General features: G+C 63.8%; 51 protein-coding genes and 1 pseudogene (1 of these 52 running past the window's edge). 13 read left to right on the top strand and 39 right to left on the bottom strand.

Going from position 1 to position 57,671, the window contains the following annotated elements; genetic code table 11:
* From A3CW_RS0110300 to A3CW_RS0110260, 9 genes are all read right to left on the bottom strand, one after another.
* Positions 1-1,655 carry the 5' portion of an L-aspartate oxidase gene (locus tag A3CW_RS0110300; RefSeq protein ID WP_028203489.1) on the bottom strand. Its footprint begins 76 nt before the window's first position, so only the first 1,655 of its 1,731 coding nucleotides appear in the window; it begins with the start codon at positions 1,653-1,655; its stop codon lies off the left edge, out of view.
* Complete coding sequence (locus A3CW_RS0110295) at positions 1,652-2,266, bottom strand: fumarate hydratase C-terminal domain-containing protein (protein WP_028203488.1); 615 nt, start codon at positions 2,264-2,266, stop codon at positions 1,652-1,654. The genes A3CW_RS0110300 and A3CW_RS0110295 overlap by 4 nt, the downstream gene beginning before the upstream one ends.
* A gap of 1 nt (position 2,267) precedes the next feature.
* Positions 2,268-3,143, bottom strand: a complete 876-nt coding sequence (locus tag A3CW_RS0110290; RefSeq protein WP_028203487.1) for a fumarate hydratase — start codon at positions 3,141-3,143, stop codon at positions 2,268-2,270.
* 68 nt (positions 3,144-3,211) lie between these two features.
* Positions 3,212-3,565 (bottom strand): succinate dehydrogenase, cytochrome b556 subunit, encoded by a 354-nt coding sequence (sdhC, locus tag A3CW_RS0110285; RefSeq protein WP_028203486.1) that lies wholly within the window; start codon positions 3,563-3,565, stop codon positions 3,212-3,214.
* Positions 3,565-3,912, bottom strand: coding sequence for a succinate dehydrogenase (locus A3CW_RS0110280; protein ID WP_028203485.1), 348 nt, complete (start codon positions 3,910-3,912; stop codon positions 3,565-3,567). The genes sdhC and A3CW_RS0110280 overlap by 1 nt, the downstream gene beginning before the upstream one ends.
* Complete coding sequence (locus A3CW_RS0110275) at positions 3,912-4,628, bottom strand: succinate dehydrogenase/fumarate reductase iron-sulfur subunit (RefSeq protein WP_028203484.1); 717 nt, start codon at positions 4,626-4,628, stop codon at positions 3,912-3,914. The genes A3CW_RS0110280 and A3CW_RS0110275 overlap by 1 nt, the downstream gene beginning before the upstream one ends.
* A 115-nt stretch (positions 4,629-4,743) precedes the next feature.
* The gene (gene dctA / locus A3CW_RS0110270; RefSeq protein WP_035512752.1) at positions 4,744-6,018 is read right to left on the bottom strand and encodes a C4-dicarboxylate transporter DctA; all 1,275 of its coding nucleotides are present in this window, start codon (positions 6,016-6,018) and stop codon (positions 4,744-4,746) included.
* Positions 6,019-6,185: 167 nt separating this feature from the next.
* Positions 6,186-6,467 carry a UxaA family hydrolase gene (locus A3CW_RS0110265; protein WP_028203482.1) on the bottom strand — a complete coding sequence of 94 codons (282 nt, stop codon included), beginning with the start codon at positions 6,465-6,467 and terminating at the stop codon, positions 6,186-6,188.
* 57 nt (positions 6,468-6,524) lie between these two features.
* Positions 6,525-7,316 carry a sulfite exporter TauE/SafE family protein gene (locus A3CW_RS0110260; protein WP_051481370.1) on the bottom strand — a complete coding sequence of 264 codons (792 nt, stop codon included), beginning with the start codon at positions 7,314-7,316 and terminating at the stop codon, positions 6,525-6,527.
* A 48-nt stretch (positions 7,317-7,364) separates the two neighbouring features.
* Between A3CW_RS0110260 and A3CW_RS0110255 the strand changes: the two genes are divergently transcribed.
* Complete coding sequence (locus A3CW_RS0110255; RefSeq protein ID WP_245623588.1) at positions 7,365-8,414, top strand: LysR family transcriptional regulator; 1,050 nt, start codon at positions 7,365-7,367, stop codon at positions 8,412-8,414.
* 25 nt (positions 8,415-8,439) lie between these two features.
* Here A3CW_RS0110255 and A3CW_RS0110250 read toward each other — a convergent pair whose 3' ends face one another.
* From A3CW_RS0110250 to A3CW_RS0110230, 5 genes are all read right to left on the bottom strand, one after another.
* Positions 8,440-9,441, bottom strand: a complete 1,002-nt coding sequence (locus tag A3CW_RS0110250) for an Ldh family oxidoreductase (RefSeq protein ID WP_028203479.1) — start codon at positions 9,439-9,441, stop codon at positions 8,440-8,442.
* Position 9,442: 1 nt separating this feature from the next.
* Positions 9,443-10,417, bottom strand: coding sequence for a hydroxyacid dehydrogenase (locus A3CW_RS45865; protein ID WP_281175094.1), 975 nt, complete (start codon positions 10,415-10,417; stop codon positions 9,443-9,445).
* Positions 10,414-11,754, bottom strand: a complete 1,341-nt coding sequence (gene dctA / locus A3CW_RS45860) for a C4-dicarboxylate transporter DctA (protein ID WP_035512750.1) — start codon at positions 11,752-11,754, stop codon at positions 10,414-10,416. Before dctA (A3CW_RS45860) ends, A3CW_RS45865 begins: the two co-directional genes overlap by 4 nt.
* 196 nt (positions 11,755-11,950) lie before the next feature.
* Positions 11,951-13,126, bottom strand: a complete 1,176-nt coding sequence (locus A3CW_RS0110235; RefSeq protein ID WP_028203478.1) for a UxaA family hydrolase — start codon at positions 13,124-13,126, stop codon at positions 11,951-11,953.
* Positions 13,127-13,176: 50 nt separating this feature from the next.
* Positions 13,177-13,527: a UxaA family hydrolase gene (locus tag A3CW_RS0110230; RefSeq protein ID WP_281282595.1), complete on the bottom strand. Its 351-nt coding sequence runs from the start codon at positions 13,525-13,527 to the stop codon at positions 13,177-13,179.
* Between the two features lie 167 nt (positions 13,528-13,694).
* Here A3CW_RS0110230 and A3CW_RS0110225 point away from each other — a divergent pair, with 167 nt between their 5' ends.
* Positions 13,695-14,480, top strand: coding sequence for a GntR family transcriptional regulator (locus A3CW_RS0110225; protein WP_028203476.1), 786 nt, complete (start codon positions 13,695-13,697; stop codon positions 14,478-14,480).
* A 63-nt stretch (positions 14,481-14,543) separates the two neighbouring features.
* Here A3CW_RS0110225 and A3CW_RS54270 read toward each other — a convergent pair whose 3' ends face one another.
* From A3CW_RS54270 to A3CW_RS0110210, 3 genes are all read right to left on the bottom strand, one after another.
* Positions 14,544-16,094, bottom strand: coding sequence for a methyl-accepting chemotaxis protein (locus A3CW_RS54270; protein WP_281175093.1), 1,551 nt, complete (start codon positions 16,092-16,094; stop codon positions 14,544-14,546).
* A 277-nt stretch (positions 16,095-16,371) separates the two neighbouring features.
* Positions 16,372-16,992, bottom strand: a complete 621-nt coding sequence (locus tag A3CW_RS0110215; protein WP_028203475.1) for an outer membrane lipoprotein — start codon at positions 16,990-16,992, stop codon at positions 16,372-16,374.
* Between the two features lie 212 nt (positions 16,993-17,204).
* Positions 17,205-17,492, bottom strand: coding sequence for a hypothetical protein (locus A3CW_RS0110210; protein WP_028203474.1), 288 nt, complete (start codon positions 17,490-17,492; stop codon positions 17,205-17,207).
* Between the two features lie 249 nt (positions 17,493-17,741).
* Here A3CW_RS0110210 and A3CW_RS0110205 point away from each other — a divergent pair, with 249 nt between their 5' ends.
* Positions 17,742-17,930, top strand: a complete 189-nt coding sequence (locus tag A3CW_RS0110205; protein WP_028203473.1) for a hypothetical protein — start codon at positions 17,742-17,744, stop codon at positions 17,928-17,930.
* A gap of 24 nt (positions 17,931-17,954) precedes the next feature.
* On the opposite strand, the gene A3CW_RS45850 is transcribed toward A3CW_RS0110205, so the two are convergent.
* The 9 genes from A3CW_RS45850 to A3CW_RS0110160 form a co-directional block, all read right to left on the bottom strand.
* On the bottom strand, positions 17,955-18,986 hold the full coding sequence (locus A3CW_RS45850) for an alpha/beta fold hydrolase (RefSeq protein WP_063750821.1): 1,032 nt from the start codon (positions 18,984-18,986) through the stop codon (positions 17,955-17,957).
* A gap of 105 nt (positions 18,987-19,091) precedes the next feature.
* Positions 19,092-19,721, bottom strand: coding sequence for a nucleotidyltransferase family protein (locus A3CW_RS0110195; protein WP_028203472.1), 630 nt, complete (start codon positions 19,719-19,721; stop codon positions 19,092-19,094).
* Positions 19,718-20,806: an XdhC family protein gene (locus A3CW_RS45845; protein ID WP_051481368.1), complete on the bottom strand. Its 1,089-nt coding sequence runs from the start codon at positions 20,804-20,806 to the stop codon at positions 19,718-19,720. Before A3CW_RS45845 ends, A3CW_RS0110195 begins: the two co-directional genes overlap by 4 nt.
* Positions 20,803-22,005 carry a vWA domain-containing protein gene (locus A3CW_RS0110185; protein WP_028203471.1) on the bottom strand — a complete coding sequence of 401 codons (1,203 nt, stop codon included), beginning with the start codon at positions 22,003-22,005 and terminating at the stop codon, positions 20,803-20,805. Before A3CW_RS0110185 ends, A3CW_RS45845 begins: the two co-directional genes overlap by 4 nt.
* The gene (locus A3CW_RS0110180; protein WP_081771593.1) at positions 21,999-22,895 is read right to left on the bottom strand and encodes an AAA family ATPase; all 897 of its coding nucleotides are present in this window, start codon (positions 22,893-22,895) and stop codon (positions 21,999-22,001) included. Before A3CW_RS0110180 ends, A3CW_RS0110185 begins: the two co-directional genes overlap by 7 nt.
* Before the next feature lie 8 nt (positions 22,896-22,903).
* A complete protein-coding gene (locus tag A3CW_RS0110175; RefSeq protein WP_028203469.1) occupies positions 22,904-23,539 on the bottom strand; it encodes an SRPBCC family protein in 636 nt (211 codons plus the stop codon).
* A 30-nt stretch (positions 23,540-23,569) separates the two neighbouring features.
* Positions 23,570-25,984, bottom strand: a complete 2,415-nt coding sequence (locus tag A3CW_RS0110170) for an aerobic carbon-monoxide dehydrogenase large subunit (RefSeq protein ID WP_028203468.1) — start codon at positions 25,982-25,984, stop codon at positions 23,570-23,572.
* 17 nt (positions 25,985-26,001) lie between these two features.
* Positions 26,002-26,532 (bottom strand): (2Fe-2S)-binding protein, encoded by a 531-nt coding sequence (locus A3CW_RS0110165; protein ID WP_028203467.1) that lies wholly within the window; start codon positions 26,530-26,532, stop codon positions 26,002-26,004.
* Positions 26,533-26,549: 17 nt separating this feature from the next.
* Positions 26,550-27,428 (bottom strand): FAD binding domain-containing protein, encoded by an 879-nt coding sequence (locus A3CW_RS0110160; RefSeq protein ID WP_028203466.1) that lies wholly within the window; start codon positions 27,426-27,428, stop codon positions 26,550-26,552.
* Positions 27,429-27,632: 204 nt separating this feature from the next.
* On the opposite strand from A3CW_RS0110160, the gene A3CW_RS0110155 reads away from it, so the two are divergent.
* The 4 genes from A3CW_RS0110155 to A3CW_RS45840 all read left to right on the top strand — a co-directional run bounded on the left by A3CW_RS0110155 (position 27,633) and on the right by A3CW_RS45840 (position 32,493).
* The gene (locus A3CW_RS0110155; protein ID WP_028203465.1) at positions 27,633-28,448 is read left to right on the top strand and encodes a PAS domain-containing transcriptional regulator; all 816 of its coding nucleotides are present in this window, start codon (positions 27,633-27,635) and stop codon (positions 28,446-28,448) included.
* Between the two features lie 75 nt (positions 28,449-28,523).
* Entirely contained in the window at positions 28,524-29,066 is a 543-nt protein-coding gene (locus A3CW_RS0110150; RefSeq protein ID WP_028203464.1) for a hypothetical protein, read from the top strand.
* Positions 29,067-29,208: 142 nt separating this feature from the next.
* Positions 29,209-30,888, top strand: coding sequence for an AMP-binding protein (locus A3CW_RS0110145; RefSeq protein ID WP_028203463.1), 1,680 nt, complete (start codon positions 29,209-29,211; stop codon positions 30,886-30,888).
* Between the two features lie 243 nt (positions 30,889-31,131).
* A complete protein-coding gene (locus tag A3CW_RS45840; protein ID WP_051481367.1) occupies positions 31,132-32,493 on the top strand; it encodes an MFS transporter in 1,362 nt (453 codons plus the stop codon).
* A gap of 20 nt (positions 32,494-32,513) precedes the next feature.
* On the opposite strand, the gene A3CW_RS0110135 is transcribed toward A3CW_RS45840, so the two are convergent.
* The gene (locus tag A3CW_RS0110135; RefSeq protein WP_028203462.1) at positions 32,514-34,742 is read right to left on the bottom strand and encodes an SLC26A/SulP transporter family protein; all 2,229 of its coding nucleotides are present in this window, start codon (positions 34,740-34,742) and stop codon (positions 32,514-32,516) included.
* Positions 34,743-34,928: 186 nt separating this feature from the next.
* Here A3CW_RS0110135 and A3CW_RS0110130 point away from each other — a divergent pair, with 186 nt between their 5' ends.
* Entirely contained in the window at positions 34,929-38,243 is a 3,315-nt protein-coding gene (locus A3CW_RS0110130) for an adenylate/guanylate cyclase domain-containing protein (RefSeq protein ID WP_028203461.1), read from the top strand.
* A gap of 28 nt (positions 38,244-38,271) precedes the next feature.
* Here A3CW_RS0110130 and A3CW_RS0110125 read toward each other — a convergent pair whose 3' ends face one another.
* The 7 genes from A3CW_RS0110125 to A3CW_RS0110095 all read right to left on the bottom strand — a co-directional run bounded on the left by A3CW_RS0110125 (position 38,272) and on the right by A3CW_RS0110095 (position 46,831).
* The gene (locus A3CW_RS0110125) at positions 38,272-39,066 is read right to left on the bottom strand and encodes a DUF899 domain-containing protein (RefSeq protein ID WP_035512746.1); all 795 of its coding nucleotides are present in this window, start codon (positions 39,064-39,066) and stop codon (positions 38,272-38,274) included.
* A 290-nt stretch (positions 39,067-39,356) separates the two neighbouring features.
* Positions 39,357-39,860 carry a prolyl-tRNA synthetase associated domain-containing protein gene (locus tag A3CW_RS45835; RefSeq protein WP_051481366.1) on the bottom strand — a complete coding sequence of 168 codons (504 nt, stop codon included), beginning with the start codon at positions 39,858-39,860 and terminating at the stop codon, positions 39,357-39,359.
* A 64-nt stretch (positions 39,861-39,924) separates the two neighbouring features.
* Positions 39,925-41,340: an aspartate ammonia-lyase gene (locus A3CW_RS0110115; RefSeq protein WP_028203459.1), complete on the bottom strand. Its 1,416-nt coding sequence runs from the start codon at positions 41,338-41,340 to the stop codon at positions 39,925-39,927.
* Positions 41,318-42,319, bottom strand: a complete 1,002-nt coding sequence (locus A3CW_RS0110110; protein WP_211254052.1) for a LysR family transcriptional regulator — start codon at positions 42,317-42,319, stop codon at positions 41,318-41,320. The genes A3CW_RS0110115 and A3CW_RS0110110 overlap by 23 nt, the downstream gene beginning before the upstream one ends.
* Before the next feature lie 76 nt (positions 42,320-42,395).
* Entirely contained in the window at positions 42,396-43,721 is a 1,326-nt protein-coding gene (locus A3CW_RS45830; protein ID WP_245623607.1) for an MFS transporter, read from the bottom strand.
* 343 nt (positions 43,722-44,064) lie between these two features.
* On the bottom strand, positions 44,065-45,153 hold the full coding sequence (locus A3CW_RS0110100) for an asparaginase (RefSeq protein WP_281175089.1): 1,089 nt from the start codon (positions 45,151-45,153) through the stop codon (positions 44,065-44,067).
* 244 nt (positions 45,154-45,397) lie between these two features.
* The gene (locus A3CW_RS0110095) at positions 45,398-46,831 is read right to left on the bottom strand and encodes an aminotransferase-like domain-containing protein (RefSeq protein ID WP_028203456.1); all 1,434 of its coding nucleotides are present in this window, start codon (positions 46,829-46,831) and stop codon (positions 45,398-45,400) included.
* A 157-nt stretch (positions 46,832-46,988) separates the two neighbouring features.
* On the opposite strand from A3CW_RS0110095, the gene A3CW_RS0110090 reads away from it, so the two are divergent.
* Genes A3CW_RS0110090 through A3CW_RS0110070 form a run of 5 tightly spaced genes read left to right on the top strand, consistent with a single transcriptional unit; the run spans position 46,989 to position 52,592 of the window.
* Positions 46,989-48,287 (top strand): pyridoxal phosphate-dependent aminotransferase, encoded by a 1,299-nt coding sequence (locus A3CW_RS0110090; protein WP_245623587.1) that lies wholly within the window; start codon positions 46,989-46,991, stop codon positions 48,285-48,287.
* 34 nt (positions 48,288-48,321) lie between these two features.
* The gene (locus tag A3CW_RS0110085) at positions 48,322-49,038 is read left to right on the top strand and encodes a transporter substrate-binding domain-containing protein (RefSeq protein WP_028203454.1); all 717 of its coding nucleotides are present in this window, start codon (positions 48,322-48,324) and stop codon (positions 49,036-49,038) included.
* Between the two features lie 35 nt (positions 49,039-49,073).
* Entirely contained in the window at positions 49,074-49,964 is an 891-nt protein-coding gene (locus A3CW_RS0110080) for a PhzF family phenazine biosynthesis protein (protein WP_028203453.1), read from the top strand.
* Complete coding sequence (locus A3CW_RS45825) at positions 49,961-51,403, top strand: aldehyde dehydrogenase family protein (RefSeq protein WP_051481364.1); 1,443 nt, start codon at positions 49,961-49,963, stop codon at positions 51,401-51,403. The genes A3CW_RS0110080 and A3CW_RS45825 overlap by 4 nt, the downstream gene beginning before the upstream one ends.
* On the top strand, positions 51,369-52,592 hold the full coding sequence (locus A3CW_RS0110070) for a trans-sulfuration enzyme family protein (protein WP_028203452.1): 1,224 nt from the start codon (positions 51,369-51,371) through the stop codon (positions 52,590-52,592). The genes A3CW_RS45825 and A3CW_RS0110070 overlap by 35 nt, the downstream gene beginning before the upstream one ends.
* Positions 52,593-52,657: 65 nt before the next feature.
* On the opposite strand, the gene A3CW_RS0110065 is transcribed toward A3CW_RS0110070, so the two are convergent.
* The 5 genes and pseudogenes from A3CW_RS0110065 to A3CW_RS45820 all read right to left on the bottom strand — a co-directional run.
* Positions 52,658-54,136: a carboxylesterase/lipase family protein gene (locus A3CW_RS0110065; RefSeq protein ID WP_051481363.1), complete on the bottom strand. Its 1,479-nt coding sequence runs from the start codon at positions 54,134-54,136 to the stop codon at positions 52,658-52,660.
* 134 nt (positions 54,137-54,270) lie between these two features.
* Positions 54,271-55,371 (bottom strand): porin, encoded by a 1,101-nt coding sequence (locus A3CW_RS0110060; RefSeq protein ID WP_154677897.1) that lies wholly within the window; start codon positions 55,369-55,371, stop codon positions 54,271-54,273.
* A gap of 270 nt (positions 55,372-55,641) precedes the next feature.
* Positions 55,642-56,661, bottom strand: a complete 1,020-nt coding sequence (locus A3CW_RS0110055) for an amidohydrolase family protein (RefSeq protein WP_028203449.1) — start codon at positions 56,659-56,661, stop codon at positions 55,642-55,644.
* A gap of 54 nt (positions 56,662-56,715) precedes the next feature.
* Positions 56,716-57,486 carry a 2-keto-4-pentenoate hydratase gene (locus A3CW_RS0110050; RefSeq protein WP_028203448.1) on the bottom strand — a complete coding sequence of 257 codons (771 nt, stop codon included), beginning with the start codon at positions 57,484-57,486 and terminating at the stop codon, positions 56,716-56,718.
* A pseudogene (locus A3CW_RS45820) lies at positions 57,483-57,671 on the bottom strand (4-hydroxy-2-oxovalerate aldolase); the annotation flags it as partial. The gene A3CW_RS0110050 and the pseudogene A3CW_RS45820, both read right to left, overlap by 4 nt.

The following is a 57,671-nucleotide window of genomic DNA, read 5'->3' as shown; positions in this document are numbered from 1 at the left end:
TCGACCTCTCCTCCACTTTTGCGAATCGTCGTGTAGGCGGACCTCTCCAGATCGCCGGCTTCCGGATAATCCTCACGGAAATGCGCGCCCCGCGAATTCTCGCGGGATAGGGCCGCCTCGGTGATGATCTGGCTGACTGCGATCAGATTCTTCAGGTTCAGCCAGTCGTGCCACTGTGCGTTGAATGCGCGATCGCCGTCCACGACGCCGGTGAGCATCAACCGCTCATGAAGTTCGGCCAGGACCTGGCGTGCCCGCAAGAGCCCGTCGCGATCGCGAATGATGCCGACATGCGTCCACATGCATTCGTAGAGCGCTTCCCGGATGCTCTCGAGCCCTTTTCCGTTCTTGGAGAAGGGGACTTCGGCTTCCTTGATGGCAGCTTCGATGGCGAGCGAATCGGGTTCGCGATATTCACCTTGCGCTTTGACCCACTTCGCCATGTTGTCGCCTGCGATGCCGCCGAACACCGTGGAGTTCGCCACGCCGTTGCCACCGAGCCGGTTCGCTCCGTGCACGCCACCCGTGTCCTCTCCCGCCGCGAAGAGTCCACTCAACTCAGTGCCGCAGTCGGTGTGGAACGTCACGCCGCCCATCATGTAATGCGCGGTCGGCACCACTTCGACGAGCCCGCCCGCGAGATCGAATCCGCAGTCCGCGCAACGTTCCACCATGCCCTTGAACTGCTTGCGCACCTTGTCCGGGCCCAGGTGGCTCATCTGGATGTACACGCCGCCATTGGGCGAAGTGCGCCCCGCACGCATTTCCGAATAGATGCCGCGCGAAACGATGTCGCGCGTGGCGCGTTCGCCGCGCTTGTCATAGCGATCCATGAACCGCTCTTTCGTGCCGTTCAGCAAGTACCCCCCTGCCCCGCGGAGTCCTTCTTCGAGCACGGTTCCGGTCATCCGCGTGTGACTGCCGGCAAGCAGACCCGTAGGATGAAACTGCACCATTTCCATATCGCGCAGCGTGAGGCCCGCGCGCAGCGCCATCGCGAGCCCGTCGCAGCTCTTGTCCCCCGACGGCGTATGGAACTTGTACATCGTCGGCCCGCCGCCCGTTGCGAGCAGCACCGCCCTCGCCTGCACGAATACGAAGCGGCCCGTGCGCATGTCGATCATCAATACGCCCGCGACATGCTTGCCGTCGCGCGTCTTGATCAATTCGATGGCCCGATGCTCTTCGAGGCGATGGATGCCGCGGCTCCACACCTGCTCGGCCAGGCGGTTGATGATCTCGATGCCGGTCAGGTCGCCCTTGTGGACCGTTCTGTCGAACGTCTGGCCCGCGAACGCCTTCTGGTGAATCGACCCGTCGGGGTTACGGTCGAAAAAGCAGCCGAGTTCGTTTTCGAGCTCGCGCACGCGCTCGACCGCCGTGCTCACCAACGCCCAGGCGAGGTCCTGGTTGGACAACCATTTGCTCCCCTCAATCGTGTCCATGAAGTGACGCTCGACCGAATCGCCGGGCGCCAGCGCGACGTTATAGCCGCCCTGCACCATGCGCGTGCAGCCGCATTTCCCGAGCAGCCCTTTCACGGCAACCGTGATCGAGAGGTCCGGCGCCTGCTTGTGCGCGTGCAGCGCCGCAAAGAGACCGGCGCCGCCCGAGCCGAGAATCAGGATATCCGTCTTGACGCGCTCGATATTCATTTTGTCGGTACTCCCAGGCTTTCGAGAACTTCGGCCCGTCTCGAGGCGGTGTCGCCCCTGACTTCGTCGTACAGGCTGCCGCCGTGGCTGTCCATAGCCACGAGCAGCGGACCGAAACCCTTGATCCTGAATTTCCAGAGCGACTCCGGATTGAGGTCGTCCAGATCGACGGCTTCGATCTTCTCGATCCATGTCGTTTCGAGCGCCGCCGTGCCGCCGATAATGGCCAGGTAGACGCCGCCCAAGTCCTGGAACGCCGACTTCGATCCTTCGCGCAAGCCGCCCTTTCCAACGATCATGCGTACGCCGTACTGCTCCATCAGCGGACGCGTGAAGCGTTCCATGCGGTCCGACGTGGTCGTGCCGATGCAGACCGGTTGATATCCCGCCGGGAATTCGCTGCTTGGCGCGACCTTGCGCACGTTGGGCGCCGTGTGAATGACCGCGTGCCCGCGCAGGTCGAATTCCGTCGTGCGCCCCTTGTCGAACAGATGGATCTGCGTGGCGTCGCGGATGCCGAATAGCGTCTGATGCAAGGTCACGGTATCGTTCACGCGCAGCTTGCGGATCTGCGACTCGTCGACAGGCGTATAGAGGTCGTAGTGAGCCATTTCAGAATCCGTAAGTGAGACCGTCTGTGGTAAGCAAGGCCTTCGCGCGCCGCGCCGAGTGACACTGCATGTTGACCGCAATGGGATTCATCGTGATGTGCGTCGACGCCAGCTCGATATGCACCGCAAACGCCGTGCTATCGCCCCCGAGACCCTGCGGGCCGACACCGAGACGGTTCACGGCCTGCGTCAGTTCGCGTTCGAGTGCGGCGCCTTCGGGGTCGGCGCACGTGGTGCCCAACGCGCGCGTCGCGGCACGTTTGGCTAGCGCAATGGATAGATCGGACGTGCCGCCGAGACCCACGCCCACGATCGTCGGCGGACACGTCTTGCCGCCTGCCGAGATCACACAGTCGACGACGAACATCTTGATCGCATCGATCCCCTCGGCGGGCACGGCCATCTTCAGGAAAGAATTGTTCTCCGAGCCGCTGCCTTTCGGCACCATCTCGATGGTTGCAGTCTCGTTCTCGTCCGTGAAGTCGACGTGAATGACCGGCACCTCGATGCCGCACGACGTGTGATTGTTCTTGCGCGTGAGCGGATGCACGACCGACGAACGCAGCGGGTGCTCTCGCGTGGCGCGCTCGCACCCTTTGCGAATCGCCGCCTTCAATGCGAAGCCGTCGAACTCGACGTTGCGGCCAAGCGCGACGTTGTAAATCGGGATGCCCGTGTCCTGGCAAAGCAGGTTCTCCGTATCTTCGGCGACACGGATATTGGTCCGCATCGTTTCGAGAACCCGCTGCGCGACCGGCGACGTTTCGCTGGCGGAAAGCCTTTCAATGCCCTCTTTCACGTCGGGCGGGAGCAACTTGAGGGCGCGGATATACAGTTCCTTCGAGGCTTCCTCGACGACGTCGAGATCGAGTTTCATGGCCGTCTCTTCCGGATTGGTAATAAGTTGTGGGGCTGTCGTGCAGCTTGGATTTTCGCTATACGGGGCTAATGCACGAGCGCGAGCAGGAAAGCCAGGCCCGTACAGGTGCTTGCCCCCAAACCGAAGGCGAGCCAGTTCTTTCTCAAGCCGGTCCACGGCAGAAATTCAATCAGCAAGAGGCGAATCCCCCCCATCATGTGAAGCGAGAGCAGGACCACGAGTCCCCATTCGCCAAACTTGAAAAGCGGCTGGTCGGTCACACGAAGAAAGCCGTCGAGAGAAGCCTCGCCCGTAATGGCATGGCCGAGCGCCCAGAAGTGAACCGGCAGGAACAAGGCCAGCGCCAGACCGGAAAGACGATGCACGAAAAAGGCCCACCAGGCAGGATGCGTGCGGGCGCGATAGTCGTTCTTTCGCATCACGATACGACTCCATAAACGGCGCGCAACCCCATCAGCGCGAGGCCAGCGGAACATGCGAAACAGGCGACCTGTGCAGCCTTTCCGCGCCAGTGCAGCCACTCCTCCGAGATTCTGAGCAGACCGATAGGCACGTGGACCGCACACGCGATCGCGAATACCGTATAGAACGCGCCGAACCACAGATTTCCGCGCGTGCGGCCGAGAATGGCCGACGCGCTCAAGCCGCTATGGACGGCGTAGATGATGACGCCGAGATGGACGAACACGCAGAGTGCGAGCACCGTCGCGCTCATACGCTGCCAGTACCAAAGACGAGCCTGGGTGCGAAGAGAGAGGCCTTGCATTACAGGTCTCCTTCGCGCGCGGCCTTCATTGTCATCCGCTTGAGGCCGGCAATGCCCGCTGTCGGCGAGAGATGCTTGGGGCAACGCTCCGTACACGTGGCCTGGGTATGACACGAGTGACAGCCCGCGTCGCCAGCGACGGCGCGCAGACGTTCTAGCGTTTGCGTGTCGCGTTCGTCGTTGACGAGCGTCCACGCACGGTTCAGCGCGGCGGGCCCGAGATAGTCCGGGCGCCACGTCACGACGTCGCAGGACGAATAGCACACGCCACAACCGATGCACTCGATCCCGGCGTCCGCCGCCTTTCGTTGCGCGCTCTCGGGACTCACTCTGGCGAAATCGTCGTGGCGCGAGCGGCTACCCGAAAACTGCCCCTTGGCCCGGCTCCACTTGTCGAAGAAGTCACTCATGTCGGTCACGAGGTCCTTGATGACGGGCAGATTGGAGAGCGGCGCGATCTCCAGTTCGTCGTTCACCGCGACTTTCGACACGTGCGTGCGGCAGGTCCAGCGCGCCTTGCCGTTGACGTTCATCGCACAGGATCCGCACATGCCCACGCGGCACGCGAACCGGTATGCGAGGTCGGGCTGCAGTTGCCGCTGAATGAACGTCACGACGTCCAGGACCGTTTGACTTTCGTAACGCGGTACATCGTAAGTGACGAGCCCACGCGTAACACTTCTCCAGACTCTGACTCGAAGTTTGTCGGTATTCACGATGCCTCTCGAATAGCTGCTGACGCAGTACGATTGAACGGATTTCGTACATCGATTGTTCAGCAATTCTTCGCCAGGAAAAATCGAATAATTCTGGCGTTCAGCTAAAGGTTTCCTATGCCTCGCCGCGCACGCGCCGCAGCTTCAGCACGGTGGCCATTTGCGCGTTGTCGCGTTCCTTTTCGAGTCCGGACACCACGAGCGTGGCGACGGCGTTCCCGATCATGTTGGTGACGGCCCGCACTTCGGAAATGAAGCGGTCCACGCCGAGAATGAGCGCCGCGCCTTCAATGGGAATCTGCTTGAACGCCGTGAGCGTCGCGAGCAGCGTGACGAAACCTGCGCCCGATACGCCAGCTGCGCCTTTCGAGCTGATCATCGAGAGCACCATCAGTCCGATCTGGTCTGTCCATGACAGCGGCACGTTATAGGCCTGCGCGATGAACATCGCGCAAATCACCTGCGCCACGCAGGTCCCGTCGAGGTTGAATGAATAGCCCATCGGCATCACGATACCGACGACCTGTTTCGGGCACCCCATGCCTTCGAGCTTGCGGATCAATTGCGGGAACACCGATTCAGACGACGTCGTGGCAAGCACGAGCAGAATCTCTCCCTTCAAATAATTGACCAGCCGAAGGAGGCTGAAACCGCTCATCCGGCAGATGGTGCCCAGCACGACCACGAGGAAAAAGATCGTCGCCACGTAGATCGTGATGAGCAGCATGCCGAGCGAATTCAATGCCGACAGTCCGTATTTCCCGACTGCAAAGCCCATCGCCCCCAACGCGCCGAGCGGTGCGAGCTTCATGATGAAGCCCACAATCCTGAAGAGCACCGCCGACACCGCGTCGAAGAACGTCAGGACCGGCTGCCCCTTCTCGCCGATATACGACAAGCCCACCGCGAACAAGCAGGCAATCACGACGATCTGCAGCATGTCGCCCGAAGCAAACGGACTCAGGAAACTCGAAGGAATGATGTTGAGGAAAAAGCCCGTGAGGCCGCCGCCGTGATGCACTTCCGTTTGAAATTGCGCCAGCACGTGCACATCGGCGGTGCCTGGCGTGATATTCATGCCGACACCGGGCCCGATCAGGTTCACCATCAACATGCCGATCAGCAACGCCAGCGTGGTCACCACCTCGAAATAAATAATGGTCTTGCCCGCGATCCGGCCCAGCGTGCGCATCTCGCCGATCTGCGAGGCGCCGCATACGATCGTGGTGAAGATCAACGGCGGCGTAATCATCTTGATCAACCGGATGAACGCATCCGATAACGGCTTCAGGGACTGGGCAAACGTCGGGAAGAAATGTCCGACGGCGATCCCGATCAGGATGGCGATCAGGACCTGGACATAGATGTGCCTGCAAAAACGACGCAACATGGTGTCTCCTTGATCTCGCCTCACGCCGCGTGCACGCGACGTTGACGAGAAAGTTGCCGGGCCGCGCAGACCCGGCACTCTGACCAGTTGTGGCAACGAGCTGGAGATCGCCTCTGCTGGGCGAATGTTTCCAGGCCGTCTCATGCATTCAATCTTGATTGCCGCTTTTACCAGCGCTTCGTCTTGATGTTGTGAACGTGAGCGTGCTCGCCCGCCTTGATGGGCGCCACGACCTTGCCGATATCGACGCCGTACTTGTAGACGGTGTCGCCCACGGCCATGTCCTTGAGCGCCACCTTGTGACCGATCGGAATGTCCTGCTGGGCGACGATCGCGACGATCTCGTCGTCATCCATGATCCAGGCGTTCAACGCCAGGCCCGCCTTGATGCCCTCGACCACGGCAACGCCAACCGTGTCTTCGCGCTCATGCAACACCGCGTGAATCATCGTCTACTCCTTGTTCAAGTGGAATCGGGTGTGAACCGGCATGGGTAACGAAGTGGCCTAGCCGAACAACGCCGGTACGGAACGAATGATCAAATTGACTGCCGCGACGATAAGAACGATCCAGAGAAGCGTGAGGACGCGTTGCGCCGAAATGGCGCCGCGCAGCCTCGCACCGGCGAACAATCCCACCGCGCCGCAAGGCAACAGAAAGCTGGCGAGCGGGAGGACGGCCGGGTTTCGATAGAGTCCGGAAACCGAGAAGAGAATGAGCCGGGCGACCGCCGTGGCGGTAATGAGTGTGCTGATCGTTGCACGTCGCTGGTCGGGATCGCGCAGACGGCCGGCCAGATAAATCGTGTAAACCGGGCCGCCGGTACCGAATACTGCTGTGAGGCATCCGCCAAAGAAGCCCAATGGCAGGGCCCAGCGTCCGCCGATCTCACGAAATTCGCCACGGGACATGACCTTCCAGAGCGAGTAGGTCAACAGGCACACGCCAAGAATGAGTTCGAGCGGCTTTTCCGGCACGGAAACCAGCACGCTCACGCCCAGCAGAAGCCCGATGCACAACCATGGCCCGAGCCTTTTGAGTTCCTGAGTCTGAACAAACTGAAGGTTGCGCATGCCCACGAGCATCCCGGCAACGAGATCCAGCACCAGCATCACGGGTGTTGCCGTGCGCAGGGGCACCAGTTGCGTGAGCAACGGTATGGCAACGATCGACGAACCAAAACCCGTCAGCCCGTAGACCAGATACGCGATCGCCACGACCCCTCCCGCCACTGCGATCGAACTGACACCGATTCCGATGGCGCCAGCGGCGATTTGCGCATTCAACCAGGCTGTCATTGATGAAGGATCCCGGAGCGACGTTCAGTGTTGTGGGGCATGCGGGGGATGCATTGGCTGCGCCGCCCCAGAAAATCCGGCCGCGCTGCTGCGTCCATTGTCGCTTGCGGCTTGCTAAAGATAAACGCAGTAATGGTTTTCCTGAGACCAGGAAATACTTTACGTTGCGTAAAATTTCGGGGATCGAAGCGAGCATGTCTTCTCCGCGAAACGCGAGCAATGCCATCCATTCGCACCCTCAAAATATTTCTCTCCGTCGCGCGATGTGGCACCTTTGCCGCCGCCGGCAACAAGGTTGGCCTCACCGCTGCCGCTATCGGCCTGCAGATTCGCGCGCTCGAAAGCGATCTCAATGTTCAGCTTTTTGACCGCAACGCGCGCGCTGCCGTGCTGAATCCCGTTGGCCGCGCACTCATTCCCGAGATCGAAGAAATCGTTCGCCGCTACGAGCTTCTCGAGGTCGCCGCCGGCGGCGACGAAATGTCGGGAACGGTCGTGATCGGCGCACTCGTCTCCGCGCTGATGGGCGCGTTCGCCGATGCCTTATGGTCAATACGTCAACACCATCCCCGCCTCGATGTGCATCTGCTCGCCGGTATGTCCAGCGATTTCGCGCACCAGGTCGAAATCGGCGAACTCGATGCGGCGGTCGTCACGCAGTCTCCGCATCCCCTCGCGTCCACACTCCTTTGGACACCTCTGTATTCGGAACCGATGATTCTCATCATGCCGACGGCCCCGCACTTCGATTTGCCGCCGCAGCAGGACGACATCCTCCGTCATGCGCCGTTCATGCGCTTCGACCGCAGCACATGGACCGGACACCTCGTGCAGAATGTGCTCGATCAGTGCAAGGTCGAAGTCAACGAAGCGATGGAGCTGAACTCCGTCGAAGCGATCGTCGCGCTGGTGCGCCAGGGCTTCGGCATTTCGATCGTTCCTGAACTCGCCAACGTCGACTTCGCCAACGATCGCGCCATCCGCGTCATGTCGCTCGACGGCGTCGACGTGCGGCGCCACGTTGGCTTGCTCGAACGCGCGAGGCACAGCCGTACCGCATTCACCGACGCGATCAAGAGTTACTTCACGGCGGCCTGACCCATCCGGCGATCGCTGCACGCGCTCACGCCGCCAACGCTCGCAACTGATTGAACAGGGCGTCGGGAATGTCGATGCCGTCGTGTGCAGCGGTATCGGCGAGGCCGGCCCGCCGTTGCCCCGGCAGCCGTACATCGGCGTCCTGCAGCATCACCTCTATCAGCGCCTCGACGCGCGCAAGATAGGTGGCATTGCCCGCCAGCGCACCCGGATCGATCGCCCAGAACAGGTGGCCCACGCGCGACTTCTCGCCCTCTTCAGTCAGGAACGACCCCGCCTCGTAGCCGAAGTTCGCCCCAGCCAGCGCGGCGGCGAGCAATTCGACCATGAGCGCGAGCATCGCCCCTTTCGCCCCGCCGAACGGCAGCATCATGCCTTCCAGCGCGGCCTTCGCATCGGTTGTCGGCCGGCCGTCGCGCGAGGTCGCCCAGCCCTCGGGAATCGGCTTGCCTTCGCGGGCGGCCACCATGATCTTGCCGCGCGCGACATTGGACAACGACAGATCGATCATCAGCGGCTTGCCGTCGCGGCGCGGAAACACGGCCGCCACGGGATTGGTGCCGAACACGGCGTGCCGCCCTCCCCACGCCGGCATCGCAGCGGGCGTGTTGCTGAACGCGAGCCCCACCATGCCGGCCGCGCCGACCGGCTCCAGATGCCAGGCGCCCGCGCCGAGGTGGTGGCTGCGCTTCACGCTCACGACCGCACTGCCGTGCTCCCGCGCGCGCTTCACGAGCGTTTCGACGGCCAGTTCGCAAGCCGGAAACGCCATGCCGTCCGCAGCATCGATCAACACCGCTGCATTGCGCGATTCGACGACTGACGGGCTGGCCTTCGCATCGACACGGCCGTTGCGCAACTGCGCGACATACATCGGCAAACGCGCCACGCCGTGCGAAGACAGGCCGCGTTCGTCGGCGTAGACGAGCGCGCGCGCGGTTGCCTCTGCCGTGCGCGACGTGGCACCTGCGGCAAGCATCGTGCGCGTGGCGAGGTCGTGAAGATCACCGGACGAGATCCGCGTCATATCAGAGTTCCTTCGTTTTCGTTGAGTCATGCTCGCCCGCGAGCAACGCATCCATCACGCGCGACGCGACCAGCGTACTGACGCGCTCGTTCGACTGCACGGTCAAGCCCGCAATATGCGGCGTGAGGATCAGGTTGGGCACGTCCGCAAGCGGCGAACCCGCCTTGAGCGGTTCGTCGGCGAACACATCGAGCGCGGCGCCGCCCAGGCGGCCTTGCGTCAGCGCTTCGGCCAGCGCGCTTTCGTCGATCACGCCGCCGCGCGACGTATTGATCAGGACGGCATGCGGTTTGAGCAACTGCAGTTGCGCCGGGCCGAGCAGATTGTGCGTGCTCTCGACGAGCGGCACGTGAACGGTCACGACGTCGGCAGCGCGCAGCGCGTCGTCGAACGACATGCCCCGGGTGCCCGTCTCCTGCCAGCAGGCCGCATCCGCCGGAAGCTGCGGATCGAAGCCCACGACCTGCATGCCGATGCCGCGCGCCAGCTGCGCGACGAGCCGCCCGATGCCGCCAAAACCGATCACGGCCATCGTGCCGCCCGCCGCCTCGCGGCCGTTCGAGAGCGCGGTGCGCGGCCACTGTCCCTGCGCGACGGCCGCGCTCGACAGGTACGCGCCGCGCAGCAGCATCAGTGACGTGGCGATCACATACTCGGCCACGGCTGCCGCGTTGGCGCCCGTTGCCGGAAACACCTGCACGCCGCGTTCCCTGCATACGCCGAGTGCGATATTGTCCAGCCCGACGCCGAGCCGCCCGACCACCGACAAGCGCGGCGCGTCGTCCAGCAGCGCGGCGGTGACCTGTGTGCGGTTGCGCACGATCAGCGCGTCGGCGTCCGCCAGCAGACTGCGCAGCCGCTCGGGTTCGTCGACGAGCGATGCGTGTGCGTGCACGTCGAAATGACGCCGCAGCGAATCCACCGCCGACGCATCCATGAACTCGCTGATGACGATTTTCTTGCGATCGCTTTTCAATTTGGGCGTCCCTGTGCGTAAGCGCGTGGCTTGCTTTCGTTGACGCTGCCGCCCGTTTCGGACTCCGCATCACTCACGCCTTGAGCGGCGCGCGGCGCGGCCAGCACCTTGCGCGCCGCTTCGGCGTCGAACACACCCTCCCAGCGCGCGACCACGATCGTCGCCACCGCGTTGCCAATCATGTTGACGATCGCGCGAATCTCGTTGAGCACGCGGTCGATGCCGATGATCAGCGTGATGCCGGCAACCGGAATGATGTTGTGGGTGGAGAGCGTGGCCGTGAGCGCCACCAGCGCCGCACCCGCAACGCCCGCGCCGCCCTTGGACGTCAGCAGCAGGATGGCGAGCAGGCCGAGCTGCTGCAGCAGTGACAGATGCGTGTTGGTGGCCTGGGCGATGAAAAGCGACGTCATCGTGAGATAGATGGCCGCGCCGTCGAGATTGAACGAGTAGCCTGTCGGCAGCACGAGACCGACGATGGGCTTCGGGCAGCCCAGGCGCTCGAGTTTGTCCATCAGGCGCGGCAGCACCGATTCCGTGGTCGAGGTGCCGAGCACGATCAGCAGTTCCTCGCGCAGATAGTTGAGCAGCGGCCACAAGCCGACGCCGGCCCAACGGCAGATCGTGCCGAGCACCAGGACGATGAACAGGATGCTGGTGAGATAGAAACAGACGATCAGCAGACCGAGTTGCTGCAGCGTACCGATGCCGTACTTACCGACCGTGAACGCCATGGCGCCGAACGCACCGAGCGGCGCAAGCCGCATGATCATCTCGACGATACGCATGAGCGCTTCGCCGCTCTGCTCGATCACGCGCGACAGGAACCGGCTGTTGCGCGACATGATCGACAACGCCACGCCGAACAGCACCGAGAACAGCAGCACCTGCAACAGGTTGCCGTGCGCGAACGCACCGACTACCGAGTTCGGCACGATCTCTTCGAGGATGCTTTGCGACGCCGCGGCATGCGCTTCGCTCACGTAGTGGCTCACGGCCTGCGTGTCGAGCGTAGCCGGATCGATATTGAGGCCTTCGCCCGGATGCAGCACGTTCGCCACCACCAGACCGATGACCAGCGCGAGCGTCGTCACGGCTTCGAAATAGACGATCGTCTTGACGCCCACTCGCCCGACATGCTTGAGGTTTTCCATCCGTGCGATACCGAGCGACACGGTGCAGAAAATCACCAGCGTAATGAGCATCTTGATCAGGCGAATGAACGTGTCGCCCAATGGTTTCATTTCAACGCCGAAGTGCGGCCAGAAATAGCCGACGAGAATACCGGCCGCCAGTCCGATCAGGACCTGGGCATAGAGATGTCTGAGCACGCGCAAGGTGGTGTCTCCTCCACTCGCTGCTGCCTGGTGATACAGCTTCGCGCACCGTGGGCGGACTTCCGTGGCCCGGTTTTGCGGCCGTGTCTGCACGGCGCTTTGCGCCGCGGTGCGCGCAACTGTGATGGAACTGCGGGGAAACTGCGTTCGCAAAGCCCGCCGGACAGGCGGGCTTGCTGGGTGTTGCCTGCGCGGATCAGGCGCTTTCGAACAGACGCGTGAGCACGAACTCGCGATGGCCCAGCGTTTCCGCCGCGGTCCAGCGGCCGTTCGCCGTTGCGAGCATCGATTCGAGCAGCTTGTCGCCGGCCTGATCGAGGTTCTGCTCGCGCTGCAGCAAGCCCGACACATCGACGTCGACGTGCTCGCTCATCGTGCGCACCGTGCGCGGATTCGCGCAGATCTTGATGACCGGCACGATCGGATTGCCGATCACGTTGCCCTGCCCTGTCGGGAAAAAGTGCACGGCGAAACCCGAGGCCGCGCACAGCGTCACCATCTCCGCCGCCGCCGACGACGAGTCCATGAACCACAGGCCCGCATGCGTCGGCTCCTCGGCCTTGTCGAGCACGCCGTCCACGCGGCACTTCTTGCCGATCTTCTGGATGTTGCCGAGCGCCTTTTCCTCGATCGTGGTCAGGCCGCCTGCGATGTTGCCCTTCGTCGGCTGCGACTCGGAGAGATCGTCGGTCTTCCAGCGGTTGATCATGTCCTGATAGCGGTCGAACATGAACTGGAAGCGCTCGCGCACCTGATCGTTCGCGCAGCGCGCCGCGACGATCTGCTCGCCGCCCGTCAGCTCCGAGGTCTCGCCGAACACGAGCGTCGTGCCGAGTCCGTAGAGCTTGTCGAACGCATTGCCGACCGTGGGGTTCGCGCCGCAGCCCGACGTCGTATCCGACTCGCCGCACTTGGTCGACACCCACAGATCGGAAATCGGGCACTCCTCGCGCTCGAGCGTCGTCGCCCACTGCACCATTTCCTTGGCGGCCTTCGAGGCGCGCATGATCGTGTCATGGTCGCCGTGCAGTTCGATGCCGAAGCCCATCACCGGCTTGCCCGACTTCGCGATGCCGTCCACCACGCGCTTGGTCCAGCCTTCCTCGATACCGATGACGATCACGCCGGCGACGTTCGGGTTGCAGCCCGCGCCGATCAGCGTACGGAAATGCAGGTCGAGGTCTGCGCCGAACTGGAGGCGGCCGTACGGATGCGGCAGCGCCATGGTGCCCTTGATGTTGTGCTCGACCGCTTGCGCGGCGGCGTTCGACAGGTCGTCGACGGGCAGGATGATGACGTGGTTGCGCACGCCGACGCGGCCGTTCGAGCGGCGATAGCCGCGGAAAATGGTGTTCTGGTCAATCACGCTCATGGTGTCTCTCTCTGAATGGGAGGGGTTCGACTGGCTGGCTCGCCTGCGCCTTACCAGCGCTTCGTCTTGATGTTGTGAACGTGAGCGTGCTCNCCCGCCTTGATGGGCGCCACGACCTTGCCGATATCGACGCCGTACTTGTAGACGGTGTCGCCCACGGCCATGTCCTTGAGCGCCACCTTGTGACCGATCGGAATGTCCTGCTTCGCCGGGACCGTGACGATTTCGTCCTCGTCCATGATCCACGCGTTCAGCTGCGTGCCCGCCTTGATGCCCTCGACGACCGCGACACCAACCGTGTCCTTCGCCTCGTGCAGCACGATATGAATCGTCCTGCGCGCCGGATCGGCATGGGCCGCCGTTGAATCAGCCTGCTGTGCTGCTTGAGCTGCCTGGCTCATCTGAGTGTCTCCAGTTTTGTTCACGGGGGGTCTGGCGCGTGGCCATGCTGCGCATCATAGACAGCTCATTCATCCATGTCAACCATATCATCTATATGTGTTAGATAAGCCAGATGAAGTAAAATCGCGTCAAAGTCCGGAACGTACAAGGAAGGGGGAACACCACCATGAACACGCTGAAGAACGGCGCAGCCCACGCGGCGGGCGCGGCAAGCACTCCCGTCATCGGGGGAACGCGGTACAAGGAAGTGAAAAACGGGATCCTCGCCGCGCTGTCGGCGAAGGAATGGAAAGGCGGCGAAGCGATCCCTTCAGAGAAGCGCCTGTCCGAGCGCTTTGGCGTGTCGATCGGGACGCTGCGCAAGGCGATCGACGAACTCGTGGCGGACAACATTCTCGTGCGTCATCAGGGACTCGGCACGTTCGTCGCGCAACACCAGCGCGATCGCTATTTCTTCCGATTTTTCCGGGTCGTGCGCCAGGACGGCGAGAAGAGCTATCCCACGGTGAGCCTCGTGTCGTTCACGAAGGCCAAGGCGACGCGCGAAGTCGCCGCGATTCTCGGCATCGAACCGAACACGCGGGTCTTCTCGTTCGTGAACCGCCTGGCGCTGCATGGCGAGACGGTCATGATCGACAGCATCACCGTGGCCGAGGAGCGTTTCGCGGGGCTGACCGAAGCCGCGTTGCGCGAGCGGCCCAGCACGCTTTACAACTTCTACCAGGACGCGTTCCACATCAACGTGGTCGGGACCGAAGAGCGGTTGCGCGTCGCGACGGCCAACGAGATCGAGAGTGACCTCCTCGAGGTGGCGCCCGGTACACCGTTACTCGAAGTGCGGCGCATTGCGTACTCGTATCACCAGGAGCCTGTCGAGCTTCGCATCTCGCACGTGAACACCGCGCGCTACGAATACGTCGGTCCTTCCGCTTCACACGAAGAACCGCTCTAGGGGCCTGGGTTTTTCACGCTCCCGCTGCGCTCGCCCGCTGAACGAGCGCAGCGGTGTCATCGCTCAGGCGGCGAGGTGAAACACGCTCACCGTCCTTTCGAGCAGCCGCGCCTGATCCTGCATGGATTGCGCCGCCGCCGACGCCTGCTCGACGAGCGCCGCGTTTTGTTGCGTCGCTTCGTCGATCTGGGTGATCGCGCGGTTGACCTGTTCGATACCCTCCGTCTGCTCATGGGTGGCCGCTGAAATCTCGGCCATGATGCCGGTCACGCGCCCCACGCTCTCGACGATTTCCGACATCGTCGAACCGGCGCGCGCCACCAGTGCGCTACCTGTGTCGACTCTCGAGACCGAGTCGTCGATCAGCGCCTTGATTTCCTTGGCGGCAGCCGCCGAGCGCTGCGCGAGACTGCGAACCTCGGAGGCCACCACAGCGAAGCCGCGTCCCTGCTCGCCGGCGCGCGCCGCCTCGACGGCGGCGTTGAGCGCAAGAATATTGGTCTGGAAGGCGATACCGTCGATCACGCCGATGATGTCGACGATCTTGCGCGACGACTCGTTGATGGATTTCATCGTGTCCACCACCTCGGAGACCACCGCGCCGCCCCTGCCCGCCGCTTCCGACGCCGACGCCGCGAGGTCGTTCGCATGCTGTGCGTTCGAGGCGCTCTGCTGCACCGTCGACGTGAGTTCTTCCATGGACGCGGCCGTCTCCTGCAGCGACGCGGCCTGCTGCTCCGTGCGCGACGACAGGTCGAGATTGCCCGCGGCGATCTGCTTCGAAGCCGTGCTGACCGAGGCGGTCGACGACAGCACGGTGCCGATCACGCCGACGAGGCTTTCCTGCATGCGCTTCGCAGCCGAGGCAAGCATGCCGATTTCGTTGTGGCCGTGTTCGCCGATGCGCGCGGTCAGGTCACCCTGGGCGACGCGGTCCAGATGCTCGCCCAGGGCTTGCAGCGGTTTCTGAACGACGCGGGACAGCGCCCGGCGCGCGGCCACCGCGACCACCACGGTGATAACGAGGCACACCGCAATCATGATCTGGAGGAACGACGTCGTGTCATTCGCGGCCTCTTTTGCTGCGTGGCCTCGTTTGGTGGCGCGTTTGACGAACTTGTCCATCTCGTCGTTGAACGCGCGCGAAGCCGCGATGCTTTCGATCGCGCTGATGTGATTGAAGGTGGCCATGTCGTTGGCCGCGAGCGCCTTCTGTTCGTTGCGCACGCAATCGTTCAGCGCGTTGTAGGTCTCGACGATACGGCGGGCGAGTTCCTGGTCGTCCGGATCGGAGCGCGGAATCTTCGCGAACGCCTCGATGCGCGCCTGGCCCTGCGCCAGCCGGGCGTCGACGGTCTCCGTCAAGTTCTTTGCCGCCGCGGTTTGACCGATCTGGGCCGCGCTCTGTGCGGCCGAGATCGACACGCGGGCGCGCTGCGTGGCGGCAAACGCCTCGGTTACGTCGGTCACCTCGACGGTCGCCTGGCTCATCGCCTCGACAGAGGCCGCAGTCTCACGCACCCCCTTGAGGGCCATGAGATTGCTGACGCCAATCAAGACGACCAGCAGCGTCAGCACTGCGGTCAGGATAGTACTGATCCGGAATTTGCCCACTTCTGTCCCCAAATGTCAGCTCTTTTGTGACTGCGGGTAGTCGCGCGGTGGGTGATACCGCTGCGACTACGACCGGCATATCGGCACGGAGCTCACAACACTTGAGGATCTTTTGCGGACCTGACAGAAGTGAAAACTGGCACCTGTTCAAGAAAGCTTTCTGTTAGCTTGCGTAACATCGCTCCTCGGACAAGCCACGGTTTGGCGCTCGTCAACTGTCCTGCTCGACGCCAGCGAGATAGTCAGGACACCTTCAGGTATGCAACAGCCGCCAGAATCAGTAGCGCGCCAGCTGGCTGCCGTTGACCTGCACGCGGTCGCCGGGGCGCAGGTCGCCGGGCGTCGGCACGTTGAACGCGCGGGTCGAGCCGTCGCCCAGCTGTACGTCGATCTGGAATCCTGCGGGCTGGCCCATCTGCTGGCCGATCTGGTTGCCTGCATAAGCGCCGCCGAGCGCGCCGATGACGGTCGCGGCGTCGCGACCGTGGCCACCGCCCACCTGATTCCCGAGCACGCCGCCAACCAGCGCGCCGACCACGGTTCCGGCGATGCCCGAAGCCCCCGTGGCGTTGCTCAACGGCCGGATGCTCGAGATCGTGCCGTACTGCGTGCCATATTGGTTGCCGTATTGCGAGTTGTACTGCGCACCGTACTGACCGTTGCTTTGCGTGTCATACGGCTGTTGCGGCGCGGGCGGCGGCGCATAGGCGGGTTGCTGCACGGTGCCCGGTTGTGCGTAAGCGGGCTGGCTGTACGCAGGCGCCGCAGGCGCTGCATATTGGCCCTGGTAGCCTTGCTGCGCGCCGTACGGCGAGTAGCCTGGGGCAACGCATGCGGACAACGACAGACTGGCTGCCGCGACAAGCGCGGCGGTGAGGGCGGACCTGGTAGAGAGCATGAACGTCACGGTGGATTCGCATTGCCGCCGCTGTGGGCACGACAAGCATGAGGAGGAGTGGCAATTGCGCGGCAGTATAAGCAAAGCCCGCCCGGACGTCCGCTGCGCGAGGGTAACAACATGTAAAGTCCGTTGCCAGGTGATTGGCGGCGCGCCGAGCGCGGCGCCAATCACCCGCTGGAATCAAGCAGGCGCCGGATTCCCCGATATTCTCAATGCAGGGTTTGGACGCTGCCGGCCTCATCATCGGATGCGGCCTGATCGAGGATTGCGCAGCGGAAGTCGAACTTGACGCGAAGGATTGCTGATTCGACACGTGCGTCGCCGCGATGGCCCTTCAGGCGAGTATCGATCGCCTCCTCGACCGCGAGAATCGCCTGCTCGATACTCTCCGGATCCTCGCTGTCGAATCCGACCTCGACCTCGATGCTCTCCAGCAGGTTCAACGCGGTTGCAATGTCTTCGGAAGCGACGAATAGCGTCTCGGCGTGATCTCTCATCTACCCTCCCCGTTGGGTTGTCCAGCTCTTCAGACAGCTGCGAGTTGCACGCCTATCGTTGCACATCCGGAACAAATCTGCCGGCGACGAAGGCCGGTGTTGGGTTCGAAACAACGGAGGGGTTGCCGTCCATCGTGAAGCGAATAGAATCGAAGGTTCCAGCTGATAGCGTAAAGGCAATCGGCCCGCCGTCGGGCGCGGTTTCGACCTGCTAGACTGGAAGTTCCCCCGCGAACCATGGAGGGAATCATGACGACTGTGTACGTGGTGAAGACTGGTGAGCAGTACCTCTGCTGCGCAGAGGACGGCGATATTGGCATGGCGCCGGAGATTGGCGGGGCCAAGTCCTTCGTCTCATACGAGGAAGCCGAAAAGGCGGCGTCCGAGCACGCCGACCCCGGATACGAAATCGTCGCCGTCAGCGTTGCCACACACTGACGCGCAAGGCTGTTCCGCCTCGACTTACTGGAACTTGCCAGCCGGTGCTTTCGGCTGGCTTTCGGCTGCACCGCCGGCCAGCGCGTGAACCGTTCCGGCAAGGAAGCTCAGGATAAACTCGTTCACCTCGTCCGGTCGCTCTTGCTGCACCCAGTGACCCGCCTTCGCAATCAGATGCTTCTTCCAGAGATTGGGAACGTTGATCTCCAGCGCGTCGTAATCCTTCGCGGCCATCTTCACGACGCCGTCTAGCTCTCCCGCGAGAAAGAGCGTGGGCTGCATGATCCGGGCGCCGTCGAGGAAGCTGGTCAGCGTCCAGTTTCGATCGATATTCCGATACCAGTTGATTGGCCCACGAAACCCGCTCCGCTCGAACTGAGCGACGAAATATTGCAGATCCGTCTCGGTCAACCACGGCGGAAGCTGGTCGGGCAGCGTGAGGTTGTCCACGAATCGAGTCGACTTCGGAAAGGTCGCGAAATTGGCCGGCTGCCCGTTTACCACCGGGTCTCCCGACGCCGTGTACAGAATGCCGAGCATCGAACGGCGGACATCTTCTTCCAGTTCGCGCTCGACGCGTCCCGGCAACTGAAAATAGTCCTGATAGAATTGACACTCCTGCGTGATCTGCGCGAAGCGCACTGATGGACGCACGGGACGTCGAGGCATGTAAGGCACGCTCAGCAGGCCGAGAACGGGAAACAGGTCGGGGCGCAGCAGCGCAGCGTAAGCGGCGACAGCAGCCCCCCAGTCATGCCCGATCAGAACCGCCCGCTCTTCGCCGAGAGCCTTGACGAGGCCGACCAGGTCGCCGACCAGGTTCAGAATATCGTAAGCCTCGATGGTTTCCGGGGCCTCGGTGAGCCCGTATCCGCGCTGGTCCGGCGCAACCGCGCGATAGCCCGCGGCCGCCAGCGCATCGATCTGCCAGCGCCACACGTACCAGGACTCCGGCCAGCCGTGGCAGAGCAGCACGAGCGGGCCCGTGCCCTTTTCGACGTAGTGCATACGGATGCCGTTGACGTACGCGAACTTCTCTTGCAGCCCGTTCATCATGGAGTCGACCTCGTCTCACGCGGTGGGAAAACGCCTGGCGACCATTGTGAATGCAGCGCCACAATGCTTCAACCACACCAGTCGTTTCGAGCGTGAGCCGGGATATCAAGGATCGACGCGTGCCGTGCGGCCCTCCACTCGCGCAATGACGCTCAGGTAATCGGCGGGGGTATCCATGTCGACGCAAAAGCGATCGTGCGCCGCCTCGTGGAGAAACACCTCGCCGCTGTGTTCGGCGATCAGCTTGCGGCAGCCCGGATTCACGCGGCCGCCCACGACCTCGGGACAATAGCTCGACGCAAACACGACTGGATTGCCGCGTGCGCCGTCGAACATCGGCACCAGGATCGAACCGTACGGCATCGACGCGTAGGCCTCGATCAGCTCACGATAGTCGGCCGTTTCAAGGAGCACCTGGTCGGCGAGGCAGATCATCACCGCATCGCACGGCGCCTGCAGCGCGGCAACGCCGCTCGCGACCGACGTCATCTGTCCTTCCCGGTAGCGCGGGTTGCCCTGGAAGCGCACGTCGAGGCCGTCGAGCGCTTCGAAGACGGCCCGGGCGTTGAACCCGGTCACGACGACGACCTCCTCGGGTCGTGCCGCAATGATCGCGCGCACGACGCGCCGCACGGCAGGCTCGCCGCCCACAGGCAGCAACAGCTTGTGGCGCCCCTCCATGCGCGCGGACAGGCCCGCCGCGAGCACGACCGCCGAAAACGTCGCGCCGCTCATCGCGCCACCGTGGGAGGATCGTCCGGGCGACCGGCAGCGCCAGAGGCGACGTCCAGATAGCGCTCGGGCGCGCGCTCGAACTCGGACTTGCAGCCGTCGCAGCAGAAGTACACCTTGCGTCCGCCATAGTCGACGACGTGTTTCGCCTTCGCGATCTCGATGCTCATCCCGCACACGGGGTTCACGTAGCACCCCGCCTCCGGCTCTGCCACTTGCACGCCGAGCGCCTCGCACGGCGGCAAGGGCGGGACGGCTTCCGTGGCGATCGCGGCGCGCGGCGCCGCGGCCTCGGCCGCCTCCTGCATTTCGTGCCGCACGGCGACGAGTCCCGCCACGGCGCCCAGTGCAATCTCCTGCGGCGTGTGCGCATGGATCGCCGGCCCCGCCGGTGCGTGCAGCGCCGCGAGCCGGGCCTCGTCGATGCCACGCAGGCGCATGATTGCGCGCAACCGCTCGGCCTTTCTGTGACTCGCGATCAGGAGCACCGCCACGGCGGCGCTGCGCAACGCGGCTTCGAGCGCATCCTCGTCGCGCTCGCCTTGCGTCGCGATCAGCACAAACGATGTGCCGGCGCGATCCAGCGCGGCGGCGTCAACGCCCGGCTGCCCGGCTCGCGCCACGTCGGCCGCCAGGCTCGCGCGAAACCCGACGCGCCGTGCGAGCACACACGCTTCCTGCGCCGCGGGCGTGGCGCCGAGCACGGCCACGAGCGGCGCGGGCACGGTGGGCTGGATGAAAAGCTCCAGTGCGCCGTTGCTCGCGCACGGCATGGCATGCGCCTCGACTTCGGCCTCGGCTGCCACCGGCTCGTTGCTGATCCGCACGCGCCGTGGCTGCCCCGTGCGGATCGACTCTCGCGCGGCCTCGATGACGATCGTCCGTGAACAGCCTCCGCCGACCCAGCCATGCAGCGCGCCGTCGGCCTCCACCAGCGCCTGGGCGCCGACGTGTGTCGAGGTTGGCGGCGCGGCACGGATCACGGTGACGACCGCGAACGGTGCGCCCGCATCGATCAGCCGCTGCTCGAGCTGCAGCAGATCCGCGGCGTCCGGGAGGGTTTCGCTCGATTCGGCATGGACATTCATTGCAGCGCCTCGAGAATTTGAGGAAAGATCCGTTCGAGACCCGCGAGGTCGCGGGCCCCGGCGAACAGGTCGAGATGCGGCAGCGCGGCCTGCATGCCCGCGCTGACCGGCGCGAATCCGGGACGATCGGCGAGCGGATTGATCCAGACGAGCGAATGGCAGCGCCGCCGGATCGCGCCGAGCGACTCGCCGAGCTGGGCCACGTCGCCGGCGTCGTAGCCGTCGCTGACGATCACGACCGCGGTACGCGCATGCAGCAGGCGCGGTGCGTAGTGCGCATTGAAGCCGGCGAGACTCTCGCCGATCCGCGTCCCGCCGGCCCAGCCCTCCGAGATGAGGTGCAGGCGCTCCTGGGCGCGGCGCGGATCGGGGTCGCGCAGTGCTTCGTCGACGCAGACGAGCCGCGTATGGAAGATGAAGCTGTGGACGTCGGGCAAGCGCCCGCTCAGCACGCGCGCGAGCCGCAGGAAAAAGAAGCTGTAGAGGCTCATCGAGCGGCTCACGTCGAGCAGCATGACGATGCGCGGGCGCTGCCGGCGCTTGCGCCGCCAGCCGAGCTCGACCGGCAGCCCGCCGCGCGAGACGCTGCGCCGCAGGGTCCAGTGCAGATCGAGCGTGCGCCCGAGACTCGCGCGCTGCTCGCGGCGCATCTGGATGCCGCGCAGGCGCTGGGCGAAGCGGCGGATCGCGGCGTCGATGGCGAAGAGTTCGTCGCGATCGTTCAGGTGGCGCAAATCCGCGTGGGCCAGCGACTCTCTCGGCGTGGCGCCTTCGTTCGCGGCGGCGCCTTCCTGCGCCGCGCCGTTGCCGCGTCCCGCGAGCGAAACCGGCGTACCCTCGCTCGCATCGGGCGGCCCGCAGGCCGTGTCGTCGCGCGCAAGCGGCCCGGCGCCGCCAGCGCGGGTTTCGGCGAGCTTGCGCCGGTTCGGCGCGAGGAAGTACGCGTCGAACAATTCGTCGAAGCGCCGCCACTCCTGCGCGCGCGAGCACAGCAGCGCACGCAGGCTCCAGCGCAGCACGTCGCGCTCTGTCTGGCCCATGCGTTGCACCACCTCGAGCATTGCGGCAACGTCCGCGTTCGTCACGCCGAACGCGTTCGCGCGCAGCCAGCCCGCGAAGCCCGCATAGCGCGTAACGAGGCGATCGGCAAGATCGCGCGGCGTCGCGCCGGGCAGCGTGCTGTCGATGCCGGTCAGCATGACGCCACCAGTTTTTCGACCACGGGCCGCGTGAGGCTGGCTTGATCCTCGCGCGTTTTCACGAGCGCGGCGAGCGAATCCATCACGCGGTCCACGCCGTTTTCGTCGAGCGCGCTCACGCCGAGGCGCAGCAGCGCGGCCACCCAGTCGAGCGTTTCCGCGAGGCCGGGCTTGCGGCGCAGCGCCATCTCGCGCACTGCATGCACGAATTCGACGATCTGGGCCGCGAGCGCCTCCGGTACCTCGGGCACCTGGGTCCGCACGATCATGAGTTCGCGCTGGAACGACGGGTAGTCGACGTACTGGTAGAGGCAGCGGCGGCGCAGCGCGTCGGAGATCTCGCGCGTGCCGTTCGAGGTCAGGATCACATAGGGCCGCTCGGTCGCGCGGATCACGCCAAGCTCGGGAATCGAAAGCTGGAAATCCGACAGCAGCTCGAGCAGGTAGGCCTCGAACGCCTCGTCGGTGCGGTCGATTTCGTCGATCAGCAGCACCGGCGCGGGCGTGGTCGTAATGGCTTCGAGCAGCGGACGCTTGAGCAGATAGCGCTCGGAGAAGATGTCCTGCTCCTTGTCGCGCAGCGGCCGCGTGTCCTGCTCGAAGAGCTTGATCGCGAGGAGCTGGTGGACGTAGTTCCACTCGTAGAGCGCCGCGTGCGCGTCGAGCCCTTCATAGCATTGCAGGCGGATCAGCGGCGCGTCGAGCAGTCGCGAGAGCGCCTTCGCGACCTCGGTCTTGCCTACGCCCGCCTCGCCCTCCAGCAGCAGCGGACGGCGCATTTCCATCGTGAGCAGCAGCGCCGCCGCGAAGCTGCGCTCCACGATGAACCGGTGGGCCGCCAGCTTCGCCTGCAGCGCGAGGACATCCGGCATGCGGTCGGTCGACGTCATGACGGCCCTTAGCGGCCTTGCGCCTTGTGCGTGAAGCGCCCGCGCAGCCAGTCGCGAATGATGGCCCAGACAAACGCAATGCCATTGAGCTCGGTGGCTTGCGCAGGCGCCCCAGCCGCCCGGGAAACCGGCGGCGATTCCAGATCGTCGGCCGCACCTGCGGCAGCGCCGGGCGCGGTTTGCGGCGGCGCCATCGCACTCAGACGCGCCGAGAAGTTCGCGACGAACTGCTTGAGCAACTGCTCCGACACCGGCCCCATGAGTCGCCCACCGAGCGCGGCGGCCTTGCCGCTCATCGTCACCTCGCTCTTGCCGGCCAGCGTGCAGGTCTCGCCCGTGGGCTGCACGCTGGCCGTGAGGTCCATCGTCGCCGCCGAGCTGCCGGTCGAATCCGTGCCCTTGCCGAGCAGATGCAGGCTGCGCGCCGCGGCGTCGAGCGCGAGCACCTCGATGTCGCCCTTGAACGCCATCGTCGCCGGCCCGAGCCGCACCGTGATGGTTCCTTTGTAGTGCGTATCGTCGACGCGCTCGGTGATCTTCGCGCCCGGCATGCAGCCGGCCACCGCCTCGATGTCCTGCATCAGCGCCCAGGCGCGCTCCGCGCTCGCGTCGAGCGGAAATGCCTTGTCGAGTACGACTTTCATTCCGAACTCCTCATTCGTTCGCGCTTCGGCTCAGACGGGCCGCGTCAAGCCGAGCTCGCGGCACTGCTGCCACACGCGATACGCGTTGTGCGGCATGTTCATGTGCGTGACGCCGAGATGCGCGAAGGCATCGACCACGGCCGACGTGAAGCACGGAATCGAGCCCACGTGCGGCGATTCGGCCACGCCCTTGGCGCCGATCGGGTGATGCGGCGAAGGCGTCACCGTGAAGTCCGTTTCCCAATGCGGCGTTTCCACGGCTGTCGGCACGAAGTAGTCGAGCAGCGTCGCGCCGAGCAGATTGCCCGCTTCGTCATACGGCAGTTCCTGTCCGAGCGCGACGGCGAAGCCTTCGGTCAGGCCGCCATGAATCTGCCCCTCGATGATCATCGGGTTGATCCGCGTGCCGCAGTCGTCCAGCGCGTAAAAGCGGCGCACACGGATCTCGCCGGTATAGCGGTTGATGTCGAGCACACAGACGTAGGCGCCGAACGGGAACGTGAAGTTGGGCGGATCGTAATAGTCGACGGCCTCGAGGCCCATCTCCAGCCCTTCGGGAACATTGTGATAGGCCGCCCACGCCACCTCCTTCACGGTCTTGAACTGGTCGGGCGAGCCCTTCAGCACGAAGCGGTCCAGATCGAACTCGACGTCGTCCGGGCTCGCTTCAAGCAGATGAGCGGCGATCCGGCGCGCCTTCTCGCGAATCTTGCGCGAGGCGCGCGCCACCGCGGCGCCCGCAACGGGCGTAGAACGCGAGCCATAGGTGCCGAGGCCATATGGCGCCGTGGCGGTATCGCCCTCTTCCACCGTGATTTTCGAGGCCGGAATGCCGGCTTCCGATGCAATGATCTGCGCGTAGGTGGTCTGGTGCCCCTGGCCCTGCGTGATCGTGCCCATGCGTGCGATGGCCGAGCCGTCCGGATGCACGCGGATCTCGCATGAATCGAACATGCCCACGCCGAGGATGTCGCACATTTTCGACGGCCCGGCGCCGACGATCTCGGTGAAATTCACGACGCCGATGCCCATGAGCCACTCCGCATCGGGGTCGGCGCGGCGTTGCGCCTGCTCCTTGCGCAGCGCGTTGTAGTCGACGGCGGCCAGCACCTTTTTCAGCGCCGTTTCGTAGTCGCCCGAATCGTATTCGAGGCCAAGCGGCGTGGTGTACGGGAACTGGTCGCGGCCGATGAAGTTGCGCAAGCGGATCTCCGCCTTGTCGATGCCGAGCTTCTGCGCGAGCACATCCACCATCCGCTCGATCAGGTAGACGGCCTCGGTCACGCGGAACGAACAACGGTAGGCGACGCCGCCCGGAAACTTGTTCGTGTACACGCCGTCTACGCTGACGAACGCATTGGGGATCGCATACGAGCCCGTGCACACATGGAACATGCCGGCAGGCCACTTGGTCGGATCGGCGCACGCGTCGAACGCGCCGTGGTCGGCCACCACATTCACGCGCAGCGCCTTGATGCGGCCGTCCTTGTCGGCGGCCAGCTCGCCGGTCATGTGATAGTCGCGTGCGAACGCGGTGGTGGAGAGGTTCTCGTTGCGCGACTCGATCCACTTGACCGGACGCCCGAGCACAATGGACGCCACGATCGACGTCACGTAGCCCGGATACACGCCGACCTTGTTGCCGAAGCCGCCGCCGATGTCGGGCGAAATGATGCGGATATTCGACTCCGGAATCGACGACAGCAGCCCGACCACGGTGCGCACGACGTGAGGCGCCTGCGAGGTGATGTAAACCGTGAGATCGCCGCGCACCTTGTCGAACGACGCGACGCAGCCGCAGGTTTCGAGCGGACACGGATGCACGCGCGGATACACGATATCCTGCTTGACCGTGACTTCCGCATTCTCGAACATGCGGTCCGTCTTGTCGCGGTCGCCCATCGTCCACGTGAAAATATGATTAGGATGCCTGCGCGCGCCGTGCGCGCCGCTGTCCTTGTCGCGGATGTCCTCGCGAATCACTGGCGCGTCGGGTTCCAGCGCCGTCATCGGATCGACGAGCGCGGGCAGCTCCTCGTACTCGACTTCGACGAGTTCGGCCGCATCGGCGGCGACGTAGCGGTCGTCGGCCACCACAAAGGCGACTTCCTGGTTCTGGAAGCAGACTTTTTCGTCGGCGAGCACCGCCTGCACGTCGCCTGCGAGCGTCGGCATCCAGTGCAGTTTGAGGGGTTTGAGGTCATCCGCCGTGAGCACGGCGTGCACGCCGGGATGCGCGAGCGCGCGCGACTTGTCGATGCGCTTCACGCGCGCATGGGCGTAGGGACTGCGCACCATTACGCCGAACAGCATGCCCGGCATCTTGATGTCGTCCACGTAGTTGCCCTTGCCCTGGATGAAGCGCGGGTCCTCGCGGCGCTTGCGCGAGCAGCCCATGCCTTCGAGCGCGGCGAGACGTTCGAGATTGGCGTCGGGATGGTTCATGACGAGTCTCCCGGCGCTCAGTGCGCGTGTACCGCGCCCGCTTCGATGAGCGGATGCGAGGTTTCGACCGCTTCGCCGCGCAGCTTGCGCGCCGCGTATTGCACGGCCTTCACGATGTTCTGATAGCCCGTGCAGCGGCACAGGTTCCCCGCCATCCAGTAGCGGATTTCCGCTTCCGTGGGATCGGGATTCTCCTGGAGCAGGCGGTACGCACGCATCAGCATGCCCGGCGTGCAGAATCCGCATTGCAGCCCGTGCTCCTGCATGAAGCCTTCCTGCAGCGCATGCAGCGCGCCGCCTTCGGCGAGCCCTTCGACCGTGCGGACTTCAGCGCCTTGCGCCTGCACGGTGAGCAGCGTGCACGACTTCACGGACATGCCGTTGAAATCGACGGTGCAGGCGCCGCAATGCGACGTCTCGCAACCGATATGCGGTCCCGTGTGCTGGCACTTTTCGCGCAGCGTGTGAATCAGCAGCTCGCGCGGCTCGACGACGACATCGACCTCGCTGCCGTTGAGGCTGAACGACACCATGGTTTTGCTGGCCATTTCGCGTTCTCCGTGAGTCAGGGGCGTGCTGCGTTCGCGGCCCGCTCGTAGGCGGTCTGGAGCGCCCTGCGGGTCATCTCGCCCGTCATCGCGCGCTTGTAGTCGGCGTCGCCGCGCAGATCCTCCACCGGATTGCACGCCGCCATCGCGAGCCGCGCCGCTTCGTCGAGCGCGCGTGCGTCGAACGGCTTGCCGACGAGGGCCTGCTCGGCGTCCAGCGCGCGAATCACCGTGTCGCCGACATTCGTCAGAGCAATGCGCGCGTGCTCGACGTTACCGCCGCCGAGGCGCAACGTGACGGCCGCCGCCGCGGTCGCGAAGTCGCCGGTCTTGCGCTTGAGCTTCGCGTAGCAATAGCCGGTGCCGGGCGGCGGCACGGGAATGCGGATGGCGGTCATGATCTCGCCGGGCTCTAGCAGCGTCGTATAGGTGCCGACGAAAAAGCCGTCCGCGGGCACCACGCGCTCGCCCGCCGCGCCTTGCAGCACGAACGACGCATCGAGCGCGATCACCAGCGCGGGATGGTCATTGCCAGGATCGCCGTGCGAAAGATCACCGCCCAGCGTGCCGCGATAGCGAACCTGCGGGTCGGCGATCTGCCGCGCGCCCTCGACGATGAGCGGACAGCGCGCTTGCAGCAGCGTGGACCAGATCAGCTCGTTCTCGGTCGTCATCGCGCCGATCCACAGCGTGCCGTTTTCCTCGCGGATGCCCTTGAGTTCGGCCAGCCGGCCGAGATCGATCAGATGATCGGGCTGCGCGAAGCGCAGTTTCATCATCGGCAGCAGGCTATGGCCGCCCGCGAGCAGCTTCGCCGTTTCGCCGAGTGTGCCGAGCAGCGCGAACGCCTCGGACAAGGTTTGTGGAGCGTGGTATTCGAATGGGCGGGGAATCACACTAGTCTCCTTGTTGTCATCCTTCTGAAGTTCAGGATTTCACAATGCAACGCAGCAATTCAACGGGTTTTCTCGAACGGCGGCGTGGCTGCGCCGGGTGCCGGAAAACTTGCGTGAAAAGGGGAAAGGACATAAAACGGAGGCAGCGTCCCGCCGCCGCAGACGCCGCGCACAACGCCGCGGCAGCATCGGGGAGAACCCTGGATGAAACCGTTCGAGCAGGCCATGCCGACCACCGACGCGCGCCGCGCCGAGACTTTTCAGCACCGCCTCGAGCAGTTCAATCCCGGCGTGGTGTGGCTCGACGCGCAGGGGCGCGTCAGCGCGTTCAACGACGTCGCACTGCAGATTCTCGGACCGGCGGGCGAGCAGTCGCTGGGCGTGGCCCAGGACAAGCTGTTCGGCATCGACGTCGTGCAACTGCACCCGGCAAAGAGCCGCGACAAGCTGCGCTTCCTGCTGCAGTCGCGCGACGCCGGCGGCTGCCCCGTGAAGTCGCCCCCGCCGGTCGCGATGATGATCAACATTCCCGACCGCATTCTCATGCTCAAGGTGTCCCGCATGTCGGACATGAACGGCACCTGCGGCACCTGCATGATTTTTTACGACCTCACCGACCTCACGACGGAGCCGTCGGCTGAGCCCACGGCGGAGTCGCTCGCCGGCGCGCCCACGCCGCCGCGGCGGCTCTTCAAGATTCCGGTGTACCGCAAGAACCGCGTGATCCTGATCGACCTGAAGGACGTCGTGCGTTTTCAGGGCGACGGCCACTACACGACGATCGTCACGAAGGACGACCGTTACCTCTCCAACCTGTCGCTCGCGGACCTAGAGTTGCGGCTCGACAGCAATACGTTTCTGCGCGTGCATCGCAGCCACATCGTCAACCTGCCGTACGCGGTCGAACTCGTCAAAGCCGACGACAGCGTGAACCTCGTGATGGACGACGGCGAACGCAGCGTCGTGCCGGTGAGCCGCTCACGCGCCGCACAACTGAAAGAGTGGCTCGGCGTGGTCTGAAGGCAGGCGCCGATCGCTTTACCTCTGCCGGCCAGTCTGCTTCGTCCTAGAATTCCTTTCAGGGGGCGAGGCGACATGAAACGCGAAGTGGTCACTGGGCTGCTGTGCGGCGCACTACTCGCCGGCTGCGTGACGGCCGGCGTCGAGGTCAGGCCCGAACAGATGGCAAACTTCAGGCACGGCGTCACGACGCTGCAGGATGTGATCGTCGCGCTCGGGCCGGCGTCGGTCGAAACCGCGCTGGACGACGGCTCGACACTGCTCGTCTACACCTACGTGACGTCGCGCCCGCACCCGGAAAGCTATATCCCGTTCATCGGTTCGCTGATCGCCGGTGCCGACACCCACTCGTCCGCAGCCGTGTTCCTGTTCGATTCGCACGGTCTCCTCAAGAGCGCGAACAGTACGGGCTCGAACGTCGGCACGGGCATGACCGGCGCCCATAGCGCGCAGCCCATAGCGCCCGCACCCGTCTCCGAGGCGCCCGTCGTGATCAGAAGCGTCCCGCCGCCCGCCGTTCAAACCGCCAAGCCGACGCCGGAAGAAGACGTCGCGCCCGCGTCGCAAATGCCCGGCGAACCTCTGGAAATCAACGTTCAGCCGGCTCCCGTCGAATAGCCGTCGTGCTTCGCGCGGGAACGCGTATCCGATCGTGCGCGTGCGTGCGCTACAGCACACTTGGGAAGCCGCAGCGAGAATACGCTAGGACTCCAAAATTAGAAGCAGCGAACGCCGAAGCAGTCCCGCAGCGGAGCACGAAATGTCAAACTTGCCCTGGCTTTCGCAATATCCCGCTGGCGTGGCGGCGGACATCGACCTGGACGACTACCCCTCGATGGCCGCCCTGCTGGAACAGGCCGTCGCGCGCTTCGGCGACCGGATCGCCTTTCATCAGTTCGGCGTGAATCTCACTTATCGCGAGCTGGACGAGTACTCCGCGCGCCTCGCCGCCTATTTCCAGAATGACCTTCAGCTGAAACCCGGCGACCGCATCGCGCTGATGTTGCCAAACTCCCTGCAACAGCCCATCGCGATGTTCGCCGCACTCCGGGCCGGGCTCACCGTGGTCAACGTCAACCCGCTCTACACTGCGCCGGAACTGGCGAATCTGATCAAGGATGCCGGTGCGCGGGCGATCGTGGTCATGGAAGTTTGCGCAGCCACCCTCGAGAAGGCACTCACCCATGTCGCCATCGAGCACGTGATCGTCGCGCGCGTGGCGGAGATGCAGAGCTTCCCGAAATCCATCCTTGTCGACTACGTCGTTCGAAAGAAGAAAAAGCTCGTGCCGGACTGGACGATTGCCGGGGCGATCGCCTTCAGGACCGCCATGACCGCGCGCCCGGCCGCGGACTTCACGAGGACGGCGCTGAACCACGAGACAAGAGCCTTCCTGCAATACACGGGTGGCACGACCGGCGATCCCAAAGGGGCCGTGTTGACGCATGGCAACGTAGTCGCGGACGTGCTGATATTTGCCGCGTGGGTCAAGCCGGTGTTCCGGGCGAGCGGCGAAGTCACGCTCGTCGCGCTGCCCCTGTACCACGTGGCGGCGCTCGTGTGCCAGTGCCTCGTCTCGTTCCATCTGGGAACGCGCTGCGTTCTGGTGATGAACCCGCGCGACATTCCCGCCCTCGTGAAGGACTTTGCCACGCACCGGCCAACCGTGTTCGGCGGCCTCAACACGCTATTTACCGCGCTGATGAACAACGAGGCCTTTGGCGCGCTCGACTTCTCCGCGCTGCGCAGCACCTTCGGAGGCGGTACCGCGACCCAGCCCGCAGTCGCCGAGCGCTGGCAGAAACTCACCGGCACGCCGGTGGTGGAAGCCTATGGGCTTTCGGAAGCCGCTGGCGCGGTGACGGCCAATCCCGTCACGCAGACGGCCTTCGAAGGCACGATCGGCGTGCCGCTACCTTCCATGCGCATTGAAATCCGCGACGAAAACGGCGCGGCTGTACGCGCCGGTATGCCGGGCGAAATCTTTGTGGCGGGGCCCGTCGTCATGCAAGGCTATTTCAACCGGCCGGAGGAAACGGCGCAGGCGATCGGCACCGATGGATTTTTCGCGACCGGCGACATCGGGATCATGGACGAGCGCGGCGTCATCAGGATTGTCGACCGCAAGCGGGACATGATTCTGGTCTCCGGTTTCAACGTCTATCCAAACGAGCTGGAGGGCGTGCTCTTCCGGCATCCCGGCATTCTGGAGGTCGCGGTCGTCGGTGTGGCGGATTCACAGTCTGGCGAGACGCCGGTCGCCTTCGTGGTGAAAAAGGAACCGGGGCTGACCGAGTCGGAAGTCATCGAATTTGCGCGCACGAGCCTCACCGCCTACAAGGTGCCCAAGCAAGTGGTCTTCGTGAACGATCTGCCGAAAACGCCGGTCGGAAAAGTGCTGCGGCGGCAATTGCGAGACCGGCTGGTGAGCCAAATCTGACTTTTCCGCCGCCGAAAAAACCATTCGAAAAGCGACGTCGTTTTGCCATCCCGCGACAGCACATTCTGATGTCGCTTCCAGCGCGTCATCATGTCGGCTTCGTTCTAGGAACGACATTTCTGGTCGCGTTAACTGTGCAAATCATCACCGTGCGACTTCATCGTAAAACCGCTCGCCTCTGATGGCTTTCGCCATTCAGGGTGATACGCACGCCTTATTCAACGCACAAGGGACGGCCAGAGAATGAAAGCGTATCAGCCCAAAGTGGACCCCAAGACGCTTCGCAAGGTGATCGTTGCCGCTGCGGTAGGCAATTTCGTCGAATGGTTCGATTTCGCCGTGTACGGATTTCTGGCAACCCTGCTGACTCGCCAGTTCTTTCCGAATGGCGATCCGGCGATCGCGTTGATGAAGACTTTCGCGGTGTTCGCCGTCGCCTTTGCATTCAGGCCGCTCGGCGGCGTCTTCTTCGGCGTGGTGGGAGACAGGGTGGGCCGCAAGAAAACGCTCGCGCTGACCATCTTGATCATGGCAGGTGCCACAACCGTCATCGGCTTCCTGCCGACCTACGCATCGGTCGGCATGCTCGCCCCCTTGCTGCTCGCGATCGTCCGCTGCGTGCAAGGGTTTTCCGCCGGCGGAGAATACGCCGGCGCCTGCGCGTATCTGATGGAACATGCGCCGATGCACCAGCGCGCGCGATACGGAAGCTTTCTGCCGGTCTCCACGTTCCTGTCGTTTGCGAGCGCCGCCGTGGTGGCATCCGGACTGGACGCCATGCTGTCGCCAGAGGCGATGAGCAGTTGGGGCTGGAGAATCCCGTTCATCGCCGCGGCGCCTATTGGCCTGGTCGGTCTGTATCTGCGCACTCGCCTTGGCGAGACACCATCGTTTGCCGCAGTCGAACACGATCACGACCTGGCGCACGCCCCCCTGCGTGAAACGCTCAAGACCCAGGCAAGCGCGATCGTGCGCCTGGGTGCCTTCGTGTCCGTGACTGCGCTCTCCTTCTATACGTTCACGACCTACTTCGCCACGTATCTGCAGGTCGTCGGTCATCTGAGCCGGGCCAGCGCCTTATTGGTGACGGTCATCGCACTCGTATTCGCCGCGGCCATCTGCCCGCTCGCCGGCCTCTACTCGGACGCAGTCGGAAGACGAAAAACCGTCTTCACGGCATGCGCCATCCTGATCGCCGCCGTTTACCCTTCTTTCGCGCTGGGAGGGTCAGGGGATTTTCGTTCCGCGATCGCCGGTGCATGCTTGCTTGCGCTCGGCGCGGTCTTGTCGGGTGTGGTCACGGCGGCACTGCTCTCCGAAATCTTTCCGACCCGGACCCGTTATACGGCTTCAGCGATCACCTACAACCTCGCCTATACCATCTTCGGCGGCACGGCGCCGCTGGTCGCCACGTGGCTGATCGAGTCGACCGGCAACAACATCTCGCCCGCTTTCTACCTGATCGCCGTCTCGCTGCTGGCACTGGTTGGCGGGATGTCCTTGCCGGAAACGTCGCGGATATCACTCGACGATCACCCGCATGAAGGTGTGACGGAGCGCGTTGCGGCGCGAGGTCTGCAAGACGCGCCGCACAATTCAGTCTGACGCGAGCCCTCCTCCACCGCTCAGTAGGCCGCGCGCAGGGCCTCGGTGGCCAAGGCGAGGCGCGACGCAATGACCTTCACCAGAAAGCGATGAAACTGCTGGGCGGCTGCGGGGTCGTCCTGCTCGAGCGCAACGAGCGCGGCCAGCGACAGTCTGCGCACCCGTGTCGGCGCCTCGGCGAACACGTCTGCGCTGCGCGGCTGCTGCGTGTATACGGCCATTTCCCCGATGACCGTGCCCGGCAGGCAAACGCGCACGCGCACCGACCGCCCGTTTCCGAGCGGCAGTGAAACGGCAACCCGCCCGCGCTCGATGAGGTACAGCGCGTCGCCCGGGTCCCCGCGATGAAACAGCGCGTCGCCCGCCTGCAGATCCTGCACTTCCAGCCGCGTGGAGAGCGTGTTCAGCGCGCTGGCCGTGAAATGCGGCGCGAGCAGCGCGTGAAGGTCGTCACCGGGCTTCGGCGCGAGCGCGCTCGACGCGAGCACTTGGTCCTCCACCCACTCCAGGCCCGCATCGAGCGTGTCGAATTCGCGAATCCGCAGATTGAGCGTACCGGTTTTCGTCAGCAGATCGCGCGAGCGCGGCGGCAGCGCGGTCAGGATCAGGTCCGCGTCCATCGTCGCGCAGAGCTGCCGCAGCTTGACGAAGCTGATCGATACCGACGCGTCGATGCCCTGGGTCGACGCGAAATCAAGTACGACGAATCGAACCCGCACCGGATCGCGCGCGGCGAGGCGCTCGCGTATGCGCTGGAGGATCGAATTGGCCGTGCCGAAAAAGAGAAACCCTTGCAGGCACATGCCGCACACCTGTGCGCCGAGCCCGCGCAACGCTTCGGTCTCCTCGATATTGCGCTCGACATTCGAGGTCCGGGTGCGAAGGTCGAACTCCATGCGTATGCAGCTCACGCGGCCGTAGAGCAGCGTGAACATCACGCACGCCGCAATCACGCCTGCGCCCACGCCGATGAGCACACCCCAGGCGGCGATCGTGCCGAGTATCACGGGCACGAGCAGGTACTCGTACCAGGCGAGCTTCGCCCAGGCGCCGACAACCCACTGCATGATGAGGCGCAGCCCCATGAAAAGCTGGAGGCCGACGAGCACGGGCACGGGAAAGAGCGCGACGAAACCGGGTGACGCAGCCAGCACGACGAGGCACGCGAGCGAGGCGAACACGCCCGCCATCCGGCTCGTCGCGCCCACGCGCGCGTTGAGCATCGACCGATTGAACGACTGATAGCCGACCATGCCGCCCAACAGCCCGCTCGCGAGATTGGCGAGACCCGCGGCCCGCATCTCGCGATTGAGATCGACTTCCTCGCCCGTCGCCGCGCCGATCGCCGTCGAATTCATCAGGATCGTGACGGCCGAAACCGACGTGACCACGAGGCTCTCCGGTAGGTGTGCGGCGATCGCCGTCCAGTCGATGCCGCCCTGCCCGAGCTGCGCGCGCAGGTGCAGCTCCGGTAGCCCGGTGAGCCGCAGCGCCGCGCGCGGCAGCAGCAGCCCCATGGCACGCGCTTCGTCGATCGACAGGCCCGCGGCGCGCAGCAGAACGTAAAACAGAACAATGCCGAAAGCCAGCGTGAGCGGCAGCGCGGCAACGTGCTTCCAGCTGCGCATCAGGATCGTGGCCAGCACACCGACGACAAGCGCAGGCAGCCACGCGAGCCAGTGAAGATGCGTCAGCAGCGCGAGCGTGCGCCATTGCATTGACTCGCCCGTCATGACGCGAAACGCGCCGGCGAGGAGCAGATAGCCCGTGCCGGCGAGGAAACCGCCGAGGACCGGATAAGGCAGGAACTGCAGCGAGCGGCTGCGCTTCGAGGAACCGATCGCGTAGAGCACGATGCCGGTCACCAGCGAACAAAGCGCGATGGCGATCAGCACGGTGAGCAGCAGCGTCTGCGGGGAACCGCCGTCCGCACGCACGCTGCTCGCGACGCCTGCCGCCACACCCGCGAGAAACGCCGCCGCATTGCTGTCCGGGCCGCCGATGTTCAGGCGCATCGAACTCGTCAAGGCAATCACGAGCGCCGTGACGACACAGCTGACGAGCGCGGTGGGCACGCCGAGCATGGCGTAACGGGCCAGATCGGCGCTGAAGATCATCGTGCCGAGGCTCATCGCGTAGCACAGCATGACGAGCGCCGACACCGCGCCCGCCGCGAGATCGCCGGGCAGCGCCGCGACGCGCGAGCGCGGCGGGACGTCGGCGACGGTAACGGTCTTGCCCGGCTTCACGTGAATTCCCGGTGGAATGCGCGAGGCGCGATGGGGAGCGATCCAGTATCCGTCCGCGCCGGAAAGCCTGTCAAACGCCGTACGCGGCCCGTGGCGCGCGCCTACACTGGATATTCACCGGCACGATCCCCGACGGGCTCGGGGCAGTTCGCATCAGGCAACCGGCAGGGGATCCAGGCGGCGAACATGGATATTGAGCAATGGCTGCGCGCCCTGGGACTCGAGCAGTACGCGCACGCGTTCGCGGCAAACGATATCGATCTCTCGCTGCTCGCGCAGCTGACCGACGCGGATCTGCGGGAGCTCGGCGTGCAGTCGCTCGGCCACCGCAAACGGATCCTCGCTGCCGCCGCGCCGAACCCGCCGGCAGAGGCTCTGCCCGTGGCACAAGTGCCGAACGCACCCAACGCGCTGGAGATCCCCGCGGACGAACGCAGGCAGGTGACCGTCCTGTTTGCCGACCTCTGCGGCTTCACCGCGCTCTCGCGTACGCTCGATCCGGAGGAGGTGCGCGCGCTGATCGGACGCTTCACGGCGCTCGTCGACGGCATCGTGCTCGCCTGGGGCGGCACGACCGACAGGCATATCGGCGACGCGGTGATGGCGCTGTTCGGCGCGCCCCGCGCGCACGAGACAGATACGCTGCGCGCGGCGCGCGCGGCGCTCGACATCCACGAGGCGCTGACGCAACTGAGCGCGCAGGCGGCGCGCACGCTGCAGGCCCATATCGGCATCGCGAGCGGCGAGGTCGTCGCCGGCGCGCTCGGCTGCGTCGACGCGCGGGACTACACCGTGACCGGCAGTCCGGTGAACCTGGCCGCGCGGCTCCAGGTCGCCGCCGCGGCCGGCGAGACCTGGCTGTCCGATGACGTCGCGCGCGCGCTCGGCGACGCCGCCGTCTGCGACGCGCTCGGCGAACAGCGCTTCAAGGGCATCGACACGCCGGTGCGCGCGTGGCGGCTGCGCGCGATTTCGAGCGACCCGGCGGGCGAATCGGCGAAGACGGGTCAGAGCTTTTTCGTCGGACGAGAGGCCGAGCTCGAGCAGTTTCACGGGATCGTCCGCGCGTGCATTGCGAGGCGGGCCGGCCACATCGTCCATGTGCGCGGCGAAGCGGGCATCGGCAAGACGCGTCTCGTCGACGAGATGCGCCGCTACGCGCAGACGCAGGGCTTCGAGATCCATCGGGGCCTCGTGCTCGATTTCGGCGTAGGCAAGGGGCAGGATCCCGTGCACACGATCGCCGGCAGCCTGCTCGGCCTGCCGGCCGGCGCACCGAGCGACGCGCGGCGCGCCGCCGCCGCGCGGCTCGCCGCCGAAGGCATCGTCAAAGCCGAACAGCTCGCGTTTCTCCACGACCTCATCGACCTGCCGCTCGCAGACGAATGGCGAACCGTCTACGACGCCATGGACCACGGCGCGCGCAAGCGTGGCAAGCAGGCGCTCGCCGCGAGACTGACCGGCGACGCCTGCAGGCGGGCTGCCACGCTGATCGTCGTCGAAGACCTGCATTGGGCCGAGCCCGAAGTGCTCGACTATCTCTCGGCCTTCGGCTCGGGCATCGCGAACGGCCCCGGCCTGCTCGTGATGACCTCGCGCGTGGAAGGCGATCCGATCGATGCGGCGTGGCGCGCCCGCTGCCGCGACACCCCGTTCGCGACGATCGACCTCGGGCCCTTGCGCCAGGACGAAGCGCTGAGCCTCGCAGGCAACTTCATCGACGCGACGCAGCGGGTCGCGCTCGCCTGCATCGAGCGCGCGGGCGGCAACCCGCTGTTCCTCGTGCAGCTCTTGCGCAACGCCGAGGAAGGCAGCGGCAACGCGGTGCCTGGCTCGATCCGCAGCCTCGTGCTCGCGCGGATGGACCGGCTGGCGCCGCGCGACCGCCTGGCGTTCCAGGCGGCTGCCGTGATCGGACAGCGTTTCGGCATCGCGTTGTTGCGGCGGCTCATCGACGACCCTGGCTACGTCTGCGACGGCCTGCTCGCGAATGCGCTCGTGCTGCCGGAGGGCGAAGAGTTCCTGTTCGCCCATGCGCTGATCCAGGAGAGCGCCTATTCGACACTGCTGCGCGCGCGCCGGCGCGAGCTGCACCGCAGCGCGGCCGACTGGTTCGCGCACGGCGACCCCACGCTGCACGCCCAGCATCTCGACCGCGCCGAGGACGAACGCGCGCCGCAGGCCTACCTGGCCGCCGCGCTCGCGCAGCGCACGGCCCACCTGCTCGAGGCCGCGCTGCGCCTCGCCGAGCGGGGCCTCGAGATCGCGCAGACGGAAACGGACCGCCACGCCCTGAGCTGTTGCAAGGGCGAACTCCAGCGCGACCTTGGCGACATCGCGGGATCGATCGCGACCTGGCGCGCGGCGCTCGAGGCCGCCCCCGACGACGCCAGTCTGTGCCGCTGCCAGCTCGGGCTCGCGGAAGGCCTGCGGGTGAGCGAAGGACTCGACGAAGCGCTGGATCTGCTCGAGGCTGCGCAGCGGATCGCGGAACGCGACGACCGGGTGGCCGAGCTCGCGAGCCTTCACTATCTGCGCGGCAATATCTACTTTCCGCTCGGCAAGATCGATGCCTGCAGCACCGAGCACGAACGCGGGCTCGAGTACGCGCGGCGCCTCGGCCTGCCGGAGGCCGAGGCCCGGGCGCTCGGCGGCCTGGCCGATGCCGCCTACGCGCAAGGCCGGATGCGGACCGCGTTCCGCCATTTCAGCGATTGCGTGGCGTTGAGCCGCGAGCACGGGTGCGGCCGGATCGAAGTCGCCAATCTTTCGATGCAGGGCTTCAGCCGCATTTATCTGAACGAGCCGCGGCAGGCGCGCGAAGACGCCGTTGCTGCCGTGCGCGCCGCCGCGCTGATCGGGCAGCCGCGCGCGCAATTGCTGGGCGAGACGCTCGGCGTGTTCGCCTGCTACGAGCTAGGCGATATGCCGGCGACGCAGGTCCATCTGGAGCAGGAAAGGCGCGTGATCCTGCAATTGGGCGCGCGCCGGTTCGAAGCGCAGAACCTGGAAATGCAGGGACGTGTCTGGCTCGCCGATGGACGCCGCGGCGAAGCCATCAAGGCGCTGCGCGAGGCGCTTGCGATCTCGCGCGAGGTGGGCACGCAGTTCTCCGCGCCGAAGAATCTGAGCGCCCTCGCCCGCGCGGTCGACGAGCATGACGAGCGCACGCGCCTGCTGGCCGAAGGCGCGGACCTCCTGCGCCTCGGCGCGGTCGGCCACAACCATCTCTGGTTCTACCGCGACGCGATCGAAGCGATGCTGGCGGCCCGCGATCCGGCCGGCGTGCTGCGCTATGCGAACGCACTGGAGGACTACACGCGGCGCGAACCGCTGCCCTGGGCCGAGCTGTTCGCGGCGCGCGGACGCGTGCTCGCGCGCGTCCTCCAGGCCCCCGCGGACGAAGCCGCGCGAGGCGAGCTCGCGCGCGTGCGAACCGTGCTGCAGCAGGCAGGGTTCGAGCAGTACCTGGCCGCGGTCGATGCAGCGCTCGCCGCTTGAGGCATACGTCCGGCCGAACAGGTTTCGCTCAAGGCGTTCCGTTCGTGTCCTGCTTGCGGAACGCGGCCTCGCCTGCGTCCGACACCTCGACCCACTTCTTGTCGGGCGGCGCGTCTGCGGTGTAGCTGTCGTGCCAGTTCCACCACTTGTAGGTCGGGGTCTGGGGATAGCCCTCGGGCGAGTCCTCCCAAACCTCCTGGCGACCCAGCGGCGTGATGTCGAGGTAGTTCCAGGTGCCCCCCATTTGCTCATCGCCGCGATTGTTGATGAAGTAGGTGCGCAATACGCGCTCGCCGTCGCGGTAGAACACGTTCGTGCCGTGCCACTCGTCCACGCCGAAGTCGGCATCGAAGCTGTCCGTGATGGTGAACCACGGTATCTCCCAGCCCATGCGCGCCTTCAGCCGCGCGATGTCGGCCTGAGGCGCACGCGAGACGAAGACGAGCGTGGTGTCGCGGACGTTCAGGTGGGCGACGTGGGCGACCTGGTCGGCCACCATGGAGCAGCCCCGGCAGGCATGGTCGGGCCAGCCGAACACGCCCGGTTCGAAGAATGCACGGTAGACGATCAGCTGACGCCGGCCGTCGAACAGATCCAGCAGGCTGACTTTGCCCGCAGGCCCTTCGAATGCGTATGCCTTCTCCACCGCCATCCAGGGCATTCGGCGGCGCTCGGCGGCCAGGGCGTCTCGAGCCCGGGTGAGTTCCTTTTCTTTCACAAGCAACTGCTGACGCGCTTCTTCCCAAGCCAGCGATGAGACGACCGGTGGAGTGAGCATGGCGGGATGTCCGCCTTTCCTTCCGTTTTCGGATGATGAACTCATGGCTTTTGCGACCTCCTGAATGGGGCAAATTCCTGCGGCGCGATTACGTCCGCTACGCGTCGCTCGTTGGGTGACGTGGGTAGTTTGCTACCGGGAATCGGAGGTTGGGAGTAACAAGTGTGGCGGTATTTCGAGGGAGTGCTGAGTGGAGTCGCGGGGCTGGGCCCAGCACCAGCAAGGCGGTCAGCGCCCGCGCCTTGACCACACCATAACGGTCCGCCAATTCCGGCAAGCGTGCCCCGCTTTGCCCTTCCCCGACATCGCGAGCATTGTCAGCATGAGCTGGCGCTTCAAGCCGGTCGTCTCTCTCCGAGGGCGTGCCACGACGGGGCGTGACCAATGCGCTGCAGAAAGACTTCGAGGTCTCGCCTCGACAACGCGATCGTCGCAGTGCTATCGAGTGGATGAAACAGAAAGACCCGTTCGTGCTCAAGGTCGTTGTCGATCACGAGGCGAACATGATGAGCGCCGTCATTGACCAGGGCCAGTGGGCTCAACGAGCCAGGCCTAACCCCAAGCAGATCGAAAAGACGATCGGCCGAAGCAAACGACAGCCGCTTGCTGTTCAGCGTCTTCGCAACTGCGGACAGATCCAGCGATTTATGTGCAGTCGTCACCACGAGGTATAAACCGCCCTGCTTGTCCTGCAGCAGAAGATTCTTGCAGCGTGCGCCGTCAAGCGACAGCTTGAGCGCCCCGGATTCCGCCATGTTGAGTACCTGCTCGTGGAACTCACATTCAAACGGCACGTCCTGCTGCTCCAGGAGTTCCAGCAATTCGTCCCTTTCCATCATTTCCCGTTCAATCCAGAGTGTTGCACATGCCGGCCGCCACCTTGCGCGGCCAGCCAGCAGCCGATCACCTCGGCTCAAATACCGGGTACGAGGCCGCATCGATCAGCGACAGGGTATCGTCGCGCGACAGCAGCCCGGATTCGTCGAGAATCTGCACCAGTGGCCGACCCTCCGCAACCGACTGTCGCGCCAGTTTGCTGACACGAGCATATCCAAGCTTTGGCACGAGCGCTGTGGCCACAGCCATCGAGTCCATCAGGTGTCGCGCATTGCATCCAACGTCGGCGGTGATGCCGGCGACACACTTCTGCGCAAACCGCTCGATGCCGTTGGTCAGCAGCATGATGCTGTCGAACACACGGGAGGCCACGACGGGCTCGAAGTGATTGATTTCCAGTTCGCCGTACTGGACCGCCTGAGCCACCGCGACATCATTGCCGATAACCGCAAAACTCAACTGGATCATGGCCATCGGCAGCACAGGATTCACCTTGCCCGGCATGATCGACGAGCCGGCCTGCGCCTCCGGCAGGCGTAGCTCCCCAATTCCGCCTACAGGGCCGGAGGAGAGCACCGTCAGGTCCGATGCAATTTTCGCAATCGCCGCCGCACAGGTGCGAAGCTCGCCCGAAACGCGCGAGAACACGTCCATATTCTGCATCGCGTCGAACGAGTTTGCCGGCGCGACGTAGCCAACGCCTACGATTTCCGAGAGGTGTTGATAGACACCGGATCGATACCCAGCCGGCGCACCAAAGCCCGTACCGATTGCCGTACCACCCAGCGGCAGCGTACGCAGTTTGTCGCGAACCGCCATCAGTTCTTCCGCGAGACGTCGCGTAAGCGACGCATATCCGCCGAAAAGCTGACCGAGACGCATCGGCTGCGCATCCTGGAGACACGTACGGCCGAGATGAAGGACGTCGGCAAACTCGATCGTCTTGCGATCGAACTGTTCAGCCAGTTTCTCTACTTCCGCAATGAGCGGTCCGAGCATCGCGTACGTCGCAATCTTCAGCGCGGCTGGATACACGTCGTTCGTGGACTGCGAGCGGTTGACATGGTCGTTCGGATGGATCACGTCGTACGAGCCTGGCTCGTGACCCAAAAGCTGTTGCGCCCGATTGGCGATCACCTCGTTGAAGTTCATGTTCGTCGACGTGCCACCCGAGCCCTCGAGCAAATCGACGATCAGTGAGTCACGAAACTTGCCTTCGATGATTTCCTGGCACGCACGGCTGATTGCATCGCATTGTTCCGGCGTGATGACATCGGTGTCCCGGTTCGCGAGCGCGGCCGCCCATTTGCACTGCGCGAAAGCCACCGCAAACGCCGGATAGTGGGCAATGCTGAGAGGAGAAACCGTCAGATTGTCGACGCCCCTCACCGAGTTGACGCCATACAACTTCTCGACCGGAATATCGACTGCACCAACGTAATCGCGTTCGATGCGCGTTTCAGCTTTGGCTTGACTGTTCATTTGAGTTCCTGTTTCCAACATCAATCAGTTGTTCAATTTCCTGACCGAGAGCCTTTTTCACTCGCGGGAGAAACGATGTTTCGATCACTTCGGACGCCGTATCGCATGCATCTTCGAAAAAGGCGCTGTATTCGTCGCGCCTCGCCACCAGATACAGCGACCGTTCGAGGCCCAGCCTGTCGACGACGTGGCGAGTCACCCCGTCCGCGTAGGCTGCACCCTGTAGCAGACACATCGGCGAGGTCACGGCCCAGCCGATGCCTTCGGCCACCATCGAAGTCAGCGCATCAGCGTTGTCGAGCTCCAGCCTGGTCGGCGTGCGCACCTCAATTCGACGCAGATAGCGCTCGATCTGCATGCCGACCTGTGATTTCCGGTTAAAGCGCACGATGGGCAATGCGTCGGCCAGGGCCCGGATGTCCTCCACGGTTCGAACTGACTTGCGGAAATCCCGTGGCGTGATGACAAAGTATTTCTCGGACAGGAGCCGGAACCGCACTACGTCATTGGCGTCGATCAGCGCGTCGCTCGTGACGATGAGGTCCAGATCGCGCCGCAGCAGCGCCTCGCCTTGCTGCGGGCTCAATCCCGTACGGATAGACAGTTGCGATACCTTCTCCAGCAGCCGCTTCGTAAAAGCTGAGCCACAGGTGGCCGCGAACGAGTCAACAAATCCGATGCGCAGATCGGGTTTGATTCCCCGCCCCGCTTCGACGACCTGCGCCTTCAGATTGGCGATCTCCTCGCTGAGTACCGCTCCGCGGTTCCTCAATGCGATGCCGTATGGCGTCAACGCGAGGGGACGGGTCGTGCGATTGACCAGCACGACCCCCAGTTCGTCTTCCAGCTGGCGGACGATCTGCGAGACACCCGATTGGGAGATGCCCATGCGTGCGGCCGCCCCGGACATGCTGCCTTCCTCCGCCACGGCGACGAAGACCTGCACCGCATACATATCAATTGGCTTGTTGAGCGACACGATGGGCTCTCCCATAGTTACGGTCAGCAGACATTGCCATGAGTGCGCCAACGTGGGAGCGCCGGACGCCAGGGTTTCAGTGGCGATGTCCCACTGTGTGCAGGCTCACGTTCTGGGCACCGTCCACCGCCGGCTCGTGGCCGCCCTGGCCAGAACCCATATCCGAAAGACTTTCCTTGCCCGTTTCCGGTGCGAACAAATGACAGAACACGCCACCGAACACCAATACGGCCACGCACACGCCGAGCGCAGCGTGAATGCCAACCTGTTGCACGGCCACGGGCAGGAGAAACGTGCTGATCGCGGAACCGAACCGGCTGGAGGCAACGGCCAGCCCGACGCCTGACGCGCGCAGGTGGGTCGGGAAAAGCTCGGGCGGATAGACGAACTCGAGGTTCGCCGCCGCCGAGAGAATGCAGGCGAAAATGCCGAACGCGAGTATCGTGCCGAGCGGACCGAACCCGGCGTACGCGAGCACCGCCAGTCCGATCGCTGCGAGATAGAAGCTGCCAATGAGGAACGCGCGACGCGAGAGCCTGTCAACGATCAGCAGTCCAAATATTGATCCGGCGAACAGCAGTCCGTTATAGACAAGTCCACCGACAAAGCCGTCCTTGACCTGCAAGGCTTGCAGTACCTTCGGAGAGAAGGTACCGAGCGCAAAGTATGGAATGACCTGGCACGTGTAGAACACGCAGCCGACCAGCGTGTTTCTTCTCCAGCGGGCCGAGAACAGTTCTGACCAGGCACCACGACGTCGCTGGGGCGCGGCTGCCGGTGCAGGCAGGATGGTTTCCGGACCGAACTTTGCGCGGATGATTTCCAGTGCCTCGTCCTTCCGGCCGCGTTTCATCAGCCACATGGGCGACTCGGGTACGCCGAGACGGAACGGCAGGATCAGCAGTGCCGGCAGTCCACTGGCGGCCAGCATGATCCGCCATGCGTCGGGGCCGATATCGCGAAGGGCAAAGCCAGCCAGGTACGCGCAGACGTAACCCGCCGCCCAGGCTGCCGCGAGCACACTCAGGAGACGGCCACGATAGCGGCGTGGTGAGAACTCCGTGACGAGCGATTTGCTCACGACATAGTCGGCGCCGAGAATGAGACCAAGCAGCACGCGCAACACCAGCAACTGGGTCGGCGACGTCACAAAAAATTGCGCTGCGGAAATCGCCGCAAAGAGCAGCATGTCGAAGGCGAAAATGGTGCGCCGGCCATATCTGTCCGCCAAGGGCCCGGCAAACATGCTGCCAAAAAACAGGCCGGCAAGGGACGCCGCACCGAGTGCTCCCATCCAGAGGGCGTTCAGGTGAAGAGCCCCTGCAGCCATGCTCACCGCGATGCCGATGATGCCCAGCACGAAACCGTCGCTGAACTGTCCGCCTGTACCGCTGAACGCCACGCGCAAGTGGAAACCGCGCAGCGGGACGTCCTCCATCAATATCTGCTTGCTCACTTTCGTCTCCTGGACTCTGGTTATCAGCGAGGCGCCTGCCTGCGCCTTCTGAAACCAGTGTAGGGACTCGGATTCAAGAAAACAGCATGTCCGGTGTCAGTATCAATAACTCTAATACTATGTCACGCGGGACTTGAAGTGGAGCACCCCAACGTACGCCAACCGGTTGAGGCTCGAACCGGGGCCGGCTCCGGGGTCTCCTGGAACGGCACGCGGCGCGGCGGTGCTTTAACAGCACCGTCGCGCCTGAACGAATCATCTTCACCGGCCCTCAGCCGGCGAAAGCGATTCAAAACTCGTGAAGCATTGCCTGGATGCTCGAGGGCTCTTTGGTCGCCGTGAGCGCGAGCATCAGGAGAATGCGGGCCTTTTGGGGGTTCAGATCGTCACCGAGTAGACCCACATAGGCCGGATCTTCCGGTATGAATCCGCCCCCTGTCCGGGAAGAGCGGACCACAATCACCCCTTGGGCGATCGCCTTCCTGATTGACGGAAGTGTGAGGAGTGATTCGCTGCCTGCTCCAACGCCTGCGACGACAATGCCCTTTGCTCCGTGCGCGACTGCGGCGTCGTACATGTAGCCGCCGTCATTCTGATAGCCGTAGACAATATCGACTTCCGGCAGAGAATCGAGCTTCGAGACGTCAAACGGCGTTGCAGTGGTGTTGCGCTTCAACACGGACGTCTCGAAGTGAGGAACCTCATCAACCAGCGTGCCCAGGTAGCCAGCGTCGTTTCCCTTGAACGTATCCAGCGTCGTGCCATTGGTCTTCGTGGTGTAGCGAGCCGAGCCGATCCGGTCATTCAGCACGATCATGACGCCGTGGCCGCGGGCCTCCGGTGAGGCGGCAACCGTGACTGCCTGCAGGAGGTTGCTCGGACCATCGGCACTGATCGCAGTCGACGGCCGCATCGATCCCGTGACCACCACGGGCTTGTCACTCTTGACGACAAGATCAAGAAAATAGGCCGTTTCCTCGAGGGTATCCGTGCCGTGGGTCACCACGACACCCGCGATGTCCGGTTGAGCAAGAAGCTGATTCACGCGCTTCGCCAGTTTCAGGAGGATATCGTTGGTGATGTTCTCGCTTCCGACATTCGAAATCTGTTCACCGGACACCTGTGCAATCTTGCCCAGTGACGGGACCGATTTGAGAAGCGCGTCAGCCGTGAGTACACCTGGTTTGTAGCCCGTTGTCTGCGTCTCACTGCCCGCGGTACCTGCGATCGTGCCGCCGGTTGCCAGCACCGCTACGTGGGGCAGTTTATCGGGGGATGTGGATTGTGCCATGGCCGGCGCCACTGAGAACAGGCAGAGCGCAAGACCGGCGAAAAGCCGGCCTAAGTAGTTATTCATATGAGCGTGGTTGTCTCTCACAGTACGTCTCCAGTCTGGGAAAAATAGAACTCTGGATAGCCATCCAAGTTGGCGTATCGCTGAAGACGAGTGTAGTGACACAATCAGGAAATCAAATTAGGCGCGGGGCATCATTAGAGAAACTGATAATGCGGTGTACGGAAGATGAAGATGTGCGCATTGCCGGCGCTCAGCCGGACACCCGCTTATTCAGCCAAAGAAAATCACCCGCTGGATAAGCGCGATATCCATTCATCAATACCGCTTAGCGCGCGAGCAGCGTTCGTGCGAGCCGGCCCAGGCGGCGGACGCCGTGTTCCATGTCGTCGTTCCACACATGCCCGGCGCTCAAGCGCAGGCAATTGCGAAAGCGCCGGCTCGCGGAAAAGACGTCGCCGGGCGCAAAGCAAATGCCTTGCTCGAGTGCCTCGTCGAAGAGCGCGCGCGAATCGAAGCGTCTCGGCAGTTCGAGCCACAGTACGAAGCCGCCCGCCGGCCGGCTGACTTTCGTCTCGGCGGGGAAGCTAGCCTCGATCGTGCGAGTCATGTGCGCGAGGTTTGCTTCGAAGATGCGGCGGATGCTGCGCAGGTGTGAATCGTATGCCCCGGTTTCCAGGAAGTCTGCGAGTGCCACCTGAGGCAAGACTGGGCTGCAGAGGCTGAACGCGAGCTTGCGCTCCATCATTTGCTGCATATAGGCACCCGCAGCAACCCATCCGACCCGGTATCCGGGCGCAAGGGATTTCGAAAACGAGTTGCAGTAGATCGTATTGGCTCCGCCGTCGAGCGCGATGAAGGGCTTCGGCCGCTCGCGGCCGAAGTGAATGTCGCCGTAGACGTCGTCTTCGATGAGCGGCACGGCATGCCGTGCAAGCACCGCTAGAAGTGCCCGTTTGTCGGCTTCAGACATCGCCGAGCCGAGTGGATTGTTGAAGCTCGACGACAGCAGGCAGGCTGCCACCGGCTCCGTATCGAGCAAGCGTGCGACTGCGCCGACGTCGATGCCGCGCGCCGGATGAGTCGGCAGTTCGAAAGCCTTCAGGCCGAGCATCTCAATGGTGTGAAGGAACCCGAAATATGTCGGCGATTCGATCGCAATCGTATCCCCGCGCCTGGCGACAGCCGTCAGCGCGAGCGTCAGCGCCTCGGTGCAGCCACATGTCACGAGCACGTCGTCGGGCGACAGCGCGTGCCCGACGCGCATCGCACGCTTTGCGATTTCGCGGCGCAGGCGCGGTTCGCCATGAGGTGCGCAATAGGTGTTGTAGCGCGTGCCGTGTTGCCGTGCGGCGCGCGCGAGCGCAAGGTCAAGCCGCTTCGATTGCAGCAGCGCCGCATCGGGTACCGCGCAGCCCAGGGGCACGAGGGCCGAATTCGACGCATGCTCGAGCAGCGCCGCGACGGCTGAGCTGATCGACACGCTCGACGCCCGCGCGCGTGGCCGCGATGCCGACGGCAACGCGAGTGCGCCGCGGCGCGTAGTTGCGACGTAAAAGCCCGACTGCGGACGCGCGACGAGGACGCCGCGATCCTCGAGCATGCGGTACGCCTGTAACGCGGTGGAGATGCTGATGCGGTGCTGCTCGCTGACTGCGCGCACGGATGGGAGCCGCATGCCCGGTGCGAGCGCTCCCTTGTCGATCATGCCGACGATGAGTTCGGCTAATTGCTCGTAACGGTACGGCGAGGGCGTGTCCATGGAAGCGCTCATAACGGAATATTCGCTGATTATCGAGTCTGCGCCCCAGCGCGCCAAGAGAAACTGTGTCGGTCCATTCTGCGGAAAATTGTGACTGTTATGGTTTCCCGGAGAACGCTACGATGCAGGCGTTGCGATCGCGTCCGAAGGCGCCAGGATGCTGTACCGCAGCAAGGCCCTGCGCACGGCTGTGATTTCCATCAGGGCTGTGCGGGAACGTCCGGCGAAGAATCCACCGCAACAGGAAGGCAAAAGCATGAACGGTTTTCAGCAGCATTTCGATGAAGGACAGCGGCCTCGTCTCAACAAACCGAATTCCCTGGAGTGGCATGGGAGATTTCCTCGTAACGAGATCATTTCACTGCTCGACGTGAATCGCCCGTTCAACCTGGCGGAGAGCACTTCGCAAGACTTGACGGTCGGCGAACTGCTGGACATGGCGGGTCTCGACCGAATTCGCGATTTGAAACTCGGTTATGGAACCTCTGCTGGGTCGTTAGCGCTGCGCGAAGCTATCGCAGAGGGCTGCGGTGTGCCAGCCGGGCAGATCATCACAACACAGGGCACCGCGCTCGGGCTCTTTCTTCTCGCTTTCGAAATCTGCCGGTCCGGCGACGAGGCCGTCCTCGCGACACCCTGCTTTCCGCCGAGCCGTGACTGCCTTCTCGGAGCCGGTGTCAACGTCCGCGAGGTCAAGCTCTCGTTCGAGAATGGCTATCGGCTTGACCTGGACCAGTTCGACGCAAGCCTGTCGTCGAAGACCAAGCTGGTTAGCCTCGCATCGCCGCAAAATCCCTCGGGCGTTCAGGTGTCTCGTGCCGACATTGAGAAGCTCCTTGTCTTGATGGAAAGGCGCTCTCCAGAAGCGATACTTTTCATCGACGAGACCTATCGGGAAGCCGCCTATGGCGACGATGCAGTGGTCGACAGCTTCGCGGCACTTGACGCGCGGATTGTCACGGGCGCTTCGGTATCCAAAGCACTTGGTGCGCCGGGATTGCGTACAGGCTGGCTCACAGTGGCGGACGCTGATCTTCGGGCGCGTCTGGCCATCGCCAAAATGAACACCGTGATCTCGGGTTCGGTGCTCGACGAGACGCTCGCCACCGTGCTTCTGCGTCACAGGGAGGGAGTGCTCGCCTCGCGACGCCGGTTGCTCGCCGGCGCGCTCCAGGAACTCGCGCTCTGGTGCGAGAGCGAGCGCAAACGCGTCGAGTGGGTCCGACCCGACGCCGGTGCGCTGTGCTGCGCGCGCCTGCGCCTGGACGCATTCGACGAGGCAGCCGTCTCGCGCTTCTGGGATCTGCTACCGGGTCATGACTTGCAGCTGGCGTCCGGAACATGGTTTGGGGAAACGAGCCGCGCATTCAGGCTGGGCTTTGGCTATCTGCCGCGCGAGCGCCTGGGACCCGCATTATCCGCGCTGTCGTCGGTGCTGGACGCTGCGATTGCATGACGCGTCGTAACCCTTGAACATATGGAGCACAGCAATGAAAGTCAGAATCGCGTATCTCGAGGAACCGCCCTTCTACTGGACGGCTGAAGATCGTTGCGCAACGGGCGCCGACATCGAACTGGCCGACGTTACGCTTCGAGCGATCGGCGTGTCCTCGATCGAACATCATTTGACCTCGTTCGAAGCGCTTCTGCCTGGCCTGCAAGAAGGCCACTGGGACATGAACGTGCCCATTTTCGTGACGGCCGAACGGGCGGAGCGCGTTGCCTTCAGCGTGCCGGTCTGGTCGCTGGGCGATGGCTTTTTGCTTCGTCATGGCAATCCGAAAGCGCTGACGAACTACGGGTCCATCGCGGCGCGCAACGACGCGCAGCTCGGGGTCGTCGCCGGGACGATTCAGTTCGATGCAGCAAAGTCGGCAGGCGTGAGCGATAACCAGGTCGTGACGTTCAAGGACCAGCCCCACGCGATCGACGCCCTGCTCGCAGGAAAGATCGACGCCTATGCGAGCACGGCAGTTGGGAGCCGCGTCCTGGCTGGCGCCAGTAGTGCACTTGAAGCGGTTTCGCTCGAACAGGGCAAGGAACGCCGGGCACCTGTCGGCGCCTTCTCGTTCAACCGGAGCAATCCCGATCTTCTGCACGCGGTGAACGAGCAGCTCCGGAAGTACCTCGGTTCCGCGGATCACCGTGCTCGCATGGCGAAGTACGGACTCACGGAGACGGAGCTCGACGGCGTGAGTGCTGCTTGACCGGCACGAGTCCGCGGGAATCAGACGAGGCGAACATGAAGCGATCCTATAAAGTTGTCGACGTCTTCACCCTCCGGCCGCTTCTCGGCAATCCGGTGGCCGTGGTATTGGACGCGGAGGACCTGACCACCGACACGATGCAGGCTGTCGCGAGGTGGACCAACCTTTCGGAAACGACGTTTGTTCTTCCACCCACGACAGCCGAGGCCGACTATCGGTTGAGGATTTTCACGCCGCGTAGCGAGCTTCAGTTCGCTGGACATCCCACCCTTGGCAGCGCCCACGCGGTCCTGGAAGCCGGGCGTGTGACACCTCGCGGAAGCGGTCGATTGATTCAGGAATGCGCCATCGGGCTCGTCGAATTGACGATCGGGAAGCGAGGCGAAGACCGCGAGCTCACCTTCCGGCTGCCACCTGCGAAGCTGGAGCCGCTGCACACGACAGACGTGGCCGAACTGGAGCGCACTCTCGGGTGCAAAGTCGACCTCGAGACTGCGCCGGGTATCGTGAACGTTGGCGCCATCTGGATCGTGGCGCAACTGAGCGATGCGGCGTCCGTACTGGATCTTCGGCCGGATTTCGCGAGACTGGCCGAACTCGAACGCCGCCTCGGCGTGACAGGTCTGACCGTATTTGGCGCCCGCGAGCCCGGCGACGACGCGGCAATCGAAGTGCGTACCTTCGCGCCGTCCTGTGGCGTCGAGGAGGACCCGGTCTGCGGAAGCGGCAATGGCAGCGTGGCTGCATTCCGATGGCAGCGCGGCCTGTTGCCGCCTGGCGGAGCCGGTTACGTGGCGGCTCAGGGGCGCTGCGTCGGTCGAGATGGACGAGTCAGGGTAAGCGTGGATGCGGACGGCAACGTATCTGTTGGCGGCGCTTGCGTGACATCCGTGGAAGGCTCGCTTGTGCTCCAGGTGGAGAAATGAACAACGCATTCCCCATTAGTGTATCGTGCGGCTTCATCTCGATCACCAACCCCTTCGATGGCGGCGAAGTGGGCACCGTCGTGAACATGCCGCCGGAAGGCGCGCAGATACTGATTCAGACCGCGAAGGATGGCGCGCGCGTTTGCCGCAACTTGTCCCGTCACGAACGCTCCCGCGTGCTCGAGGCCTGCGCATCGCTCGTGGAGCGGGACAAGGACGCGTTTGCGGATCTGATCGTCGCCGAAGCGGGCAAAACGATCCGGCAGGCCAGCAAGGAAGTGCTGCGATGCGTGAATACGCTCAAGTTGTCTGCCGACGAGGCGCGCCGCAACGCGGGCGAAGTCGTACCGTTCGACGCGTATGGCGGATCAGAAAACCGTCAAGGATGGTTCACCCGGGAACCGCTCGGCATCATCGTTGCCATCACGCCATACAACGACCCGCTGAACCTGGTTGCGCATAAGCTTGGGCCAGCGATTGCCGGCGGCAATGCCGTGGTGCTGAAGCCGTCCGAACTCACGCCGCTCTCGGCGATCAAGCTCGTCGGATATCTGGTGGCAGCGGGATTGCCATCGAACGTCGTTTCGGTCGCAACGGGTGGTGCAGCGCTCGGCGAAGCACTCGTCTCATCGCGAGACGTCAGAATGGTTTCCTTTACGGGTGGCTTCGCTACCGGAGAGAAAATCGCGCGGTCTTCAGGCCTGAAAAAACTCACGATGGATCTGGGAGGTAACGCACCCGTCATCGTCCTGGACGACTGCAATCTCGCGGACGCCGTCGCGTCGTGCGTGTCGGGAGCGTACTGGGCAGCCGGCCAGAACTGCATCGGCACGCAACGCATCCTGATCCAGTCTTCCATCTATGACGAGTTCAGGAAGCGCTTCGTTGCCCGTACCCAGGCGCTCAGAACGGGCAATCCCGCGATGCCCGACACGGACGTTGGGCCGATGATCACAGCTCAGTCAGCCGCCCGAACAAAACGTGTGGTGGATGCCGCAATCAATCAGGGAGCCAGGCTACTGTGCGGCAACAGGCAAGACGGTCCGCTTTACACTCCGACGGTACTCGAGGACGTCAGCTTTGAATGCGACCTCTGGAAGCAGGAGATATTCAGCCCGATTGTCGTTCTGCAACGGATAGAGACACTGGATGAGGCACTTTCGCTTGCCAACAGCCCCGAGTACAGCCTGCATGCCGGGATCTTCACAAACGATCTGCATGCCGCGCTCAAGGCGGCCGACGAGTTGGAAGCTGGCGGAGTCATGATCAACGACTCATCGGATTACCGATTCGACGCCATGCCGTTCGGGGGATTCAAGTACGGAAGCCTGGGACGCGAAGGCGTCAGGTTTGCGTATGAGGAAATGACTCAACCGAAAGTCGTGTGCATCAGGAAGACGACCTATGGCAATCAGGAACCTGCAGCAACGGCCCGATAAGAACGAACCGCCAAGCCTCTCTTTCGACAGTCAGGCGGTGCACGCTGGTAACGTCGTTGACGCCACGACGGGCGCGATCCGTACACCGATCGTGATGGCGAACTCATACCGATTGCCGGATGACCCGTCATCGCTCGACTGGTCGGATTCCCAGACGCTCTTCTATACCCGCAATTCTGGCCACAATCAGCTTTGCCTCGAGCGCAAGCTTGCGGCGATGGAGCGCGGCGAGGATGCAGCCGTTTTCAGCACGGGCGTTGCCGCGTTACACGCGATATTCTTCACCTTTCTGAAAAGTGGCGACCATGTCGTCGTCAGCGATGTGACGTATGAGGCCGTCTGGCGCCTCTTCAGTGAGCTGCTCCCGCAGCGGTACGGCATCGAGGCGACGTTCGTGGACATCAGCGACCTCGATGCGGTGCGCCAAGCCGTGCGCCCAAACACGAAGCTGATCCACGCCGAGACCATTGCCAATCCGACGACGAAGGTGGCAGATGTTCATGCGATTGCGCAAATCGCACACGAAGCCGGCGCCATGCTGTCGATCGACGCGACATTCACGCCTCCGCCGATGTTTAGAGCTCTTGAACATGGAGCGGATCTCGTTGTTCATGCCTTGACGAAGTACATCAATGGTCATGGTGATGCAATGGGCGGAGCGGTAATCGGACCCGCGGAACTGATCCGCCGTCTGAAGGGGGATGCACTTGTCGACGTGGGTGGCTCCATCTCGCCTTTCAATGCGTGGCTGATCATGCGAGGTTCAGTGACCTTGCCGCTGCGGCTGACTCAGCACATGTCAACCGCGCAGAAGGTCTCCGAATTCCTCGACAAGGATCCGCGAGTCGCTTTCGTTGTATTCCCGGGGTTGCTGTCCCATCCCCAACATGAGCTTGCGTCGCGCCAATTTGGCGGGATGGGGTATGGCGCTGTCATGGCGTTTGCCGTCAAAGGCGGGCCGGAGATACAAAATCGCTTCGTGGCGAACCTGCGCCTCATTACCTCGGCGGTCTCGCTTGGCCACGACGAGACTCTGATCGTGCACGTGGGCAAGTTGGGACGCGGCGGGTCGGAGTGTTATCCCGGTGTGTTCCAGCAATACGGTCACCTGCGTCTGTCGATCGGTCTCGAAGACCCGGCTGACCTGATCGCGGATATCAAGGAGGCGCTCGACGAGACATTTGCCTGATGAGGCTGCCGATGTCTTCGAACGTTCGCGAACTCGCGATCTTCAATCTCACGATCGACAACAACCTACTGACCAACCCGCTCCGCATCGCCGGTGCAGCCAATGACCTCGTCGAAATGAAGACACCGCAGACGGTCGCGCTCGTAACGATGCCAGACAGGCCGTGTTGCGCTATTCGGATTTCCCGTGTCCATGAAGTCGAGCAGGTACGACTGCATGCGGCTGGACAGTGCATGCGCCTTTACGGTATCGAGGCCCGCGATCATTGGCGCGTCCGGCCAGTGACCGAAATTGCCGAAGAAGAACGGCAACTCGTAGCAGTGACCTGCACCTACGTACGGCTGTGGCGAGGGGAAATCGAACTGGTATGCGAATACCGCCCCGCCGTTTTCGGCGATATGCTCTGCGAGCCGGATCGACGGCTGCCGGAACAGCGCCTCCGACGTAAGGTCGACCAGTGCCGAAAACGGGCTACCCTGCACACGCCGGTTCACCAACTGCTCGTAGCAAATTGCACCGTCCGCGCCGAGCATCTGCTCGAAACGCTTGCGTGCAGCTTCGGCGCTAGCACTGACAAGCGCGGGATTGCTCGCGAAGAAGCTGCCGGTCTCTTCGCGCGTCCAGCCGATCATGAGCGGTTTGGGCGCGAACCTCGCCGCGGCCCGGGTCGGGTTCGCGGGCACCTGCGAGTCGCGGACCGGCATGAAGCCGATGGGCACCGATGCGAACGCAGCCTTCGAAGCAAGCAACTTCGCCTGCACCGCAAGCACGGCATCGATCGGCATGCCCGGCAGTACGCGCGCCGGCGCGTCGATCTCCCCGAGCTTGCAGTAGTCCTCGGCAAGCGAGTGCGCTTCGTCCGGCGAACGCGGCTCGATGCCGGGATAACTGAGCATGATGGCGCTGCGCGGAATCGGCGAAGTCGATTCCATAGCCATCAGGAGTTGCGTGTACCACGCGCCGGCGGATTGCCCGGCGATCACGATCGCAGCAGGATCGCCGCCAAAGTGCGCGATGTTGTCCCTGACCCAGTTGAGGGCCGCAGCGATGTCGCGAACCGAGTGATTGCCTTCCGAGACCCCGGGCAGATAGAGATTACCGAGAATGCCGAGCCGGTAATTGATCGTCACGACCACCGCGCGGCCGCTCCGCGCGAGTTCGGCACCGTTGTAACAGGAGAGCGCGCCGCCGCCAGTCAGGAACCCGCCGCCATGAATCCAGAACAACACAGGCAGGCGCCCGGCGAGCGATGGTGTGAATACATTCACGCGGAACGCGTCTTCAGATGTTTCGGCGCCGCGTGCCGTCGGGCCCATCACGAAGTCGAGACGGCTCGGAAGTTGCGGAAAGACCGGCCCGGGCCGTGTGCCATCGCGTACCCCTGGCCAGGGTACGGGAGGCAGCGCATCGCGAAAGCGCCCGCCGTCGGTGGCGTATGGAATGTCGAAAAAGCTCAGAACGCCCTTTTCGCTTACCCCGGAAAGTTTCCCCTGGTCGCAGCGCGCTTCCTCCACACGCACGCCATTGCCCGAATCGATGCTCATATTAACGCTCTCCCATTCATGCTTACGTTACGTTGCTGCACGTTTCGGCGTTCAGGCTGCCGACCGCGCGGTAAATCCACTCCACGAGTGACGGGAAAACTTCGTCGCCCGCAACAGGTGTCGCCACGCGATGATCAGAAGATATGCATCATGCTGATCCCCACCATCGTCTGCGCTGCCGAACCCGACGGACTCGTGAGCGTCGAGTTGATGCGCGCAAGGGCGTCCTGGCCCGACGCTCGTTGCCATACATAGGTGCCATATAGCGACGTGCGCTTGGACAGGCGGTAGGTCAGCGTCGCGCCGACCTGGTTTGCATGCACGCTGTCGAGCACAACGTTGCCGCCCATGTAGGTATAGGTCGTGGCGACGTTCCAGAAGGGCGAGAAGTCGTAGCTCACCGTCGCGTCGAGCGCGTCGATCTGCGCGCCGGTCCCGGTATTGCGGGAAATCGTGCCCAGCACCGCGAACTGAACGACCTCGACTTTGTACTTCGCGCCCACGCCGATATTGCGAATACCCTCATTGCCGCTCTCGTTCGTCGGCGACTTCGCCATCGTGTACACCGCGGCGACACCGCCCGAGCCGAACTCGTAGTCGAGGCTGAAGCTCTGCGAACTGGAGTTGCCGAAATGACCGGCCACGCCGCCGAAGCCGTACATCGCGCCGAATGTCAGACCGCTAAAGTTCGCGCTCTTGAACTTAACAGCGTTGTTGAGCGCCTCGCCGTTGAGGCGATCGAAGTCGTACGAGCCGCCGATCACGTAAGGCGCACCGAATGTCGGGAACGGCCCCTGGTGAGCGCCCCAGAGCCCCTGATAGTAGTTACCCGAGTACTGATTGACAGTGAGGGTATCGAACATGAAATCGCGCTGTTGCCCCAAGGTCACCTGGCCGTACTGGTTAGCGAGCCCGACATAGGACTCGCGCGAGAACAGGCTGCCGGGCGCGCCGAGGATTGCGCCGTTATTGATCGAGAACAGCGTGCCCAGATAGAAGAGCGCCTTGACGCCGCCACCCAGGTCCTCCTTGCCGATGAATGACAGCGTATTGGGACGAAGAACGCCGGAGTCCTGATAGATGCTGGAGTGTCCGGCCACGTTGCTCGTATAGGCAAGCCCTGCACCGATGAATCCCGAAATATTGACGCTACTTTGCGCATAGGCGCCAGACGAACAGCCCAGCACAATACAGCCTGCACCTCCCCACATCCTTACGTCTTTTCCGATGCCCACACCGATCTCCTTTGCAACATCTAGTCGTTATGTTCGATACGCTGCTATCTGGCGCTACCCAGAGCCGAATCGATGTTGCTATGGATCGGCACAAAACAAAACGGAAAAAAACGATGGCCCCCTTGAAAGAAATTCCACCCTTCATTCGATCCTGCAATTTATATGGATTCCATATCAAGCATCCGAACGTGAACTTCTCAATCGATCATCCCAGCACGAAAAGCCCCGCATAGCGGGGCTTTCCTGTTCGATTGCGGCACACGGGTACGGTTACGCGGCCGCCTCGAACGCTGCCAGACCGAAGAACTTCTGGGCGTTCTCGCCACTCAGCCGCGCCTTGGCACGCGCACTGAAGCCCGGGTGAGCTTCGATCAGGTGGCCGATCCGCTGCTCGCCGAGCGGATACGGATAGTCGGAGCCGAGCAGCACGCGCTCCTCGCCCATGACGCTCACAAGCAGTTGCAATGCGCCCGGATCGAACACCGCGCTGTCGACCGAGAAGCGGTCCACATACGACGAGGGCAGCTGCGGGCAGTTCTCTCGCACGATGTCGCGCTCGCGCCATGCGTTGTCCACGCGGCCAAGCAAGAAGGCGAAGCTGCCGCCACCGTGCGCGAAGCACAGCTTCAGCGAGCGCGGAATGCGTTCGAAGGCGCCCGAGAGAATTAGCGAGAGAATGCTGAGTTGCGTCTCCGCCGGCATCGCGACAAGCCACGGGAGCATCCACTTCTGCATGCGGCCGTCGGTCATCATGTCCCACGGATGCACGAGCACGGGAATGCCTTCGTTCGCACAGTGCGTGAGAAACTGTATCAGGCTCTCGTCGTCGAGATCCTTTGGGCCGACGTGATTGCCGATCTGCACGCCGCGATGGCCGGCCGCAAACGCGCGCGTCGCCTCAGCACAGGCCAGGTCGACGTCCTGCAGCGGCACTTGCGCGAGCGTGACGAGCCTGGTCGGCGCCGTCGCGCACAGTTCGAGCGCCCGGTCGTTCATGCGCTGCGCCCATTGCAGCGCCGTCTGCGCCGGATAGCGATAACCGAACAAGATGGGCGTCGCGCACATCACCTGCACGTCCACGCCAAGTGCGTCCATCTCTTCAATGCGCCTTACGGGATCCCACAGCGGGCGCGTCACGGGCCGGAACGGCCGGTCGCCGCTCATGATCATGCCTGTCTCGCCGCTCGCATCGAGCGCGAGCCACGGTGCGTCTCGCGCGTCGAGGCGCGCGGCTTCCTCCTGCGTGATCGGCGGAAAGAAGTGGGAATGGATGTCGATTCGCAATGTCATTGCCTGAAACTCCGGCTTTCGCCGCTTCCTATGTTGAGGTCTATCCGGTGCTGCTCAACCGTGGCGGCGCGTCGTGAATTCCACCTGGCCGAGACCGCCGATCACGCACTGCACGTGCAGCCCGGGCGTCAGGGCCTGGGCGGCCGTTGCAGCGCCCGCCATGATCAGCGAGCCAGCCGGCAGCACAACTTCAGCGTTGGCAACGAGACGGGAAGCCTGCACGATCGAGCGCAACGGGTCACCGAGAATCGCGCCCGTCGAGCCGATCTGCACGTCCCGGCCGTCAAAGCGCATCAGCACCCCCGCATTGCGCAGCCCGTCGAAGCGCCGCGACCACGGTCCGATGACGAGGCCGGCGCTCGAACAGTTGTCTGCGATCACGTCTTCAAGCGTGAAGCGGAACGCCTCGTAGCGCGAGTCGATGATCTCCATCGCGGGCGCAGCGGCTTCGAGGTACGCATACGCTTCGAGCGCCGTGAGCGGGCGGTCAATGTCGCGCTTCGTCACGAAGCACACCTCGGGCTCCACACGCGGGTGAATGAAGCGGTCGAGATCGACGGGTGCGCCGTCCTCTTCGAGCATCGTGTCGGTCAGCCAGCCCCAGATCAGGCTGTCCACGCCCATCTGGATCATTTTCGCGCGGCTTGTGAAGCCGAGCTTGACACCGATGGTGCGCTCGCCTCGCGCCTCACGGCGTGCGATCGAGGCTCGCTGGATTCGATAGGCGTCTTCGACCGGGAATGGCGTGCTGGTGCTCAGTTGCTCGACGGCACGCGCCTCGCGGGCCGCATCGTCGAGATAACGCGCTGCGTGTTCGATATTCATTGGGCCACCTCCCTCGCCGGCTGCTGTTGCTTCGCCTCCAGCAGATCGAGCGCCACGTCGACGATCATGTCTTCCTGGCCGCCCACCATCCGGCGCTTGCCCAGTTCGACGAGAATATCGACCGTCTTCAGGTCGTACTTCTTCGCGGCCACTTCCGAGTGGCGCAGGAAGCTCGAATACACGCC

Origin of the sequence: Paraburkholderia nodosa DSM 21604 (assembly GCF_000519185.1) — a bacterium.
Taxonomy (GTDB): domain Bacteria; phylum Pseudomonadota; class Gammaproteobacteria; order Burkholderiales; family Burkholderiaceae; genus Paraburkholderia; species Paraburkholderia nodosa.
This window is presented reverse-complemented; position numbering and strand designations above follow the sequence as displayed.

Bases quoted from the DNA above. Each gene is read 5' to 3' on its own strand.
- A3CW_RS0110295 (WP_028203488.1), bottom strand. From the start codon at position 2,266: ATGGCTCACTACGACCTCTATACGCCTGTCGACGAGTCGCAGATCCGC.
- A3CW_RS0110290 (WP_028203487.1), bottom strand. From the start codon at position 3,143: ATGAAACTCGATCTCGACGTCGTCGAGGAAGCCTCGAAGGAACTGTAT.
- sdhC (WP_028203486.1), bottom strand. From the start codon at position 3,565: ATGCGAAAGAACGACTATCGCGCCCGCACGCATCCTGCCTGGTGGGCC.
- A3CW_RS0110280 (WP_028203485.1), bottom strand. From the start codon at position 3,912: ATGCAAGGCCTCTCTCTTCGCACCCAGGCTCGTCTTTGGTACTGGCAG.
- dctA (WP_035512752.1), bottom strand. From the start codon at position 6,018: ATGTTGCGTCGTTTTTGCAGGCACATCTATGTCCAGGTCCTGATCGCC.
- A3CW_RS0110265 (WP_028203482.1), bottom strand. From the start codon at position 6,467: ATGATTCACGCGGTGTTGCATGAGCGCGAAGACACGGTTGGCGTTGCC.
- A3CW_RS0110260 (WP_051481370.1), bottom strand. From the start codon at position 7,316: ATGACAGCCTGGTTGAATGCGCAAATCGCCGCTGGCGCCATCGGAATC.
- A3CW_RS0110255 (WP_245623588.1), top strand. From the start codon at position 7,365: ATGCATTGGCTGCGCCGCCCCAGAAAATCCGGCCGCGCTGCTGCGTCC.
- A3CW_RS0110250 (WP_028203479.1), bottom strand. From the start codon at position 9,441: ATGACGCGGATCTCGTCCGGTGATCTTCACGACCTCGCCACGCGCACG.
- A3CW_RS0110235 (WP_028203478.1), bottom strand. From the start codon at position 13,126: ATGAGCGTGATTGACCAGAACACCATTTTCCGCGGCTATCGCCGCTCG.
- A3CW_RS0110225 (WP_028203476.1), top strand. From the start codon at position 13,695: ATGAACACGCTGAAGAACGGCGCAGCCCACGCGGCGGGCGCGGCAAGC.
- A3CW_RS0110215 (WP_028203475.1), bottom strand. From the start codon at position 16,992: ATGCTCTCTACCAGGTCCGCCCTCACCGCCGCGCTTGTCGCGGCAGCC.
- A3CW_RS0110210 (WP_028203474.1), bottom strand. From the start codon at position 17,492: ATGAGAGATCACGCCGAGACGCTATTCGTCGCTTCCGAAGACATTGCA.
- A3CW_RS0110205 (WP_028203473.1), top strand. From the start codon at position 17,742: ATGACGACTGTGTACGTGGTGAAGACTGGTGAGCAGTACCTCTGCTGC.
- A3CW_RS45850 (WP_063750821.1), bottom strand. From the start codon at position 18,986: ATGATGAACGGGCTGCAAGAGAAGTTCGCGTACGTCAACGGCATCCGT.
- A3CW_RS0110195 (WP_028203472.1), bottom strand. From the start codon at position 19,721: ATGAGCGGCGCGACGTTTTCGGCGGTCGTGCTCGCGGCGGGCCTGTCC.
- A3CW_RS45845 (WP_051481368.1), bottom strand. From the start codon at position 20,806: ATGAATGTCCATGCCGAATCGAGCGAAACCCTCCCGGACGCCGCGGAT.
- A3CW_RS0110185 (WP_028203471.1), bottom strand. From the start codon at position 22,005: ATGCTGACCGGCATCGACAGCACGCTGCCCGGCGCGACGCCGCGCGAT.
- A3CW_RS0110180 (WP_081771593.1), bottom strand. From the start codon at position 22,895: ATGACGTCGACCGACCGCATGCCGGATGTCCTCGCGCTGCAGGCGAAG.
- A3CW_RS0110175 (WP_028203469.1), bottom strand. From the start codon at position 23,539: ATGAAAGTCGTACTCGACAAGGCATTTCCGCTCGACGCGAGCGCGGAG.
- A3CW_RS0110170 (WP_028203468.1), bottom strand. From the start codon at position 25,984: ATGAACCATCCCGACGCCAATCTCGAACGTCTCGCCGCGCTCGAAGGC.
- A3CW_RS0110165 (WP_028203467.1), bottom strand. From the start codon at position 26,532: ATGGCCAGCAAAACCATGGTGTCGTTCAGCCTCAACGGCAGCGAGGTC.
- A3CW_RS0110155 (WP_028203465.1), top strand. From the start codon at position 27,633: ATGAAACCGTTCGAGCAGGCCATGCCGACCACCGACGCGCGCCGCGCC.
- A3CW_RS0110150 (WP_028203464.1), top strand. From the start codon at position 28,524: ATGAAACGCGAAGTGGTCACTGGGCTGCTGTGCGGCGCACTACTCGCC.
- A3CW_RS0110145 (WP_028203463.1), top strand. From the start codon at position 29,209: ATGTCAAACTTGCCCTGGCTTTCGCAATATCCCGCTGGCGTGGCGGCG.
- A3CW_RS45840 (WP_051481367.1), top strand. From the start codon at position 31,132: ATGAAAGCGTATCAGCCCAAAGTGGACCCCAAGACGCTTCGCAAGGTG.
- A3CW_RS0110130 (WP_028203461.1), top strand. From the start codon at position 34,929: ATGGATATTGAGCAATGGCTGCGCGCCCTGGGACTCGAGCAGTACGCG.
- A3CW_RS0110125 (WP_035512746.1), bottom strand. From the start codon at position 39,066: ATGAGTTCATCATCCGAAAACGGAAGGAAAGGCGGACATCCCGCCATG.
- A3CW_RS45835 (WP_051481366.1), bottom strand. From the start codon at position 39,860: ATGATGGAAAGGGACGAATTGCTGGAACTCCTGGAGCAGCAGGACGTG.
- A3CW_RS0110115 (WP_028203459.1), bottom strand. From the start codon at position 41,340: ATGAACAGTCAAGCCAAAGCTGAAACGCGCATCGAACGCGATTACGTT.
- A3CW_RS0110095 (WP_028203456.1), bottom strand. From the start codon at position 46,831: ATGGACACGCCCTCGCCGTACCGTTACGAGCAATTAGCCGAACTCATC.
- A3CW_RS0110090 (WP_245623587.1), top strand. From the start codon at position 46,989: ATGCTGTACCGCAGCAAGGCCCTGCGCACGGCTGTGATTTCCATCAGG.
- A3CW_RS0110085 (WP_028203454.1), top strand. From the start codon at position 48,322: ATGAAAGTCAGAATCGCGTATCTCGAGGAACCGCCCTTCTACTGGACG.
- A3CW_RS0110080 (WP_028203453.1), top strand. From the start codon at position 49,074: ATGAAGCGATCCTATAAAGTTGTCGACGTCTTCACCCTCCGGCCGCTT.
- A3CW_RS45825 (WP_051481364.1), top strand. From the start codon at position 49,961: ATGAACAACGCATTCCCCATTAGTGTATCGTGCGGCTTCATCTCGATC.
- A3CW_RS0110070 (WP_028203452.1), top strand. From the start codon at position 51,369: ATGGCAATCAGGAACCTGCAGCAACGGCCCGATAAGAACGAACCGCCA.
- A3CW_RS0110065 (WP_051481363.1), bottom strand. From the start codon at position 54,136: ATGAGCATCGATTCGGGCAATGGCGTGCGTGTGGAGGAAGCGCGCTGC.
- A3CW_RS0110055 (WP_028203449.1), bottom strand. From the start codon at position 56,661: ATGACATTGCGAATCGACATCCATTCCCACTTCTTTCCGCCGATCACG.
- A3CW_RS0110050 (WP_028203448.1), bottom strand. From the start codon at position 57,486: ATGAATATCGAACACGCAGCGCGTTATCTCGACGATGCGGCCCGCGAG.